A 57,671-nucleotide genomic window follows, 5' to 3' on the forward strand; every position below is an offset into this window, starting at 1 on the left:
GGTTGTTTCTGACGTCATTGACGCTAGTGATATCGACTTCAGTGTGGTCCTGGTCGAAGGCAACCATCTGTTGAATGAGCAAGTTAATGTCGGCTGAGCCAGCAAAATGACCATCGGCAAGCTCAAACTTCTCAATTTTCGAAGTGGTTGAAGCTTGGTCTGTGATTTTGATAACGTCACCGGCACCTTGACTCAAGTAGAGGTCGCTGCCTTGCATGTAGAAGGCAACATCTTGAGTTGTTATACCGGTACCGAAGCGAATGGTGTCCATGTGGTCAGAGACTCTTCCTTGGTCATTGACAGTATCAACACCGTCCCCCTGGGAGAAGAGATAAGTGTCGTTGCCATAGCCGCCGACTAGACTGTCGTCGCCTGTGCTACCAGAAAGAGTATCAACTCCGTTTTTCCCTTCCAGGTAGTCGTTGCCTGTTCCGCCAGTCAAGATATCGTTGCCAGTGTCTCCGTAGATGCTGTCATTGCCATCATCGCCAGCAATTGTGTCATTACCACCGGCACCGATAAGAATATCGTCACCAGCGCCGCCGTGGATGTCATCGCTGCCAACTCCGCCATCGATGTGGTCGATTCCATCACCGCCTAGAAGAACGTCGTTGCCAGTGCCACCAGAGATTGTGTCATCGCCAATGCCGCCGTCAATTGTGTCGATGCCAGTTCCACCAGAAAGAACGTCATTGCCAGCCATTCCATAGAGGAAATCAGCGCCAGAACCGCCGTCTAGATTGTCATCTCCATCACCACCATCGAGGGTGTCGTTACCGCCACCTCCGACTAAGATGTCGTTGTCATCCATGCCATAGAGGGTGTCATTGCCAGTTCCTCCATCGAGCGAATCGGCACCAACGCCGCCTTCAAGATAGTCAACACCAGCTCCACCGGCAAGAACATCATTGCCATTGTTGCCATAGAGGAAGTCATTGCCAGAGCCACCGTCTAGCGAATCGTTGCCGTCACCACCATTTAGGTCGTCTATTCCGGTGCCACCAAGGAGATTGTCATCTCCTTCATTGCCGTAGAGGAAGTCGTTTCCTGAGCCACCATCAAGGGCATCCATGCCAATGCCGCCGTGTAGGGTATCAACTCCGGCTTCACCGAATAGAGTGTCATTGCCATCTTGGCCATTCAGCGCGTCGTTACCATTGCCACCATAGGCGAGGTCGTCTCCAGCACCAGCATTGATTGTGTCGTGGCCGTTTTGACCATAGATTCTGTCAGCGCCGATTGTACCAGCTAGGGTGTCATTGCCACTTGTGCCGTAGATGTCTTGACCAGGCGGTGTTGAGACAAGAGTGACGATGTCGGCGTAGCTGATATTGGAGCCATCAGAGAACTTAACCAGCTCGATATGTCTACTGGTATCGGCGCTCAAGAAGCCTTGAACAAGAACACTCTCTGCTGATTGAGTGAAGCTGATGCGCAGGTCTTCGCCTTCCGCAGCGAAGAGAACATTAGGCCTTAGTGCGCCTAACTCAATGGCATCGTTGCCACCGCCAAGTACCCCAGCACCGTCGTCGATTGTGTCAACGCCATCGCCCAGGTTGAAGACATAAGTGTCATCACCGATGCCGCCAGAAGAGAAATCATTGCCTAATCCGCCGACAAGGACATCGTTGCCGTCATTGCCGTTCAAGGTGTCTGCTCCGACATATCCATTAAGAATGTCCTCGCCGCTTCCACCGTTGAGGGTGTCGTCGCCGTCATCGCCATACAAGAAGTCGTTGCCAGCATCACCACTCAGAATATCGTCACCCAAGCCGCCTGAGAGGTCGTCATTGCTCAGACCGGCAGCGATGGTGTCGTTACCATCACCGCCATTTATTTGGTCGCCAAATCTGCTGCCAGTAAGAACATCATCGCCAGCTGTTGAGCGAGAAGCATCAGCAATTTGCTGAATTTCAGCGCTATCAACAAGAATAGAGCCGTCAGAGTTGATGAAGGCACCGATGTTCTTTAGTCCAGCCCCATCCAGCTGATTGACTAGGGTGACTGTATCACCAGGAGCAAATCCCAGAGTGAAATCAGAACCAGAAGCTCTGACTGTGACTTGGTTTGTATCTGCAAGGTTCAGAAGTTGGATAAGGTCACCGGCACTACTATTCACGCTTTGAGCATCTTCAATGATGGTTGTGGAACCGCTGCCTTCAGCAATATTGAATGCACTAGAACCACTACCAGAGTGAATAATGTCATTCGTGCCGACTGACATTGTCACGTCGCCGCTGCCGAGCAAGAACGTACCATTGCTGCCAGTGTGAGTGATGATTTCTTTTGCGGCAGAGAAGCTGCGATCAACAGTTGCATCTGACGAGCTGTCAGATACATTGACTCCTCGCTGAATCAGATCGTTGAAGGCAACGTGCGAGCCATCAGAGAATGCGAAGTCACTGATTGACTTCGCAACAGCAGATGCATCTAGTCCATCTTTCAGAGTCAAGACTGCTGCACCCAGGCTGTCGGTTAGAGTCAGATCTTTGCCAGCTGATGACAATGTAAATTCATCTACGGAAACAGCACCAGAAAGAACGACTGAATCATATCCATTTGCACCACTACCAGCTGTTTGCTCGAAGATTTGCAAGCCAGAAACACCTGAAGCAACAGTTATCGTGGCGTCGCCTGCACCTCCAAAGATGCTGCTATTTGATGATGCATTTATGTTAGCCAAGCCGGTGCCAACATACACAAGGTTGTCGCTGCCAGTATCGTTTAGTGTTGTCGTGCCAGCGCCGAAAAGAATAGTGTCGAAGTGACCGCTGTTGTTGATTCTTTCATTAACTGTGGAACCAGACCTGTCAATAGTGACATTGTCGAGAGAATTGTTGATTGCCAATACTGAAATGTCGAGAAGCTGTTGGACGGTGAGTGATTGGCCACCAGCGAATGTGAATGTGCTTACTTGGCGAATACCAAAAGGATCAAGCGTTTCACCTTCAATGATGACCTGTTCGCCTGTGCTGAGATCAATCTGAAGAGTAGTTTCGCTTGTGAATGAAGCGAGAATATTGTCTTCTGTAATACCAGCGCCGAAAATTAGAGTGTCATTACCATTGTTGAAAGCTCCGCCAAGTGCACCATTTTCTTGAATAATGGTAGTGCCTGAGCCAGCTCTGATTGTTATTGCGTTAGTTCCGAAATTAGAAACTATTGTACTGTTGTTGCCAGCGATTATTGTGTTGTCACCAGCACCAGCATTGATGTAATTGTTGTTGCCGCGGTCTTCAATAGCGTCATTGCCAGAGCCTTCGTACAACTGGCCATTGTCTCCAATAACAGTGGTGATTTCTTTCCAGGTAGCGAATCTACGATCAATGAAAGGACCGCCAAAGAATGGATCTGTGAAAGCAATTACGTGAACGCCTTGAGATAGAACTTGGTCTAATGTAAGGATTGAGCCATCAGAGAAAGTAAATGTCTCAACTCTTTGGGCTCCTCCGGCAAGCCCAGCATTAAGAACAATTTTTTCTCCTGATGCTATATCAATGTTGAGGTCGTATTGTGTAACAGCGCCAGATGCCACTGGGGGAGACCAGAAGTAAAGACTGGACTGAGTAATGCCAGCTCCAAAGTTGACAGTATCTGAGTCTCCCGGTGTGTATGCCGGACCAGTTCTGCGAATTACAGTAGTGCCAGTTCCAAGGCCCACGTTAACATCGACATGCCCTGTTCCAAGGTTGATACCAGCGTTTGTACCAACTGTTATGTTTGCACTGCCTGTTTGTGTGCTTCCTGGATTAAACCAGAATTGATTGCCTACGCCTGTATCTAAGACTGTGTTGTCGCCTATCCCGCTTACTCCGGCAACAGTGCTGCCTAAGAAAATTTGATTGTTAAATCCGGCAGAATTGACTGTATTGTCTCCGGAGCCGGCAAGGATCGTATTGCTAGAGCCAATGACATTATATGTGTTGTTGCTGTTGCCACCATATATGAAGTCACTATTTCCGCTGACGTTAACAGTATTTTCAACGGTGCCTATTCTGAGTGTGCTATTCGAGCCAGAAAGATTGATCGTTTCTCTGACATATGAACCGCTGTGATCGTATGAGACTGTAGAACCGGAGGCCTCAAAAGTCAGCCCAGCTTGACCGAATTGCTCAGCTGTGAGAGTCGTACCGTTAGCAAAAGAGTAACTACTGATTTGTTTGGCTGCAGACTGTGCCAGTTCGCCACGTAAAATCAATTGATCTGAAGTGGACTGACCAAACTGTACAATCAAATCAGAGCCCTGAGCAGACAAAGCCACTGAGCTAAAGTCAAGTCCTGTACCAAAGCTCACACTGTCAGTATGAGGCTGTAAATTGACGTTGCCAGCTTTGAAGTTCATGACTCCTGTGCCTTGGCCAAAGTTTAATTGGTTGTCTCCAATGTTTCCCTGAATATTGGTTGTGCCCGCGCCTTCAGCAGAGATATTTGCAGATCCTGAACCAAGGTAGATGTAGTTTAACCCACCACCTACATTAATATCATATGCACCGGTCTGGGTAGTCAACCAAGTGTTAGAGCCAGAGCCATTGTATATAACATTGCCGGAGCCGAGGAGAACATAGCTGCTATTGCCAAAAGAAGTTACTGTTTCATCGATAGTGACACCACTTCTGTCAATGGTAGTACCGTCAAGATGATAGACAGGATTTACTCCGAAAGCGTCTATAACACTTTTGAGAGACGGGCTACTTAGTGAAATAGTGTCGTAGAAGTTTTGAAAGTTTGAAACGTCCAAAAGTCCCAAACCACGAAGACTTCGGAGAAACTCTGCTGTTTTCAATGCAGCAGTAGAAGCATCGCTAGTTTCTAGATTGATTAAGTACGAAGCGACTCCGTCTAAGTTATAGTTGGGCTGCTCGGTAGTTTGATTGTAAAATGCGTCTGCTGCAAGAATGCTGCTTATGTCGCTCAAAGGACCATTGTCAAACATTAATTGCCCATAGACAAAATCTTTAATCTCGGTATAAATAGGTTCTAGTATTAGCTGGTGTTCGAACCCTGGTGCACTGCCTGTTCCTGGAAACGTCAATTCACTTACACCAGCAAATTTTTTAATTACTCCAAAAACTTTGCCATCCATATGCAATACGTTCGGGGCATTTTCAGACCCCGTCCATTTCGCTAGAAGTTGGTCAAGCAATTTATCTTGAATCTCAAGATTTGATTCGTTAAGGAAGGAGTTTAGAACAGACTGTAGCTGTCCTGTAGTGTCAGCCTGCATAGCCTGGCTCAAGCTACTTACAAATCCTGAACCAGCTGCACTAGGCAAAGCATCGATTTCTGATGAAAGGGTCAGGAGTTCACGCTGATGAGTATCCGCGGTATCTTGCTGTAAAAGATAACTTGCAATACTCGAAGAAGTGCCACCTGCGTACGTAAAGGTGCTCACAGAAATTTGTGTGTTGCCTGATGCATCAACTAAATTTGTACTGTTTTTGGCTAAACTAATTGAAGTGATACCGAGTTCTGAAAGTGATTGATTGAAACCATCAGCCTTCTGAACGATAAGCTGCGAAAAACTCTCATCGCTTGCATCTATTACACCATCAAGATTACTATCAAAATTGGCTAAAGAATTGAAACTATCAACTTGCGATGAATAGGGAAGCTGCGAACCAATTAATTCAGTCCCATTGTCAATTAGTCCATTGCCGTTCAAGTCAATGCCCAATATACCGTCATTACCAGAAACCCATGCAATCCTACTAGCAAAGCCGGAGTTGCTTAGATCTAGATAAAAACCAGTAGCGAGAGTACTTGTCTCAATGCCATTGCCGTCTAAATCTAGTATTAGAGGATCGGTCCCTTGAGTTTGGGTAGCGTTGTTTATCCGTGCTCGAATTTCTCTAGAATCATGACTTTTTTTCCATGGTTCATCCCAGCAGCTTCTCACTGCGGTGGTAGGCCAACTACCATCTGTGGAATTCATTTTGTTAACAGCAAAATCAATTTGCTTTTGAAGCTCAATGATTGAATTTTTATATTTATCAACTATTTGGTTCGGTGTTAGTCCGGAATAGGTGCTATGGGTTACGTCACCTCTGCCATTTTGAATCTCCGACATAGCCATGTGGAGATCGGCCACGAATCCACCTTCGTTCGAACCATCATCATGATAGGCACTTAGATCATCGGCTCCAGGAGTTTCCGCAGCATCGCGCGTTAGGGCATCTCTGAATTGTTGTGTATCGGAATAATTGCTTCGTCCATTTTGTTCGCCGAGGATATCATTTAACGCATGACCCACTTCATGGGGCACCGTGCTATCTGAGAAGCCACTGTCGCTCAGAGACATATCAGACTGATCTTGTTCAGGACACGGGCGTGTCTTTCCGTTATCGTTATTTGAAATTGGTTCAATCCGAATACTGTCATATCCAGCTTTTTGTAGCAGCTTCCTAATGTTTGGATTGATCCCATTCAGCGCTCTAGTAGCTTTTTTAGGTACATCTTGCTCACCAAATGGTGCTGTTGACTCTTCCGCCTCAATTACAATGCCATCTACTATTGCTACTGCTACTGTTGCCATTTATTAATCCTTACGAAGCTCGCCCTTAACCTTGAGTATGAAATATAGTTAATATAGTTTAATTTCGCAGAGAGCTGAGAAGTTCTTTGCACTTCTTTATGTGGTTCTTTTTGAACCATTCATCAGTGGTACCAATTGCTGTTACCCCCTCTGGTAATGCAATTGTTTGATTTACAACGCTAACCGCTTCTTTATCCATATTGTTCTTGTGATAAAGGACGGCTAGCTGGTAGAGCAGTGTGTGGTAGAGCAAGCTGTTCGCTCTTTGCGTCTCCTTTTCGGCTATTACGGCAGTTCTTTGGCACTCTATAGCTTCGGTCAAGCAGTGATGAGCTTCATAGCGCTCACTCAATATTCTGAAAATCGACGCGACACTTTCATCGTTCAACGATGTTGAATTGGGTACAACTTTCTTGTAATACTCGTAAGCCCTTTCCGCTTCCAGTCTGATAGGGTTACTCAAAGTGATCCAATCATTAGCTGAAAGTTGGTTGCTCCGATCGATGTCACGGTAAACTAGAAAAATTCGGGAGAGGTTATGTACATCGCATTTCCTGTCAGTCCGTAACCGTTCCATCTTGAGAAGCATTTCTAGCAACTGGCTTGCCTCTTGCATTCTTCCGATTATTACTAAGTTACTTGCAAAGCGTAGCCCCTGAAATGACGAACTCGAATCGTCTCTATTTTTGAAAGTATTACCTACCGATAGGATATCCATGCTACTAAACAATGTCTTTGCTATTGGACTAGGATTATAGGCCACACAGCAACGCCATTCCCAGCAAAGCCACGCAACCACGACAAGTGATCCAATAACTATCAGCTTTTGCTGTTTTTTACATATTGTTTTGAGATCCACTTGATGACCCGCAGTCAGGTACAGATACAAGCAGTCCAGCAAGAAAGCTTGCTAGATAGCTATTATGGATTCCTATTAATACTTTACAGCACTTTCGCATATCTGATAAAACCTTCTACAGTTTTAAGATTCAAACGAAAAGTGTTGTATTGGCAACACTTTTCGTTGCTCTGGATAGAATCTTCACCTGTAGGTCTGTAAGGGCAAAATTAAAGCTACCTGTAGCTAAGCCATTTTTTCCAAAATGGTTTGCGGAGTTGTTCTACTTGGGATTTCAGATCTTGTAGGTCTTGAGCTAGTGCTGTGGCTTCGTTGGCTTTAATAGCTAGTAACTTCTTCTCTTCCTCAATGGCTTCTATCTGCTTGTTTAGGACCACAACTTCCATTGCCCTTATCTCTGCTGCTTTGCGCTCGTCTTCTGCTTGCTTTTGGAAGTCAGGGAGGAGCCGGAGTTGGCGCTTTTGATCCGCTATGACGGATTCCTGTTCTCTTAGCGCCATTGCCTGGGCTTCAATTCTATCGGCTAGAGGCTTGACAAGCTTCTCTGCCATAACCTCCAGACGTTCCATTTCAACTTGTCGCCAGTTTGTAGGCTCGGCGAAAAACTCTTCATCGTCATTGAAGTTCACCTCTTCGGCATCAATAGTTTCGCTGTTGACAAACTCAAAATTAAGCTCATCCGGAGAATCGGCACTATCAGGAATGCCTTCGATTTTCTTTAAGGCCTCAGCGATATCCTTTGTCGGCCATATCCGCCACTCGGATTTGCCGAATTGGTTCTTTGATCTGGTGCCTTTCAGGTCGCCGTTTTGGAGCTTGTACTGAATGGCCCGAGGGGAAAGTCCTAATGCTGTGGCTGCTTGTTTTACAGATATTGTCTTCACTAGGCGCCTCTATATCTGGTGTCAATAATTTGCATATATTGATTGGATTTCTCTAGCTGATTATAAGTCTTTTTGTCTTGAATTCAATCGAAAAACGCTTATCTGTGGCTTCTTTCCGTGAGCAACGAATATTACTAGCTGCTTTTGTTCGCTGCTTGCGAAGTAGGTTCGTCATGCCAGGGTGTTGCCTTCCTTCGCCGTGGAGTGGCTAAATTATCAGTATTGTTTGCGTGATAGCGAAATTTACCCGGTCGGCTATTCCTTCCATATACACTGCTTTCGCTTCTTCGCAGTTCTCTTTCGTAGCTGGCGAAATGACAGCAGCGAAGCTAGCGAAAAGCTTCGTTGCTCGGTAGCGAAGTGGCGAAAATGCAGCGAAAGACTTCGCTGGTTTTCGTTGTCTGGCGAAAACTCACTTCGCTGTCGCTTGATCGTAGCTGCGAAGAACAGTTCCTCTAGTGCTGCGCTGTGGCCTTTTGGACGCTTCGCTGCTACTGCTTCTCATGCGGATGTCTTATAAATGCATTTCGTTGCTACGGGGGTACGCAGCGAAATCGTCTTCGTAGCATTTCGCTGCACGACGAAGTCGTAATTTAAAGTATGGTGCCTTTTTGTTGACTAGTGGCACTGTATCTTGGTTTTGGAAAACAGCGAAGCTCTAGCGAAATTTCGCAGGCATGCGAAAAAGCACTAAATCTACCAATTTCAAGATTCAAAGTATTGATCGCCAAGAGCGCACCTTATATAGTGGCTGGTGGCACTTGGCAGGATCTGCGGAGTGTATATGCAGTAGACATTTTGGAGCTTTGCTCCCTAGACCGGATGGTTCAAGAAAATAACGTCTTATAACAAAAAGCATCGCTTGGAGGCGATGATTTTTGTTAGACCTTTAGCGGATCTATTTTATTCAGTTGTCGTCGGGTTTTTGACAAGTTTCCCGAATTGATTCCAGAATAGAGCAATGGTCCGGTTAGGTCAACACGTCCCGAATTAAGGATGACCAACTATTACCGGACAGATTCAAGTGCGCTCGAACTCGAGCGCGCGGATTAGATTTGCGCGCGATAAATTCTTCCCCTCCGGGTGGGAGTCTTGTTTGGCGCAGTTCCTTGAGCTGTTCCATAGGTATGGATATATATATCGCCCCTTGAATGGTGGCTCATGGTCGTCGGCTAACGAGAAGTGGAAGCTGAGCGATACTGAGATCATCAAGGCCATTTCCTGTGCTCACGACAAATTCTATATAGGTACAAGGGCTGGGAAGTCTACTCGGTACGCCGTCCTTGATATTGACAATGGCAGTAAGTACCACAGCAAGGCTCAGTTGGATAAGTTGCTTGCTGTGTTGGCTGCCGCCGGGCTTGGCCGCTCCTCTTTATACCGGTCGAGTTTTAGTGGTGGCTGGCACCTATATATATTCTTTGATGAGCCGGTAAATAGTTCTGAGTTGCGCCGCCAGCTCGTGAAGTTGCTTACTTTGAGTGACTTCCAGGTGGCAAAGGGCACCCTTGAGGTTTTCCCTCATCCTGGTGATGCATCTTTAGGTATGGGTTTGCGTTTGCCCCTGCAGTCGGGTTGGGCCTGGTTGGATAAGAAGACGCTCGATGTTGACCATGAGCGCTATGAGATGAGTGCCAGTAAGGCACTGGAATTTTTCCTTGATGTTCTCGATGCCGATGCCAATTCATTTGAGTCTTTCCGGTCGCTTAAGGCATATGTTGAAGATTTAGAGGCGCGCAAGTCTGCTGCTTCTCGTCTGGCTGTTGTCCGTCCTGGTGCCAATGTCATTCCGCTTAGGCGACCTGAACCTGAATCTGGATCTGAACAAGTACTGCCGCCTAGTGAGTTCAGTTCTTTTGTCTCATCGGTCTTCTTTCATTTGCCACCAGGTATCAATCCCGATAGTTGGTACAAAGGTCGGTTGTTTCATCTAAATGGTCTATCTGGGCCATCCCAAAGGGCGGAGGCTATTTTTTGTTTGGGTCACTATTTCTTCTATGGTGATCCCAGCCGGAACCTTCCGGCATTGGGCTACGGCTATGAAGAAGAGAGAAAGTGGGCTATTAGGGAGTATCTTGATGCTCGTCACAACGGCCAGAGTGAGGACATAAACAGAGGGCGGGCTGACGCCATCGCCCAGGTTGATAGGGCCGCTAATTGGCGCCCGGCTCACAAGAAATTTGTTGAGGGCGGCAAGTACTCGGTGGCGCCTCCTATTTCTTGGGTGCGTGAGAATGCTAATAGGAAGAGGGATGCTCGCAAGAGAATTCAGGATGCTTTTGATAGAATTAGGAAGCTTGGGCGGTCATTTACTACTGTTGAGCTACAGCAGTCGGCTGAGTGTTCCAGGGAGACTCTCTACAAGCACAAGGATATTTGGCGCCGCGATTATGAAGACCTGGCTGATGGCTTCTTTTCATCCTGTACGGACGACTATAACGCTGTGGTGGAGGCTGCTCCTTGCGAGAGCAAGCCTCCTTCCACTGATCTAGAAAAAATTACGCCACCAGGGCTCCTGGCAGCTAGACGCATTGTCTATGAGATATCCATGAGGTCTAAAAAGGATATTAAAGCTAAAGAGAAGTCGTTCTTAGTTACTTCTGAGTCTGCTGATAAAGAGTGGAGAGACAAAGTTGCTTCTTTGACTAAGAACAGTATTTGCGATTTGCCCGTGGCTAAATTGAAAACACTTCTTTTTGTTCTGGCAAATTACTTGAGTCTTGCTCCTTGTGAGGAAGATGCTGTTCCTCTTCATGGGTATATATCAGGATTAAGGCTTGAGCTTAGTCAAAGGCAGCATGGTCCGGCACCTTAGTTTGGGGTGGCAACGATTAGCGCGGAATCCGCCATTTGGTTCTTGGAAAGGGGGTGGAACTTCTACCTATTGCCGCATTACAGCACTGTTCCTGTTTGTGGTATCAAATGTGGGGGCAGATGGTAATGAATCCTACTTCTTGGGCTCCAGGATAGCGAAGCTGTCACCAGGGGTATTAGGAATCTGCTAAGCCTTATCAGGTAGGTGTTTCAGGATCGAGTTCTTGGATTTTTGTGGTTTTTTGTTTTCGTTTTCGTTTGAGTATTACTTCTTTTTCGACGTTGCTTGGTTTTGTAGTTGATGAAGTCGGCCCCGCAGTTTTACTGGCGAGCAGTCAAAGAAAGCCTGTCGGGCACTCCCTTCTCCCTGCCCGGCGTAGAGCCTAAGCGCACATGCCCAAAGTCAACGCCCAAGCCTACGGTGCCTAGCGGCAGGCATTGACTTTAGGACCCCTTTTTGCGCTTTGCGGGCAGTGCTGCATGGGGCGCACTCGCGCCCTTTTCCTGGGAGGTGCCTGTGAACAATATTTTGGTAAGTGGCGTGGCTGTGAATAACCAGCTGATTGATAGTCAGACGGTGAGCGGCACTATGTTTGTTAAGAGCACTAAAAAGAACTTGGCTAGAGAGAACTTGAGTAGTAGACGATCTGACAATAAGACGTTAAAGAAAAAGAGATTGAGTGGCAGCACTTTGAAAAAACACTTGAAATATATTGTGCCAGAATTGAAGCTGGCACTAATCAAAGAGCCAGGCGTGAAGCCACATGCTATACATGGTCCGCAAGAAATAGAGCGCTTGATTGAACCTATGAAATTCTACCCGGAGGAGCATTTTGTAGCCTTCCATCTTGATACCAAATTTCAAGTTATTGGTTACAACGAAGTTTCAAAAGGTACTGTTAGTGCCAGTCTTGTGCACCCAAGAGAAGTATTTAAAGCCGCTCTACTTTCAAATTCCACCGCTATTATCTGCGCGCACAATCACCCGAGCGGTATTGTGAAACCCAGTAATGAAGACCTTGAGACTACTAGTACACTGATTAAAGCCGGTCAGATTCTAGGTGTGCTAGTGCTCGATCATGTCATCATCGGCGGTGACGAGTTGTTTAGTCTGAGGGAAAACCGGCCAGATCTCTGGCTGTAGCTAGGCCAAAATATTGCCGCCGGTGTCGTGGGCAGGCACTGGCGGCTGATTGGGCAAGCAAAAGAGGCGCAGTTAATCGGCTGGGCTAAGATGGCGATGAAAATAATTCGCCCTGCTGTTTTACTGGGCTGATTCTGATAGGTCTGGTGCCTGAAAAAGGGGGGTCTGCTCTACCGGCTTTCTCCTCCTATATGAAGGGCATCGCTATACCACAAAGCAGCCAGCCAAGGCTTACGACCTTGTTACATCATAGCACTGTGTAATTTGAATGTTTGAAGCTGTCAGCTGACATCATGAAACTCCTACTGTGAGTTATTCTTTTTGTCGCCCAAAATTTGCAAGATAGCATTTGTAGCAGCCCCGGCCCTCAAAAGTACGCTTTCTTACAATTTGTTGGAAGCTATGATTGTTCTTGCAAATCCACCAGACTTTCAAAGTCGATGCCGCAGTTATCTCTTTACCGGAGAGCTTGCCGTTCTTCGTTGGATGCAGCTCTTTGGCTAATTTAGGGAAAAGTTTTGCCAGACAGTTTGTAATAGATAGCCGTCTATTGAGACAGAAAGGGCATTTTGTTCTTACCTGAACTCGCATGTTGACTGGCGCCAACCACTCATGATCTGCTCCGCTAGAGCACTTCCACCATATCTTTTCACGGCTAGTCAAAGAGAAGTCTTGTGGCTTCAGTGGTTTGTTTTTACTGGGATGAAATTGCTTTGCCAGTTCTTTGTCGCGTGATAGGTTGTTTGTGCTGGAGGCTAAAGAGCCTTTACAGAACGGGCAACGCTCTCCCTTGCGGCGGTTAAATGTTGAAATCCAGAGATGGTCTTTACTTACTTTGCATTTCCAGTGGACTTTGTTCTTGATTGAAAGCTTGTAAGGGTCTATGCCTTTGTTTCTTTTGCTATCAAACTGAGCGAGCACTTTTGGATAACTTCTGAGATCTATGGTGTCGCCTATGCCGCACTTTGGGCAACCGGTATCCTTTGAACTGCGGCTGTTTATGCTCACTAACCAAGTATGCTTGGAATTGGTTTGGCATTGCCACCAGTAGCGGTTGGCGCCTCCGGCAACATCTTTTACTTTCTTCCTGTTTCGCTTTTCCATGAACTCTTTGGCGAGGTCTGGACGCACAGTGACTAGAGAATTGGTGACCGATAGCTTCTTATTTGCGCAAAAAGGGCAGCCATTATTTCCACTGCGAAAGGACCGAACAGCAGTAAAAATCACAGTCTTAAAAATGTGATCAGGGCCTTTGGGGCAGCGGAACCAGACTAGAACATTTGCGCCGCTAGAGAAGTCTTCGGGGCCGAAGCCACAATTGTGCTTGTAGTCCCAGAGCGCGGCTACTTCTGGATAGGCGCGAGATAGTGGAACTCGTTTTTCGAGCGGATACGGTTCATAGATTTCTTCAATATCTCGCTTCTTTACTGGCATATTTCGCGCACTAGAAGAGGGTAAAAATTGGACTCTATTATTTCACCGTATCATCAGCGGAATAAACAACAGTTTCGCCGCTGGAGAGATCAATACATGCCGGTCTAAAAACGGCTCAAAAAAACGTCGTCGGTTATCGCAGCAATATGAAATCGCCATGGCACCCGTGGCGCCTAAGGCTCATTTTTCAGGGGCTGCTATTACGCGCGTGCGCGCGATAGTGGCAAAAACCGCGAAAAACGCAAAAATTTGATGTTTTATTGGTAATAATAAATGGTAATAGTAATAATAAAGATAATAGTGGTAAAAATAAAGTGTGGTAAGATGTCTCCATTGATGAATGGAGGGCTGAAAGATGGCACGCAGGCACCCGATAGACCCGGATGAGCTTTTTGAGACCGCCAACCGGCTGGTAGCAGAAGGTAAAGACGTAACCGCGACCACGTTACTTGATGCCCTGGGGGGCGGTAGCCTCCGGACCATATATAAGTACCTGGAGCAGTGGAAGGATAAGGCGCCAATTGTGCCGGTCAAGAAAGCGGTTGATATTCCAGATCGGGTGCAAGCCTCTTTTGCTATGGCCTGGCGTATGGCCACAGACGAAGCCGCCATTGAGATTGAGGCAGTGAAGCAAAAGGCTGCTGAAGATGTGGCGGCAGCAATCAACCGCTTTCAAGAAGCCCTGAATGCTGCCGAGAGGCTTGAGCGAGAGGCCCAGGAGGCCGCCGAAACAATTGATGGTCTCAAGTCGCAAATGGTGACTTTGACAGAAGAAGTCACTAGCCTGTCTGCTACTGGAGCTCGGTACAAGGCTACTGCCGAACAGTTGGAACAGCAGGTAAAGGCCCAAGGGCAAGAGCTTGAGCGTATGCATAAAGAACGTGCCGAAGAGCGCGAAGAGCACGCACAGCAAATAACAAAGCTGGAAGAAGGTGCCGCGCAATCGGCTAAGAGATACCAGCAGGAAATTGATAGTCTCAGAGCTGTGTTGGACGAGGCGCGCGGTAAAATTACTGAAGTTGAAAAACAGAGAGACGAAGCGAAAACCAGCATTAGCGACAGTCAAAAGCAGTTGGAGAAAGCCGAAGCCGCGGCAAAAGCTGATAGAGCAGAAAGAGACGCAGCAATTAAGGAAGCGGCGGAGTTGAAGGGGCTCTCGGGTTCATTGAAAGAACAAAATGCCGCACTGATGGCCAAGCTCAATAGTGATGAAAAATCAGAGAAGAAGAAGTAGAAATAGAAGTAACTAAATGACAAGCAACATCATCGCCACAAAGCTGTTAACAGCACAGTTTGAAGAGATTCTGGCAATAGTTGATACCACCGTGACAGGGGCAATTCTTGGCGGTGTTCATCCAGTATCTTTTGAAGCGCTTTTGTCTATTTGGTTTTTGCGTTTTGCATTGACTGGTCGAATTGGTAAAACTTCAGACAAGCACTTTGATAAGTGGTGCGATATCGACAGAGTCTGGACACCAGTAGTTAGTCGTGTCATGGATTTCGTTGACGATTTTGATGGCGAAATCAAAGCAACTGCCGACTGTGCCGAGCTTAATTTCTTGCGTAAGGAATGCAAAATACGCGATAGGAAACAGGCAGAAATAGAACGGCGTCGCGATGGTAAAAAGGCAATTATAACTATTGAATGGTTGCTATTTACCTTTGGAAAGAGAGCCGAGCCGATAGATGAATCACTCGTGGAGCTGGCGTTCTTGGTGGTCTGGTTTAAGTTGGCCGCACTCCTTAAGCAAACTGATGATGAATCATATTTGATAGTCAGACAAAACTGGCTAACCGTGCAGCAGACCTACTCGGAAGTAATGGATCGGCAGTGGCTTGCAATGGGTTGACCAACCGTACCTCAAGCCTCAAGCGCCAAGTCAGTGCTCCAGTAGCGCTTTTTCAGGCATGTACTATCTGGCTCATGCGTCAGAGGCTGTTGCTGCATGGAAAGTAACTTTATCTGCTGTATGTCACTGCACAGACTGATTTTCTTTGAGAAGTTTTAGTTGCAGTCGCTTGTCTATTTTTTGATTCTCTTCTTTGAATGGCGCTGAATCTTGCTATAGCCCTACCTGGCTCTGCTCGAATATTGTTTTTTTTGTCTGCCTAATCTAGTTCTGTCACTGCCACTGGTGCACTGCTTGTTTGTTGCCGCGATCTGGCTGTGGCTTGGGAGCGCCGGTAGAGTGAAATAGGTGCTCATGTGTACCTCGCGTGCATGTCTAAAAGTGCCTACCGTGACACGGATTTTGTCTGCTATCCAATGGCGACCCCCTTTTGAGGGGGCGCTTGCGCGTCCATTGGGCAGCCGCACTCCGTGTCTTTCTGGGGGCACTAACAAGCACTTGGAGGTGCCAAAATGAACAACTCAATCACAATAGTCGGTCGCGTCGGTCAAGCCCCTAGCTCAGTTTCGTTCGGCGATACTGGAAACAAGGTGGTGAAGTTTTCGGTGGCGGTAAAAGAATTCTCGTCTAATACCGACGAAGAAAAAACAATGTGGCTCGATGTCGATGCCTGGAATGGGCTAGGTGAGCGTGCTCTCAAGACCATCACTAAAGGGCGTGAAATCGTGATCAACGGAAGACTGTCTCTCTCTAACTTCTCAAAAGAAATAAACGGCGTGAAGGTGCAGTTGACCAAGCCGGTAATAAAGCTCACGTCCTTTCATCTCTGCGGTAAAAGGCCGACTGATGACGAGACTCAACCAGAGGAGCAACCTGCTCCGAAGAAAGCGAAAGCCGCCAAAAACTAGGCTGTGCTTGAGGCAGGGGTTAAGTAGCCTCTGCCTCTTATGGCTTTTCTCTTTATTATCGATTTTTGTATGCCACCGGTAATGGTGTCACTGCTTTATTGTTTTGTCTGTTTGTTTTTTATTCTGAATTCTGATGTGGCTTTTCAGGTTCTTTAAGCATACGGGGGTAGCGCCACCGCGCGTCAAGCGTGGTGTTAGTGCCGGCGGAATGTTTGACCCTTCCGCTTGACCCCCAGAGCCACCCCCGTACCCCCATAGCTGCGGCGAAAAGCCGCTGTTAACCGGAGGTTACTGAGGTGAAAACAGAAATGAACAGAGAGAAACAGGCGAACCAGTACGGCCTTGAACTCACAAATAATAGTAAGACCTCATGGGCCTTCAGTATGCCTAGAAACAAGACCTGTGTCATGGCTACAGATGTCTGCCGCAAAGTCTGTTATGGCAACGGTATCCGCTACCAGAGCGAGGCTCAGAAGGCAAAGAGGGAGCGCAATTACCGCACTGTCGAACTGCTTTTAGATAGAGGTGGCCCTGAGTTATTGGCAGAAAATCTCACGGTGCTAATTGATCAGGTGAGACCATCTGATTGGCTTGCTGCGTCAATTATGGGTGAGAAGACCAGGACGCCCTGGACAATTCGCATTCATGATCTAGGCGACTGGCACGAAGCTCGATACGTGAAAGCCTGGCTGATAGCCGCTAAATCCAGACCTTTATGCAAACTCTGGTTTTATACCAGGAGCTTCCAGGAGAAGAAGCTATTCAAGGCAATAACAGAACTGGCTGCCTTACCCAATTGTCAGGGCTGGCTCAGTGTCGATACTGAAAACTTTGAGGCTGGTTTACTAGCCTACGCCCAGGAGCCTGGTGTCTGGAAGCTGGCGCTGTTGCAGCAGGAGCGGGATCTTGTAGAAGAGTTACTGCCCGAACTTATCAAAACAGCAAGAACAAAAGAGCTTGTGTCTTTTCCTGTGCATCGCGGCGGTCGGCATGTGGAGCCAGTAATAGACGCTGGTATGTATACATGTCCGGCTGTTGTCGGTGTCTACAAGTTGGAATCCAATGCCGCGAAACTGAGGCCATGCCAGACTTGTAGCTTTTGCCTGCCTCAGTGATGTGGCACAGCATTGTCTAATTTAGTCTCTGTCTCGCGCCCAAGCAGTCAAAGTGTCCTTAGTTGTAGCGGCATGACATGAGGAGTCACTGTGAACTTAACGATAGTTGAAGCGCGTTGAGACAGTGGTGTATAGCCAGCTTTAAGGCTGAGCAGAAGAGGGATATACAAGATGATAAAAATGTATATTTAATTCACGCTCGACAGGATATATCCTAAAGTCACTTTTCAAGAGGGCGTGGCAATGGTAACAAAAGCAGAGCGGACGATAATTGTGCCAGACACAATTTATATGAAGGTCTACAGGCTGGCAGAGAACGAGCAGACAAACATCCCTTTTGTGATCAGGCAACTTTTGGTAAAGGCGCTAGCTGATGAGAGAAACCGGCCTGATTGGTTTTATGAAATGCAGCGTGAAGTTGTGGGCTTGAGAAACGACGTGCTCGCTGCTCAACGAAAGAATGAGAAGCAAGATCTTTCAGGAGAGCAGTTGTTGCTAGAGCTGAAACAGCAGATTGCCGAGTTGACTGCAGCTTTAGCTGTCGCACCAGAGAAGACAAAAGTTGAGATAGAAGACGAGAAAGCATACGATTTTATGCTTTGGCCTGAAATCGCAAAAGAGCAAGAGCCAATACTAGAACCATTGATAGATGCCGAGCCCGTAGAAGTGGTAGTTAGCATTAATCAGCAGGAAAAAGGCAAGGTAATAAGGCCGTTCTTTGGCAGGCTCAGTCAAATGTTTAACAGTGTTCTTAGTTGAGTTAGCCTGATGCAGAAAAGGCGTCGAGCCAAGGCTTACGGCGTAATAAACAGCATAGTAAGGTGCGGTGCTTGAGCCCCTAGTGTCAAGGGCATTTGGCTGGTATTATTGACTTCGTCTGGTACGATAAGAATGATGACCCTGAGAGCCTGCGGCAAGCTTGTTCTCGGGGTTTTCTTTTGTCCCTTATGAGATATTTTGTCGTTCACAATGACCATTGACCTTGTCAAATGGATATATCATTTTCTCTTGACGGCGTTCTGAAATTGGCTGGCCGAAATTTTGAGCAAGCGACAAAAAAAGAGCGCCGTTCAAGTTTTCAGTTTGCTGCACCGGCCTAGCTGCGACAAGCTGGGCTATACACACGCAAGTTGAGTAGACTTGATGGAAAGAGTAGATATGACTTATAGAAGAGAGTCTTGCTGGCTGACAGAAATATCAATCAGCGCCCAATGCGCAGAAAAGTAGGCTTTTCAGCGTATCTTCCAGTTGTTGACTGGGGCAGTTTTTGTTAAGGCAGGCATCCATGCCAGATTCTATGCAGGTAGCAAAAACTTTTGAATCTTCACTAGAGGTATAGCCAATGATGGGAATACTGCTTTTTAGAGTGGTTCTGATGTATTCCGTACAATCTTTGCCAGTCAGACCGGGCATTTGATAGTCCATGATGATGCCGGAATACTTTTTGAGTGCAAGTTTTTCGATGGCTTCGGTACCGCTAGCAGCATCCTCAGTTTTATACCCGAAGCTATTTGCCAGCAGGCAGGTAGACAGTCTGCTTAGATCAGTATCGTCAACAACAAGAAGTAGTTTTGTTTGTGGCACTTGATAGAACCTCCAAAAAATTCTCAAGCAATCTCTTGGCAATAATAAACTTTTGGAGCAATGATGGCTATAGTCTGCGATTTAGCACTTAACTAAACTCATAGTTTGTGGACTGATAGTTCATAAAGCCAGACATTAGTTGGCGTGAGAACTGAATTACGAGCGATCAAAAAGTTATCGAGGCGCGTTAGGGAATTGCGTCTGGAAAAGAAGTGGACGCAGGAGGAATGTGCCGCTGAAGCGAAGATAGCCACTGCTTATCTTAGTGGGCTTGAGCGTGGCGTCAGAAATCCTACGGTCAAGGTTTTAGCTAGGCTAGCCGAGGCTCTCAACCAGCCACTCGCTGTTCTTTTTGAAGAGAGCCGAAACGGGAAGCGCTAGTTGTTTTGTACATCGAAAGTTGTATTTGGCATGTGCGGATCACTTAAGCCGGTTTTATCCATTGAATTATTGCCTGTGGTGAATCATTGAGCTGGTTTCTTACCTGCTGATTGGCTGGAGCAGTTGGTTTGACTGGCTCTTGTGCTCTTGCATATGCAGCCTCTTTTGGAGCTAACTGCCGAAAATAGGGCAGATCTGCGCTAGCTACAAGGGGCGAGCCTCGCTGTGCTCGGTCCGTTGGACCCCTTTTCGCTTGCTCGATATGCCCTCAAACATTGGCGTTAGCACCAAAACGAGAGGACAGCAAAATGGCAGAACTACAAGAAAAGCTCAATCAAGCCCGCGCCGAATTCCATCAAGCAGTAGCCGCTGAAGACTCAGCCCTCGAAGATGCCGCCTGGGCTAAGTACATGGACCTGCGCTTTGCGATGGTCCAATACAAAAAGGCCAACAACCTTCCCGGTGCCACCTTCTAGGTGGCCTGGGCGCCAACGGCTGTTCTGTGGCAATCGAAACTTATGCTTACCAGTGTGGTTGCCTTAGAATGAAGGCATGGATATTCTCTGGTCACTTGGACTAATTGTCATTTTGCTTGTCGCGTTAAACAACATGGCAGGAGGCCGGGCCTCGTCTGTTCTTCGACCGGTGGCCGGGATGGTGACAAGGCTGTTGTCGATGGTGGCTCGTGCTGGTTTGAACTTAGTCGGCATAGTCTTTAAGTTTTCAGTTGGAACAATTAAATTGCCAAAGTCTAAAGGTGGTAGAGAGGCTGGCCGGGGTGCTGGACCTCCGCCATCGAGGTGGAAAGATTAGTGGGCCTTCGGCTCTCATGGGTCAAGCTTATCAAAATCACTTATAGAGGGCCTTGATGCCAGTTAGTCAATCAGGCTTTATATCCAACGCAGCCGCTGAGCGGATTGGTCTTGGAGCGAGTGTCCGAGCACTTGCAGCTTCAGTTTGATTGAAAGAACTTAGAAAATTTAGTGGATCGGTTTGCAAGAAAAAAGGACAATCGTCGAAGCTTGCACCGGTCTTTGGCTTGCAGACACCGCTTGTGACTTTGCACGATAAATGCGACATGTTTTTGCAACATAAATGCAGCTTGCACGATATTTGCACTCCCTCCATATGTATGGTGCAAGCCGCGTAGGAATTTGCCTATTTCTGGCTATTTTTTAGATCTTTCTGGCAGATCTAGCAGCAAGCTTTTGGGGGAAGGCTATTGGTTGATTATCTTGGCCGTGAATTTTAGAGCAGCACAGTCAGTCTGTCTGCTCTACTTCAGAGGACTAAGACCTATGGCAACGATTGCGACAGGTCGGGCGTATAAACGACCTGCTGTTTAAACGTTCATTTAACCTTTGATAGCGAATCCTAGTGAAGTAGTTTGTGCTGAGGGAAATTGAAATGGAAAGATTTGAGTCGGCCAGTCCCATAGAAGCAAGAAAAACATTTGCAGAATTCAATGCAGCAGAGCTATTGCAGCCTTTTTCAAACAAGCTTTTAGGAGAAACAAAGTTGCAACCGTTGACTGACTCACCTCAGATTGTTCAGAGTGCACAAGCTCGTGTAGGTGAGTCTTTTGACTATGCTAAATCTATCGGAATCCCCAAAATTTCTGACGGAAGCAGCTTCTTCAGGAAATTAGGAGATGAAAAACCAAGAATTTCTGATTCTGTATTGTCCATAAAACCAGTGCAAGCGGGCTTGGGCGAAAACCTTGCACTACTTGGAAGTTTAGGCGGTGCTGTGGCTGTCATGGCCGGTAAAACCTCAGTAGACAAAGTTTTGACTAAAACAATAATGGCAGGTGGTGGACTGGTGCTCAGAAATCCAAGGACCAGCGCCTTGTTAGCTGCCGTAGCTTACGTCTATAACCTATTTGGATCAAGTGACACGAAAAAACGATAAGTGTTTTCACTCTATCGTTGTCAGCTGATCGCTTATTCGTTTTGTCGGACCAAAACTACTGACCTTGGACAATGATCAACAATATAGTGAGCAACAGGATCGTTGACCATCAAAAAAGAGGAAGGACCACCGGGCTTGCCGGTGCCTACAAACACCATATCGACGTTCAGGTCAATCGCAGCGGTGACTATACCCGCACCAATCTCGGTGACTAGGCGAACTTCAGCGACGGCATTCAGGTCGTCTTGAGTAAGATCATCGACAACTGACTGTAGTTCCTCTTTAGCTAAAAGAAAAGGTTCATCTGTAGCAATCAATTCGGCAACAAGGCCCAGTGAATGTGGATCAGCAAGTACTTTTACAAGCGTCAATTTCGACTGTGTGGCCGCTGCAAGATGCACTGCTAAAGCCAGAGTCGCTTGACTTTCTTCTTGGCTAACAAAGGCGACCATGAAATGCATATAAATCCTTTGAACCATTCCGCGTTCATCGCTAAGGCAATCATGGTCGCAGCAAGCTACTAAGGCCAAGTTAAGACCATCTTCATCACAAGGTTCTCTTGGCTAGAGCAATGCGATCAGTTAGGCGCAGTGCCGTTATGACTGTAGAACTCAGTATGCAAGCCCGCTGCTGAGACTTTAAAGTCCTATTTTCCTTCCCTCAGTAACAGCATAATAAAACGCCACCCCCCGCTTTGGGAGGTGGCTGTCTATCTCAAAACTCGCGTTTTAAAACCAGATCTACTTGCCTGGATGTTTGATAATTGGCAATCTAATTTTCTGCCCTGGCAAAATTAAATCAGGATTTTTGATTTGGTTTGAATCAGCAACTTGTTTAACAAATTTCTGAATCTGATCGTTTGAGCCTGTAGGTCCAAGCTCACGGCGAGCAATATTCCAAAGGTTGTCGCCCTTTTTCACGTCATAGATCTTACTGTCAGGAAGATCTTTTAGTGGTGGTTCAAAAGTGTCTCTTGCTTTCTCTCTAGCTCTCTGGCGAGATTCTGAATTGTTATCTTCTGAACCAGCAGGTGTTTCAGGTCTAGACAATCTCGCTTGCTGTCGTTGCAGTTCTGATGAATCGTCAAGCCTTGGCTGTCCCCATTTATCGTTTCTTCTTATCCAGTCTGCTTTCCAATCTTTGTTGTCAACCAACTCCATCTGTGGCAAAACATCTTGCTTGACTAGATCTTGAGAAGACGGCCGCGAGTCACTAGCTAGTAAGACACTGTTACTGCTCCTAGTGCTCCAATCTGCTTTCACCGCTGAACTGTCCGCTAATTTGTGGCTTTCAGTTGCTCTAGTTTCAGTTTCAAAACGATGTGTCATAAATTTTCCTCTAATAGCTTGGAAGCGCTCAAACAGTTCAGCCTCTTGGCTTCGTGTGTAATATAGACATTTCAATGTTTAGAGAACGTTTAAGGAATGTGTCGCCTAGGATGCTAACAGTTGGCAGAAGAGCGCCCGATAATCCATCTTTGGTAACGTTCCTGAGTTTCAGATGCTATAAAATTGCAGTGCACTTAGTAAATAAAGGCCACATCAAATTTTCATATGGCTAAGCTCCTGATCGTTGATGATGATCAAATATTGACCAGCCTAGTCAAACAGGAAATGGAAAAGCAAGGCTGGATGGTCGAAACAGCCCATTCCTTCAGTGACGGCAGACAGTTTCTCGAATGTTTTTCTTTCGATTTGATAGTGTTGGATTGGTCATTACCGGATGGAACAGGACTCACTCTTTGTCAGGGTTTTCGTCGAGCAGGTGGCACTACACCAATAATATTTCTTACCGGACGAAATGATATTGACAGTAAAGAGAGCGGTTTGGACTCCGGTGGAGATGAGTTTCTTACAAAGCCCTTTGATATTAGAGAATTACTCGCTCACGTAAGGGCTATTCAGCGCCGTCCCGCACATTTCATGCAAGATGCACTCACTGTGCGTGGTGTGACCCTGGACACTAGATTGAGCCGCCTGACTGGTGCCGACATAGACATTAAACTTTCGCCTACAGAACTTGCTTTGTTGGAGTATCTATTCAGGCACCAAAATCAAATATTTTCTGGTGCGGATTTATTCAGAAAGGTTTGGCCTGCAAATCGTGAAGTACAAGATGACACAATACGGGTTCATCTGCACATATTGCGTAGAAAGCTAGCAGTAGCCGGACTAAAGGATTTCATTAAAACAGTACGTGGCTCAGGCTATATTTTAGAATCCAGGTGAGAAATTGAAACTACGAATCATTCACAAAGGTCTGATTCTGTTGCTATTACCGTTTCTGCTGCAAACGGGTTTGTTTGCAACACTCATGTCACTCATAAATGGCGGCGAAGCATTAGCACTAAAGCAACAAGCGCAGGTTACTGCCTTGAATCGCATCACCGTTCTAATTGTGGATTTCGGAGACGCTTGGACCTCAATATTCAACCATGTTTTTGCACCAACGATGGCTGCGGAGCAGTCTTTGTCACCGGAGCAGTTTTATCAACGTGTCACTGGTGTTATGAATGAGTTAACTGCCCTACCTCACTATGGACAAACTCTATCGACTTATTTGGCCGATATTAAGGAGGTCCGAGACACACAGTATGCACTTCTGAAAAGAATCAGTGAAGAGAATTCAGATGGTAACAACCTGAACATACTGAGAGTGATGTCTCAGCTTAAAAGCTCAAAGCCGCAGCTCTTCAAGCTTATGCGCAAGATGAATTACCTCAAGCAAGTAATGGAAAAAGAACAGTTGGCGATCGCCAACACTATGCAGGAAGAAAATCAAAAGCGATCTACAATCAAAAACCTGATGATAGCTGTGTTTATCGTACAGTTGGTTCTCACAACCGGCTTGCTGATGTATTTCCTTCGCGATATCAGTAAACGCTTGTCATCACTAGTCACTAATGCCAGGCAGTTGCCGGATGAAAAAACATTGACAGAGAAAGTAGGCGGAGATGACGAAATCGCTTATCTGGACTCAGTCTTGCATCAGGCTTCGGACAAACTTAAGGAGGCCGCTCAGAACAGAAAATCAGTTCTAAACATGATTGCACATGACATTAGGTCACCATTAATGTCCTCGAAATTGTTGATTGACAATCTGCTTGATAGCCCTGTCGAAAGTCAAAGGAAATCAACTGGAGATAGTCTACGTCATACTTTCAAACAAGTTTTGACACTTGTGGAAGATCTGCTTTCTATCGAAAAACTAGAGTCGGGTCGAATTGCCCTGGATTTCGATATGATTGAAACTGATAAGTTAGCTCAATCTGTATTGGAGAGCTTAGCTGTCCAGGCCAGCCATGCTGGAGTCATCTTGAGAAATGAAGCTACGCCACTACAGGTAGTGTGCGATTCGGGCCGTATTGCACAAGTTCTGACTAATTTTGTCAGCAACGCTATTAAGCATTCACCACCTGGAGGCACAGTTACAGTCCTTTGTAGTCAGCTACCACAAGCCATTTCGTTCAATGTTATCGATGAAGGAAATGGGTTAAGCAAGAAAGATGCATCACGTGTATTTGACAAATTCTTTCAAGCAGAGGCTGCTTCTGGAGCAAACAAAGCTGGTTTTGGTCTAGGGCTTGCTGTCGCCGCCATGTTGATTAAGCAGCATGGTGGTGAAGTAGGAGTTAATACAACTCTTGGTGAGGGTTGCGATTTCTGGTTTACTCTGCCAGTCGACGAAGACGAATAAGTCTACGCAAATTGACAATATTCAAGTTAGTTTCTGCCAGAACCAGGAATGGGTAGACTTTTCAATTCTGGAGCAACCGAGCGACGTTGCTCACTTTTTCTCTGCGCCACTTCTTTTGCAGTCTTTTCTGCAAGTATTAGATTGGCTTCAACCTGTTTTTTGAACAAACTGGAAGTTTCGGTCAATTCTAACTTCTTTCCGGCTGCAAAGGCGCGCGCTAGTACTTCTTGCGTCGCGAATTCATCGATGAAAAGTTGTCGAAACTCCCTGTCACCGCTACCTGTGATATTTGCTTTTAAGGATTCTGGTTTAACGATTACTAGGTGCTTCCCAGCGACGTACGATTGCAGATCTTCATAAACCTCTTCTGTGATGCCGCCTAATCTTTTTTGTGCACCAGATGTATAACCTGGAAGCATGAGCTTAAGCTGCGCATTTTCTTGGGCATGTTTTGTAGAATCAACTACAAGTATGGTTCCATCCTTTGATTTGGCATAGGTGATAGCCGTCTTGACTGCTTTTTCCAGATCCTCAAGAGAGGCAAACATATCTCCAGTTCTAGCAAAATACATTCCTTTGTCTTTAGCCAAACTCGTTTCAAATTGACCAGAGAAAGATAGACGAATGGCTTTTTCGTCAAAAATTGCTTCGCTCACAATACCTTTCTCTACTGAACCTTTCGTCAAAGCCGGTGTTTGGGTCAACTCGCGAAGAGCTCTTCTGTTATTTCCTAAAATTGAATATAGTGTTGTGGTATCGGCAGTTTCAATAAAATTTGCTGTAGGAATAAAGAAGTTCGTTATTTGCCCTGATGCATTTTTCACACTTAGTTCATTACAATCAGGAGACCACCTTGGAGCCGGATAGTGTTTTGCATTTTCTTCATAGAAGTTTCTTTTAAATTGAAACTCGTCATAAGGTAACATTTTCAGTTTGCCGTGAGGCGGCGAAGAAGGAGCAGGAACATCTTTCACCATGCTTTCTTGTTCCAAATATGGACGCAATGGCCGCCCTTCTGCTGTCTTTTGCAAAAGCGCTGGATCAAAGTCACCCATCGTTTTCTTGAAACCGGCTCTATTGCCATTAAAGATTGTTTCTAAAACGGATTTTGGATTAGTACCTTCTTTTACATCCCAGGCTAGAGACCTACTGTGATCTCGCCTATAAACATTGGCTACATTAGTACTTAGATTGTGAAAGAGCGTCGTATTTTCGTCTATTTTCGTTAACCTGAATGAATCGTCAATCTCAACCATCTTAATGAATTTCAAATCTGGTCGTTCTGTTGGAAGGATTTCTCTGACAGTGGAAGACTTACTCATGTGTGGGAGAAATAGTTTTTCTCCAACTAGCTCTGTTCCGTCACTAAATACGACTTTGTTGGTGCTTAAATTTCCCTCTCTCAAGCTCCCTTTGGTCTGCCATTTCAAATTCATGGATTGCAATTTCTTATCACCGTCGGCGACACTCCGAATGGCACCAAAAGGTTCAAAATCCATAACGGTCGCTTTTTCAGAGCGCAGAGCTGACTCAAATCTACGAAAATCCGGTACTGAATATTCTGGATAAACCGATTTCGATAGTGGTTTGATCGGTACTCTCTCTTCGATTGCCCAAGAACGTGGGCCTCTGAGTTCATCTATAATACGCGGGATGCTCGGCAGGTTTGAGCCTGGTATTGAAATCCTAATTTCACCCGCAGCCTTACCTATGGCAGCATTACCATTAACACCGGCAGCTCGTGCACCAGTCATAGCTGCACTTTCTGCTGGTACTGCACCTAACTCGCTCAGCGGCGAACGAGCACTACTAGGTGGACTTGAAAGGTCAGCTCCCGCTCTTACAACACTTCCTGCAAACTTTCCACTACCTTTTGGGTGAGGTCCAGAAATTGGCTCGATTGGCCCACTAGGACTATTCAGTGCTCTTGGAATTTGCAATCCTTCTGCTGAGTTACTAGCCGGAGCCAACGGCGAACGCGGACCGGTAGGTAGGTTCGGTGGACTCGGTACTTCCGGAACTACACTTTGTGAAATCCTAGCTCTTCCGAAAAGAAATCCACCCAGCCCTCCACCTACAAAACCTAATGCTGCACCTGTTGGATTGGCGACCGAGTCGAGATTTGCTTTCCAAAAAGCTTGGCCAGCTCTTTCTCCATCCACTCGCTTTTGTTCAAATAGTGAGGAGATTTGCTGAGTATGCCCCAGAACGGCCCCTTCTGTTCCAAATCTAACTGCGCTGACTGCTCGTGATTGAAGTGCTGCTGGTGCTGTTTCTGCAATCATCCCAGTGGTTTTTCCAAGAGCACCAGCGAAAGGAGTCATTACACCTATAAAAGCTCCAGTAGCTGCATCATCTAGTGGTTTCGAATAGCTTCCATCGACTGCCTTCAAGCCTGATTTAACTACAGCACCTCTTACGGCTAAGTCAATAACACCTTTGCCCCGTGCAAGAGCAACAGCAGCGAAAGTAGCAGTATCAGCTAAAAAGTTAACGCCTAATCTTTGATCGTTATTGTATTCTCTGGCAGTATTGGTGGTTTTCAGGCTTATACGGCCATCAGCAATCTCGGTTGCTTTCACAATTTTGTCTGTTTGACCAGCGGCCACTAGCTGTTTTGTTCTATCAATATTTTTCTGTATGGCTTCGGAACCCATATCGTAGTTGAGTACATTGGACCAACGCCTTGCAAACCATGAGCCAGTTTCATAGCTACCACCAAGATTATTCTTCATCCAGTCGTACGAGCTTCCTAGAACACCTTGGGTATCTCGGCTCTTATGGAAGTTGTGCTCTGCTCGGTTGAGTTCCTTACTCAAGTCCACCAAATTAAGTCCGACAGCTTGCCCGGCTTTGGAGGGATCTTCTGGACCGTCTATTTTTGCGGTCTTATCCATTTTTTCGTCACCTCAACGTTGTCGCAGTTGCATTGGCTAGTTCAACAGTTGTAAGGTGAGCAACGTTTAATAAACGTTTAAATGGAATCAAGCCGACTGCAAATGGCAAGCGTCGGGTGTAAGTGACACTCAGAGGACTATGGGCGGATTATCTTGGCCGTGAATTTTAGAGCAGCACGGTCAATCTGTCTGCTCTACTTCAGGGGGCTAACGCTTCCGTCTTATATAAGCCCACCAGTCTCTAAGGCATTCAAACCCATCAAGAAGCAATAGCAGCATCGGTGCAAGCCAGCTATATTCAAGAGGTAGAATTTGTAATAGGCCTAGTACCAGGCGAAGGCCTTGAGCTATTGGTGGTTTGGCCGCTTCTAGTTCAGAGGAATGGCTTTGAGGATATCCCTGTTGGCCTACTTCTGAAATAGTAATTTGCTGGCCGAAGCTTGAGCCAGAGGCAGCTGTGACTTTGCACGATAAATGCGACATGTTTTTGCAACATAAATGCAGCTTGCACAATATTTGCACTCCCTCCATATGTATGGTGCGAGCGGCGTAGTATTTAGCCTATTTCTGGCTATTTTTTAGATCTTTCTGGCAGATCTAGCAGCAAGCTTTTGCTGGCAGCCTCAACAAGTTCGGGTGAAATGATAGAAATAGAATTGATGCCACGAACGCGCTCTATTTCAGTCTGAATGTTGAGAGCCTTTTGAATATTTGAGCTTGTGACTTCTTCGATTATTGTTATGGCAGCATCTTCAATGGCAACTGCTTCTTTGCGCCATCTAATCTCTAGTATTTGTCTCAACTCTTCAGCGCGTGGGGGGCTATACTCGTGATATAGGGCAACATCGCAACCGACCGGGTCAAATAGTCTAATTTTTCTATCGAAGCCAGGCACTGCCAGTAGCACTACACCGATATTGTATTTTTTTCGGAAGTCATTAGTTGCTTCCAGGCAGTCGAATGATAGGCGGTGAGCATTGTTGATGACAACAAGCTCCAGAAAATCCTTGCGTGGGGCCTGTCTCAGTAGCTCTGGTTGATACCAATACAACGAATCCCGAACCAGGCTGTCAAATTTGTTTCTGAGAAACAGTAGCGATGAGTTCAACTTTTTTAGGGAGCATTTGACTTCTGCGTCCCAGTAGGCCGAGTGACAGTCTGTGAGCTTTACCGGTGGTGACTGTGGTCGACGTGGTTTGTCCAAAAGTGGTTTGACGATCTGCCACTGTGCATATGCTTGACCTGAAGCTTCTTTTCCAACTCCTGGGCGGCCAGTACAAATGCCGATGGTGCGATTGGTTCTACAGAAGTTCGCAAATTCGATGAAACGCCTATGTTGCCTTGTTTCTATAAATTCGCCAGCCTGCTCTTTATGCATCTACTGTATATCTCCGAATAACTTGACGAGGTCTTTCTGGCAACGCAGGCACAATGGTTTCTTCAACCGGTGCTGGAGGAATTGGTCTTGCTGAGTCAGCGGCATAGGATTTCACGAGATCTTTGGCACCGGTTATCTTCTGGCGTAGCGACTTCTTGCGAGAGTTTTTGGCCTTTACTATGTCTTGATAGGTGGGCTTTTTTTCAACAAGCTCCGGGCACACTGCAGAGCAGACGAATTTGTTTTCGTGAAAAACAAAAATTTTGGAGACATCCATTGGGTCATAGCGGACCAGTACTGATTCGCGCATGTAACCATTTTGCAGCTCTGTATCAATATAGGAATAGTTGAGCACGTGAATACCATCTCGGCGAACTAGGCGAGTTTCGGAGATAGTCATAAGAAGCATGTGCAGCTTGTCTAAGGTCTCAGGCATCCTTGGCACTTGTGGTTGATTGCACCATCGGAAAAATGGGCTTTCGCCTGTGTCTTCGTTTTCGCGCTGCATATACTCATTGATCAGCCAATCGTGAAAAGTTCTTCGGAATTCGTCAAGCGTCATGCCAGGCTGCTTCGGTGGCTCACCTTCTGCTGTGTAACCGGTTAGATCGCAAAGGAAAAGTTCATTCATGGTCAGGAAAAAACGTTCAATTTTTCCTTTTCCTTGGGGGTAGTATGGACGTCCTTTGATTAGCTCAAACTCTAGCTCTATGGCAATTTGTTTTAATCGCAACGAGGTAAAATCCGAGCCTCTATCTGTGTACAATTTTTCGGGTATGCCGCAGGCCAACCACTTAGGTTCTGCCTTGTGCCAAATTGCCTGTCGTAAAGCAAGAGCGGTTCGTTGCGCCGATGGTGGCGCAAAATCCAGATAATAACCAGTAACTGCCCTGCTATAGTCGTCAAGGATGATTGTTAGAACAGGTTTGAGGGCTTGACCATGCTCATCCCAGACGAAAATATCCATGAAGTTGTGATCTGCCTGCCAAATTTCATTCGGACAGCTTGCTTCAAAGCGATGAATCATTTCATAGTGCCGCCTGTATTCAGCACTATCTCTAGATAGAGTGAGAAGATCAGCTGGAATACTGTTGTGAATCCGATAGATATTCCAGTATGTTGGCTCGGCCCAAAACTTTTTTGCACAGATTCTGGCGATCATGCGCTGAATGGATGAGCAGGGTAGATTCGGCAAGGCAATTCGATGAGCCCTGATCAGTTCTGTCAATTCATCGCTGATTCCGAAAGTGCCTTTATCAGTGCGCTTCTTGCGCTCTAGAGAAACGAAGCCGCCTTTTCGAAAACCGTCAAGTATTCGAGAAATAGTTGTTCTGTGCACTTTGGTTTCACGTGCGCGCTGGTTGATGCTCATGCCCTGCTCTATGCATGGTGCAATCAGCGCATATCTTTCGGAAGAAATGGCTTTATCGTCTGGTGTTTTGTGTTCGCTCAGAAGGCTGGCATCCGTAGTAAAGTGTAGTAGTGAAACTTGTAAGTTATGCTAAAGGTTGGCACCAAGCCGAAAGCGGCATGGAAAGACTAGCAAAAGATTGACGCAAAACTTAATACTAAAGATATAAGATTTGCTAATAAAAAGGTAAATGCTAGAGTAGTGAAAATCGGCTACGCAAGAGTATCTACAAAAGAGCAAAGTCTCGATATACAAATCAAGGCACTCCAGCGCGCTGGATGTAAGCTGATATATCAAGAAAAGGTTTCTGGTGTCGGTCGCACTAGGCCTGAGTTTCAGAAGATGATGCAGCAGATTCGGCAGGATGATGTTTTGATCATTTGGCGATTGGATCGACTTGCGCGATCGACAAGAATGCTTCTTGAAACAATCGAAACACTGCAAGAACGTGGTGCTTCGTTTAAGTCGTTGCAGGAGCCCTGGGCTGATACCACTTCTGCTGCCGGTCGGATGGTAATGACTTTCTTTGCAGGTATGGCTGAGTTCGAGAGGGATCTAATACGCGATCGAACAGATGTGGGTCGCAAAGCTGCTTTGGAGCGTGGTGTGAAATTCGGTAGGCCTAGCAAATTGTCGGATGAGCAGTTAAAGCTTGCAAGAAAGCTGATCAAGCAAGGTGAGTCAATTCATGCCGTAGCGGATATTTTCGGGGTGCATTTCACCACCCTCTACCGATATCTTCGCGGCTGATAATTTTAAACTAACTGTTTGGATGTCATATTTATCGTGCAAAAAAGTGTCGCATTTATCGTGCAAAGTGACACCGCTTGTTGCCATATCGCAATCGGTGCAGCGAAGGGAAAGATGGCTTATGTCCTTTTCGTCAACGAGATGATGTATGCCTAGAGAGGTTATGGCAGAAATAGCGGCTTCAGATGTTCCCATGCGCTTCTTTGAACCGATACGGTTGTATAGGTCTTGGTTAGTTGGATATTCGCATCGACGGAAAACGGAGATACCATTCTCTGGACCATTTCCCATATATTCTCTTCGTCTGACAAAATCGCGTGCATCCAAATTAGGTCTGCCGGTTGCAGGGTCGAGTTCTGCGGGCGTGCGTATGATGCCTCGCAGAACAATTTCGTCGGGCTTGGTTTTCTTGTCGCAAGGCATAAGTGATAGATACGACTAGGCTACAGCTACAGCAGTCAGATTGGAGCTGAAGTTTTGCTCGCTGACCGCAGTCTTGTTGCGAAAATATTGAACAGAACCATCACATTTGACATATGCATGGAAGTGTTCGCCAGTGTTTTCCCAGTCGAGCGAAATTTCGGCGTTAACAGTTAGGCCCATTTTGGGTCTGTGAGCATCAGCTTTTTGAAAGGTTTCAAGAATCTGGATAGTTGACATGCGGCTAAGGTTCGTCGGAAGGATATCGCTCTCGTCAGCAAACTCGCTTGCTTCAGCACAAAGTCTATTGAGTTGGTCAATTGCCTTCTCAAGCCATTTTTCAGAAATTTGTTTCTTTGCAACTAGCATAACTGTAGCTCTGTTTAGGTTCTTAGTCGAATCATACCCTAATAAGACAGATTTGAATACTTAAAAGTGCCCACTGGTGGGAAAACCACCACACTTTGTTAGGTTGGCGTAGCTCATGATGGTTCATTGACAAGCGCTAGCGCTTGTCGTCATTGCACTGCTGTTCTGAAATTGATAGCTGAGGATGCAGCGCGCTAGTGGGCAACGACGCGCCACAGGCACGGAGCGACCGAAGGGAGTGGAGCATTGCCAGAGAGGTATTTGAGGCTCTGCGAAAAAACCGATTCTGGTAATGCAAGATACAATGCGGACGGTTGCCACATATAGAAACCTAATATATGGCTGTTTATTAGGTCGGTGGAGCTAGTAAAAATCTATGGCAAAGGTCGGTGATGACGTATATTATATTATAGACGGGCAATAGATAGGTTGGTGGATATGGCGGCGAAGAAACAGTACCAGGATATCAAGGTAGGGCTGAACGAATCAGACCGGATGAGATTGGCGACAGTAGCGAGAGTGCAGGAGCGGACGAAAACAGAGGTAGCCAGAGAGGCTATTCGTTGGTATCTGGATAACTACGAGGAAATAAAAGCGCAGCCAAGGGAAGGGAAGATGGCAGAAGCGATGATGTATGCGACCAAAGAGATCGTGCGGGCGATAACAAGCGGAGTTGACCGGATCTGTGCGATGTTGGCGAGGCAGGGGCGGGCAATAGGAACGCTGTATGAGCTTCAGTACATGGCCATACCTGATCAAGATGAGGCCGATGTGTTGTTTGCAGAAGCCATGAAGTTGGCGAAGCAAAAGCAAGCCAAGTACATTCAGGAAGATGAGAAGGCGTTAATAGCGCAGCAGAAGAAGGTGGTACTTAGCCCGTGATAGTTGTAAGGCACAGCTATATATCGGCCAGAGACCGGCAGAGCCGGAAGGTTGCCGGTGGTCAGCCTAAGCTGGTGGCTGTCGGTCGGGCGTTGGCGCACCTGAAGTACATAAAGCACCGGCCGGGCGAAGATCGGGAGCCAGGAGGGCGAGAGTTTTTTGATGAGACCGAAGACCGCCTGGACGACAAGTCATTGCGTCGGGCGGTGAGAGAGCAGCGGGATAGCAAGGTTGTTGTTCATAAGCTGACGTTGGCGCCGGAGATTAATCCGGGGGACAAGCGGCAATTTACCCGTGAGGTCATGCACAAGCTGTCGTGCGAGAAGGGCTTAGATCTTAAGTGGATAGCTGTTGAGCACAATAATACGGCGCACCATCACATCCATGTTGTAGTGATGGGCAATGACAAGAACGGCAAAGAAGTACATTTTGACAAAAGAGACTATGAGCGGGTCAAGGAGCATGGAGACAGGTATCTGGAGCGGCTACACCCGCTGGAGATGGAGCTATCGCGGACGAGGCGAGAGCGCAAGGAGCGTGAGCGAATAGAGCAGCGCACAAAGGAGCGGGAGTTCGAGCGCCTAGAGCGGGTGCGAGAGGGATTGGAGCTGTCATATTTCCACAGAAAGATTGTGAGAGAGCAGCTAGAGCCATATCAAAAGTGGAAAGACAAGCCACGCAAAGAGAAGAAGCAAGCAGCCGACGAGCCAGAAAAGCCCCATTTTCAGAACACGATTGAGGCCACAGGCAAGGAGTGGAGCAAGGAGAACACTCTTGCTGAGCTTCAGGAGTTAAACCAATATCTGTGGGACAACCCAGAAGAGCGTATAGCAAAGCCAGAGTATCGCAAGTTAGTCGCGTGGATGAAGGAGAAGGAGCGCGCTTTAGAGTCTGGGCTACAACCTGAGGTGCAAACTAAAAGTAAGGCTCCTGAGGGCAGCGAGGGGCCTCTGGATGCTTCTAGGAAGGACAAAGAATACTTTGAGTATCAAGGCAAGAGGTACAGCAAAAACAGCCCTTACGAGAAGTTGAGAGAGCTATCGGAAAGGCTGCGAGACAAAACGGCAGAGAAGCTACCAATTGAGGACTATCAGAATCTGCGTGGTTGGATAGACCATGCTGACCGGGCGCGGTGGTCTGGCATAGTTGAGAAACAGTTAGAATTATCAAAGAAGCAATATGGCAAAGAGGGTGCACAGAAGACAATGCCTGACGCACATAGGGTTGTTGTTGATCCAGTTCAACAGAAGGTAATGGCCAATCCTATTGTGGGGATGTTTGTTTCTGGCGCGTCGTTTGCCAACGAGTTGGTGAGGTGGATACCGCTCACCGATCAAAGAGATCGCATGAAGGAGGCAGGCGACGCCTTGGAAGATGCGAAGTTGGCCAGGCACCAGGAGCATGTGAAGCCAGGGCGCAAGCCAGAAGAGAAGGCCCGAGACAAGCAGTCGATAGAGCGGCTAGACGATGGCATTGAAGAGAATAAGAGGGCGCAAGACGAGCGGAAGAAAGAGAAGAAGCGCAACGAGAAGAAGCCGGATAGCCCATTCCGTCGTGACCCATGGGGGCGCATGTGATGAGAGTCGAAGACACTGGCATAGTTGACACGGCTCTAAAAGACTTCCCGATACTGGCAGTTAATGTTCTTGATCGGCTTGGCTATCAGATTTCGAGGGCCAGCAAGCAGCTCGATCAGATATTGGCTACAGAGAGAGTCGACGAGCAAGTTGGCCGCGACTGGTGGCGGCATGAGTATCGTCTCGTTCTGAGGTGGCGCAAGGCCAGTAGCGGCGTGTTTGTCAGCCTGGAGCTAGAGGAAAAGAAAGGCTCTGCCAGTCGCAGCGACTGCCAGAAGCGCAGTGACAGGATTTTTCTGGAGTTAAACAGAGACGCAGTAAGGGCGCATGAGGCAAGGGCTCAGCGCGAGGTCAGTACTGTGCATGGGGCGGCTCGTTGGGGCAATGCCGAAGAGCTGAAAGCAGCAGGCTATATTCAAAAGACGCCTGACGCTAAGAGGCTCATCATCGGCCGGACACCAGAGAAAGAATACTTACAAGTGCCGGAGTTCTGGACCCATGCTCACTCGATTGTGTGTGGCCGCACAGGCGTCGGTAAGTCACGCGGGTTTTTCATCCCGCAGCTAATTGAGCGGATTGGCACGAGCATGATAGTGACTGAGGCGACGCCCGGCTACGAGTCCGGCGAGTTGTACAAGCTAACATCTGGTTGGCGTAAGATGGCCGGGCATGACATTTATTGCTTCAACCCGTCAGATATGAGTTCGCACAGAATCAATCCGATAGACAGGATTAGGCGAGCGCCAGAGGAGCTTAAGGCGCAGCTAGCTGAGAAGCTAGCCGATTTAGTAATCATGAATGGAGAGAGTACCGAGAGCAGGGGCGAGCAGACGTGGAACCGCTCAGAGAAGCTTTTGTTGATACCTCTAATTCTTCATGCAGCAGCTGGGGAGCCACAATTTGGGCACTTCGGAGCTTTGCGCTGGCTGCTTTTGCTGGGGCCAGATAGGCTAGCTGAGATACTGAAGCGCAGCCCGTCAGACGTTGCTCAGATGGAGTTTGAGGGCTGGATGAGGCTTTCCGGCGAGACAGATTTTAAGTACGGTGTGTTTTCAGGACTGCTCACAAAGCTCAATCCTTGGATGACCGACCAGATGGTGACGCTGACAGAAACAACAGACATCGACCTAGATGGGTTCAAGAACCGGAAATTTACTTTCTACTTGGCAGTACCGAGTCGATCGAGAGACAGCAAATTGATAGGCTCATTGATGGTCAACTTCCTGTTGGATCACATCCTTGAAATTAGGGAGCAGATGAAGTACCCAGTCACCATGCTACTTGACGAGTTCACTAACTTCGGCAAAATATCTGGCATTGGAGACACACTGTCGATTATCCGTAAGAACAAAATTGGGCTGATTCTGGGATTTCAGAACTATGCACAGTTGGAGCAGGTCTACAGCAGACGAGAGGCGCAGATAATAATCGACATGCCGGCGACGCAGGTTTATTTCAAGCAAAAGACGTTCAAAGAAGCGAAGGAGCTTAGCGAAGCTATTGGGCGCACAACCATTGAGGAAGCCAGTGTCAGTGACTCTGGGCGAGTACAAGAGTTTGTCCAGGGGCGAGCATTAATAACGGCGGACGAATTGATAAGTTTGAAGGATGAAGTGATTGTCTTTACCGCTGATACAAGGCCGCTCAGGCTGCCACTAACATCACCTACTGCATACGAGCAGGCGCTGGCATATGACGCGCCAGAACGAGAGAAGCATATCGTGAGTGAGTTTGTGCGCAAGCGCGGACACATGGCTCGGAGCCAAGAGAAAGCACAAGAACAAAAAGAACAAGAAGAGAAAGAGCAACAGCAACAGAAGCAAGGTCCATCGGCAAGCAAAGACCAAGGACCGTTGAATAAGAATAGTCAGAACAGCAGTCAATACAAGAACAATAAGTCTAATAAAAATAACAAGAAGGCAGGTAGTGGCTTTGAGAGGCAGAGGCCAGCAGCCACCGAGAAAACATACAATGAGAAAGAGCCAGAGGAACGCAAGCCATACAAGAAGCCGGATCGTACTCCTGGCGCTCCTGATTTTAAGTAACGAGAGAAATAAGTAGAGGGGGCAAGAAACAGATTATGGGGCTAGGATCAGAAACGTACTTGCTCCTGCACAAAATGCTGGAAGCAGCAAAGACAGAAGAAGATCTGGAGTTAGTGCGCAAGAACTTTCAGCTAGTTATTGATGAAAATCGCGGTAGCAAAAACCGTGATGATCGGTTTGACGTGGCATGGTCGATGTCCTGCTTGGCTAGCATCTATGTTCGGTTGGAGCAGATAACACTGGCCGAACAAGCCTATTTGACAGCAATTAGGCTATTTGACGAAAACAATATGCCGATAAATTCTGCCGGTCTATCGATGGCGCTGGCTAAACTTTACGTTGAACTAAGAAGGTTAGATGATGCAGAGAGTCAAATGAAGGCATACGTTGAATACGAGACCAAAGACTGGGGAGTTGGAAGCGACCATGCAATGGCCGCACAAGAAGAGCTTGTGCATTTTCAGAAAACCGGCAAATTTATTCAAGCATTTGAGCACAGGTGGTGCCAGCCGTGTGGAATTGATGAGTATGGAATTGGCTTTGCCGAATGACCAAGTAACATAGAATGAGAATCAAGACAGCTGAGGCGAAGTAAGAGCGATGCTATTTGCGGGAATAATTGTTGGCTTACTTGTCTGGGGGCTGGTTGGCTCTTTTATCAGGTTCTTTGTCCTGCAGACTCCTATGACCGGCATGTTCGAGGGTTTTGTTGCTGGCGTCTGGGCGGCCTGGCCGTTCATACACCAGTTTCGAGTTAGGCGGTATAACTTTCTCCATCCTGTGCCAAAGGAGTACAAGCTAGCTGTGCCGCAGGCTTTTGCTAAGGTTAGAGACTTGCTAGCTGAGTCGATTTATAACTATGGTGATAAATGGAACATAGTCACGGCCGACCCTCAAAGCAAGAAAATTGTTGCCAATTTGCGCTTCACTGATGAAGAAACGAAGATGGAAGGTGACGCACGAGGGCAGTTGCACACCAGGACAGAGCGTGTGCAGCGGCTATTAGAGCTAGATGTTCAAATGAAAGAAACTGGTGATGGAACAATCGTGCAGGTAGATTTCAGCCCCAAGATTGAAGGTGCCAATATTTCTGCTTGCGACTCTATTATCACTGGTTTTTGTAGGAATATTGAGGCATCGATGGGGCCGGGAGTTGAGCGGGGCTCAGCCATTGACACTAGGCTACCGGCGCCGCCTTGGTGGTTGGTCGGGCTCACCCTTTGTGCTCTGTTGAGCTTTTTCACCACTGTTTCTGTGCATGTCTCTGATGTTAGGAAGAAAATAGCCAATCACCCGCAAGAGATTGAACAAGAGAAGGTTAACCAAGAGCAGCGTGAGCAGGGCATGAGGGAGGAAATATGGGCGTGGCAGAGGTTCAAGGAGGGTCATAGCCTGAAATGAACGACTTACACGCCGCTTATTCTATACTTGGCCTTGAGCCAGGCTCTTCGATGGAGGTCATTCAAAGGCGCTACAAGCGCTTGATTATGGTATGGCATCCAGACAGGTTCCAGAATGCAGAGGGCAAGAGCGACGCGGAAGAAGAGCTGAAGAAAATAAACAACGCAAAAGATCTGCTCACGAAGCATTTTAACTGTGGGCACAAAGACATAGGTGTTTGTGAGTGTAGGTCTAGTAGTGACGAGGGACAGTATCAGCGCGCGCCGGGCTCTACTGGGCCCGGGCGCAAAGCGAAAAGTACTGACGATATCTTCAGAGAAGAGCAGGCCGCAAAACAACGCGACAGTGAACGCAGTGAAGAAGCCAGACAAAAAGCTGAAAAGACGGCCCAGGAAGATCATGAGCAGGCAGTAAAAACAGCATTCACGCAGGAGAACGAGCGCAATACTGAGTCACTGAGATGGAAGATATCTATTGGCAGTGCCACCGCTTTTGTCTTATTGATGTTCCTCCCAGGAACTGCTGATCTTGTGGCGCCGCCAATCTTGGCTGGTCAGAATGTTGTCTATGGTCATAGAGAAAGCGAGAAAAGCAGGCAAGTGTCTGCTGAGTGGCAGAACTATCAAAGTGATAAGGAGCGGGTGGCATCTACATTGGTGCCTTCGGGCGCAAGAATAGACACGTCTAGTTGGCGGCCGCCGTTTATTTCTCGTAGTCCAGATGCAGATTCTCTTTCGCGGGCAGCTTACCAGAAGCTTGTTGTGAAAGTTGAGGAAGAAAAGAAACATCATGCGATGGATGTTTACCAGGCGAGGAGTGACGTTGATCGATATGAGAAGGCTATAGCCAGGAGCCAGAGTGTTCTAGCTGAAGCCGAAGCTAAATTGGCCGCGCCCAATATTAGTATCAACGAGCAAAGGTTTACCCTTGCTGATCAAGATAGCCACCGTAAGTATTTGCAAGAGAATCAAGAGAGTCTGAAATTAGCCCAGCAGAGGTTGGCAGAACTCGAAGGAGTGAGCCCCGGAGCCATTCCAGCTGAACCGAGATTCGGGCCAGCTCCGGTGCCTCTGTATCAGCAACAAACGACAGTTCCTGTTGAGCCAAGATTGGGACAGGCTCCTGTTTCGCCTCTCTATCAGCCGCCCATACAAAGTTCTGAGGATGCAATTAGAGCCAGATTTAGACAAGGTATCAACAGGATAAAGGACTAACTCAGAGGTAGTGAACGTTTGGAGTGCGGCACGAAGAGATTATTGACACTATTTGCCGGTTTGATTTTATCTAGTCAAACGGCCCAAGCCAAAGAGCCAAGTATCTACAGCATCTTCAGTGGGGAGATTGGAAAGCAGGGTGTGCTGAAGCAGCTAGCTGTAGCGACCTGCAATATCAAAAGCGGCTGATTCTTCAATTTCAGTAAAGCCAGGGCCGTTGACTGAGCAGGAATTGTTTTAAGCTCTAACACCAATTTGCATCAGAACACGTCGAATCAAATCTGTACTGGGACCCGTTACTTGACCAGGCGTGATTGGCGATATTTTTGCCACCAGGCCAACGAGTTGGCCGCGATTGTCAAAGATGGGAGAGCCGGAAGCGCCAGGCATAACACTATCTATGGTGTATCGATTTTTGCCCCAGGTACTAGCGCAATTAAATTGACCGGGCGACGCGATTAACCCCTTCAAACCGCCGTGATGGCCAATAGCCGCCACCCGAGAGCCTTGCATAAACGTCTCCCTATCGGCAAATGTGGGCACAGAAAATTTGGTACCGTTCGGGAAATCGGATAATTGCAGAATGGCAAGGTCATTGCTGGTGTCGAGACTGACGACACGTGCAGCGTATATTTTGCCATCGAGGGTTTCAACAGACAGCTTGGAAGAGTTTCGCACTACGTGCTCATTGGTAGCTATCTTGCCGTCACGGGTGACAAATACTCCACTGCCTGCTCGATCAGCATGACTGACAGGAGCTTCTGCATCGAGTGTTTTAGTGACGCGCACCACAGACTCGCTCGGCTTGAGATACCCTCTGCTACTGGGCAGCGTCTGGTATTCAACAAGGCCCATTCCTTGCTCCTGCGAGCCCCACATACCAAGATCGCGAGATGTGCTTCTGGTCAACCGATCTAGCGGCTGCTGGGTGATGCGACGGTGCAGAACGGCTACTTTCCCGATGTCAAACTTCTGCGGGTCAAGGCCGAGTTGTTTGCTGACCTGAAGTTGAAAATCAGTGCTGTTTCTGTTTCCGGGCAGAGCGGTGGTGTCAAAGTGAAACGGTGATTTCGGCCGAAATAATTGTTTCCCTACGGACGGAAACAGTCTGTCAGCTGCCTTAGCGGCTGCTGATAGGAGGCCACTCTCGGCCAGCAAAAGAGCGCCAGTTCGCTCTACCAACGGCAAAGCTTCACGGGCTGTTAAGGCTGCTTTAACTGGATTAAACACTCAATCACCGTAGCTGAGTCACTCGGAGCAGTCAATTGGGGTTTTACGCCCGAAGGCGCACGCTTGGTAGGTATTGCCCTAAGCTAGTTCTCTTGAGCTTTCACCTGGAGATTTGGATCCTGTTCTAAGTAGTGCTCTGCGTAGCCCGAGATCGATGGGAACGTATATTGTCCCGACTTCGGATTTAATAATGTATCGGCAGGTTCCGGTGGAGCTCCGATTACGCCCGGATCTTCTGGTGCTGGTTCAGCTACCAGCGGATTATCCATATAATCGCTTCCATGAGGTGGTTCTGTATCGCTAGGTTGCTCAGATTCCTCTTGAACAGCATAGCCTTGCGGACCTAGATTTTCGACCTTGGCCTGTAGTGGGCGTGGGTAATGCAAAATATCAGCGTGGATGCCAGAACTAGAATCAGGTCTAGATGCCGGTTCAAGTGTAGCCTTCGGGCTGTTGTGTAATGCGTCTAGCCCGTGGATGTCGAGTAACTGTGAAGCGGAGGTTAGATATTGAGAACTGGTGTCTTTGGTAGCCATTGCCGAATAAGCTAGGTTTCGTTCTGAGTTAGTAATGTTATTAACTTCGTTCTGTAAGTTAATGCTACCGCTGTCAGTGTTTTTAGAATCTAGAGACTCATAGTTTTCCAACTTTGCCATTGTTAGTTCCTCGTTTCGTTTTAGAAAATTGAATCAGGGCATTTGAACCACATTTTTTGTTCAAACTTATCTCGATTGCACTTAGTGGAAGCGCCTTTGAAACATTTGATGCGATGAATATAGCAATGACAACGTTAAGATCAAGTTCATTTTTTGAGTCAGAAACAATATTTACGCGTGGAATCATTTCTATGCAGCTTTCATTCTTGGTTTTTAGTAGACCGGTCTGTTTGCGCGAGCAAATTTTTTTAGTGCCAAACGCCGTGCCATGACATTTACCCTGAGATAACGCTAACGAGCGGGTTAGTATTGTCGACTAAAGAGGCGGGACATCGCAGCTGTATGCCCCGCCTCTTTTTTTGTTGGCTAGCCCATGTTCAGACGCGGAGGGGCCGATAGTTAGCGAAGGAGGCTCCGAGCCCAGCGAACAAGCCAACCGTGTAGCTGTTCCACACGAGTGAGTTGATAACGCCGCTATCAAAAGCATCCATTCCACCCACAAGAAGGTGCTGATGAGAGATGGCAAAGCCCAGAATGGAGAAGCTGAACACGAGCGTGTAATGCAGCCCTCCGGTGAGAACATACGTCAGCCAAGGCGAGTTGCAGCGATGCAACCATTCAGCGAAAGGCGCGAACATGTAAGCGCTGGCAAAGGAGAAGAGTAGGGTCGTAGGGACAAACGCTGTCGGGAGGTTGATCGAGAAGAGTTTGACGTTGATAGATCCGATGATGAGGGTGCCGACAAAGGCGAAGATCGCAGAGAATATGGTGGTCTTGACACGTGAGGTCATGGGATTGTCTTTCTATTTGACTTGTTAAACGCAATTGTGTATTTCAGTGCGCAGGGAGTCTGTTTTTGAGTGTTTCCGAGCGTTAATTCCATCGCTAGCAGTCGAATCGGTTTAGAGGATCCTAAAGATCTTGGCGTAATGTACAGGGCGTTGCGGATATTTGAGGATTCTAAAAGAAGCTAATATGGGCGCGACAATACTCCATATGATCACTACTGCGAGCAAGACGAAGCCAACACCAATCGGCATTAACAGCAGCGAAAGTAGTGCCCAAGCAAGAGTGTTGAACTGGAAGTTTAGCGATTCGCGCGCATTGATTTTAGTCAGCTCATCGATCTCGATAAGCAGCACGAGTACTGGTACTCCCAGAGAGACGAAAACCGAACCACTGAAGAGGCATGCTAGTTGACAAATGATAGAAAGTGATTTTGAAGTTTTCATTTTCGTTTCCTGTTTGCAGCAGTGTGGCTAAGATAAAGGGCGCGTGCGCCCTTTATCTTTTTACTGCGAACTCGATGCGTAGGGCCAGGGTCCTACAGGGCTTCGGGGCCGAACGAATCCGGCAAGAGCTCCAAGAGGGTGGTGCGAACCAGAGACTGGTCTTCGCCAACGAGGAGAATCTTGGCGTCACGGCCGAACTCCCGCAGAATCTGCAGGCATTCGCCGTCGATGGGGTTGTGACCGTTCACAGCATTGACGGTGACAACCAGGGTCGGGTCGTTGATGAAACCGGCCAGGCGAGCAGCGGTCATGGCCGCGCTTTCGCAACCGACCGAGGCACCATACGAAGCGTTGTCGATCACCGCTCCCTTGAATGCGCGTCGTTTGCCGCCAGCATTAAAGCCGACGAGAACAGCGCCACGCGCATTTCTGGAATAAGGAACGTGCGACTTGCAACGCTCGCCCAGGGCAGCTTTGACGAGTTTACGCTCGTTGGCGGTCTGGTATGTGCAGTGAATGGTCGGGCCGCTGGCTGCGGGGAGCAGCTCATCAATGGCGCCCCGACGCACATTGCCGTCGTGGTCGACGATATTGAGCAGAATACCGCCGCGGCCGAACTGCGTCAGCACCTGACGACAGACACCGCAAGGTGAGCCTCCAGGGTACTTTCGGCAGAAGACGGCGACAGTCTTGAGGTGCTTGTAGCCTTCCATCACCGCCGTGGTGACAGCGTTTCGCTCAGCGCAAATGGTGGCAGGGAAGAAGTCGTTCTCGACATTGCAGCCGTGGAACATGCGCACCATGCCCTCTTCGTTGGCGGCCAGCACAGCGCTGCCGACAGGGAAGTTGGACTGGAAGCAGTGGGCGCGGTCGGGGGCATTCATGGCCACTTTGACCAGGGTACGTTCGACAGCAGTGAGATCGTCGTGCTTGGTAAACAATCCGAGGATGTCGTTCATTTTAAGTCTCCATTGTGTTTTACAATGCACACGAGGGAATCTGGTGCGCATGAATTTTGGGTAGCATTGTTAGCAGCCGCTGATGCAATCGACCATGATTACGTCGGGGGCACCAGAAATTGTCACTTGTTAAACGCAACCGTATATTTCGGTGCGCAAGAGGGGCTGTTTTGTGGGTTTCCGAGTGCAAGGGACAACACAAGCAGTACGTACATTGCACAGAGCACACTGCCTATAAGGCGAACGGCTTGGTCAGTCATGGGAGATTCCGTTTTCCTGCATGAGTTACACACCCAAAGTAAATACCAGCGCCAGGCTCACAAGTGTGAGCATCATCCACGCAAAAGAAGTCATTCCATTTTGACGTTTCGTCATGTTTACTGTTGAGAACAGCCCGAGAGCGGTGAAGAAGAGCATGAAGACAATCTTGAGGTCCATTGATTTTCCGTTTTCGTTTGAGGGATTCTGGCCACTGTGTTTAAGAAAGCACACGAGGGAATCTGGTGTGCTTTTCACGGTTAGGTATTTTCTTTGACTGTTCAACCTCTCTGGTTGAACAACCAGCAGTTGTTACGCAGACTGGTTTCCTCGTGGCTGTATGTGTCGAGCAGACCAACATATGAAATGTCGTCTTCGTAGCTGCAATGCAGCGAAATCTGCCTCTGAATTCCGCATAGTGCCGTGTGTATCAGCTGGGCACGCACAACGTTGTTGATCACTGCCATGTCCAGAGTGTCAGCCTTCAACCCATGAAAAGGCATGAGCACCTTCAGCAAAGCTGACTTAATCTGCTCGATGGGCAAGTCGCGCAGAGCAATCTTGTAGCTGCTGAGACGAGCCCTTTGTCTCGTCTGTTCCTGACGCAAAAACCATACTTTCCTCTGGTCCTGACTTGCCGCCTTGATGCGCTTCTGATAAGTCGATTCCTTCTGCTGGCTCTCGCAGATCTCGAACTCGGCGAAGAGGGCGAGAGAAGATTCGAGGAAATCCTCGATGAAGGAAATCGTGTCCTCAAGCCGATTGTAGTCGCTGCTACGGTGTTCGGACTCCACATTTGCCCACGACATTGCTTTCCAGTCGACGAAAGGAACGGCACCACTGGTTCCTTCCAGAGCTGAGCGGAGGGCATTGAGACCGGCCAGGTAGCTGACATCGGTAAGCCGTTCGCTACCCCGCGGGTCGGCTTGCACCGTAGCTTCGTCCGGCATCAATTCGATGTCGCTGTAGCGCGAAATGCGATACTGTAGCTGCCCGGCCAGAATGAGATTGTTCATCGCCCGACGCCTTTTGTGCTCGTCGTCACCAGCCTTGACTAGCTCGGCGCGCACCATGACCGCAGCATTCACGAGCTCTTTCATGACAGGAAACATTGCGGTCATGCGCTGCAATGCAATCCTGTTGCTGGCAAATGCAAGTTGTACTGCTTCAAGCTCGACGTCGAATTGGCGATCGTGAATTTGGGTACGACGCGTAGACCAGTGCTGCTCATCGGCGAGCTTCGCTTTGTTAGAGATATAGCGTTCGTGGCTGAGGCGGAGTTTGTTCTCGATGCTGTTGGCCTTTTCGAAAACGGCCTGGAGAAAGCTGACAGACTGCTCCGGTTCGAGACCCCAGGCTGAAGCTTTGGAAGTAGCAATGATGGAAGCAATTTCGGTGTTTCTGATGTACTTCATTTTCATCTCCTTTTTACGCTCAGGTTTGAGTGCGCACCTTTGACTGGGGTGATGAATAGTAGTCTTGGTTCTATTTGCTTTTGGTTAGCCACTGATGCAATCGACTATGATTATTTCGTGGGCACCAGAAATAGTCATAGTCTCACATGTCAAGCTCTACTCATCGTTTGATTAACCAAGTCGAAAAGCGGAGTCTAGAGAGACTCATACTCGCGTTAAAGCTCAAGCGATAGCTCTGAGATTTCCAACGGATGCTGCTCCTGTTTCTGCTTCGAACTTGACGAAGCCACGTTTTAGAAGCTCCGACTCGCAGTCCTCCGGAAACAGATAGCTCGAGAAGAGCCCTTCTCCAACTTCATCGTCGCCTTCCAACAGAAAACGTTCAACAAAGAGTCCCAGTGACCCTTCAAAGTTAGCTTTCGTTCACCCAAAGTCACGACTGGGATACAAATTGTAGTGGCATGTGTACTCTTGCTTCCTGCATTCTTTGGCCGACCAGACTTTGAAGTCTAAAAGTCTTTGGGCCGGAAGAGTGTGCGCTTCTTATACCAGCCGGGCTTTCTGCTCCTCTCTGAGAAACGCGAGCGTTCGGGATGCGAGGTAGAACGCTCGCGCAGCAGCATATACGCTCTGTTGCTGATGTTCAGCAATAGGAGAAACACGAAGGAAAGTAGTTTCAGCATAAACCTGCTCTCTTTGGGCTCGTTCGAGTTCTTCTACTGCCGACGAGATGATGAATCGTTCCGATTCCTTCTTATTCCTGACCTCATTGTCGTTGAGCTCCTTTTCGAGGGACTGCACTTGCTCTTCCTGAGCGATCCGCTTTGCGAGGTCCTTCATCACCTCCAAGGCCAAACCTTCGCGACGCAGTTCGGCAAGCAAGTTCTCTTTTCGCGCAGTGAAACGATCCAAACTCCGGCGGTAATCTGATTTTCGGCACAGATTGATGTTGGCATTGTCGAGATCGTCTGCCCAATCAAAGTGTAGTTCGCGGAGCTGCCTGAGTACGGACAGCGCCTCTCTATAGGCTTTAGCCGTTGCAACAACTACGTTATATGCTGCATCTACTTTCGTCAGGGCTGGGTCAATCTTGTTCATGGTTTTAGCTTCCTTTCAGCCGTATCTGGCTTTTAAATTTGAATGGTTTTTACTTGCCGGAGTTGTCCGGGTATGTAGAGATTTGACTGTACTAGGTGGCGAGGGATGGATAAAGAGCCAACCAAAACCACATCCGACGCGTCCTGACGCGCAAAGCAGATAATCTTCGAGGTGGCACCAATATCGATACCGATAATGGTGCCACGCCTACAGGTACTGCTGGATTTGAGCTAATACAGTAATGGCCTAGGCAACAAGTCCGGCCATATTGAGTAGTTACCTATCGCTTCAGTCTTCCGAAGGCTCTTCTCTGAAATGAGCCAAAGCCTCCAGAGCTTCATGGAAGGCCTCTTCGGCTGCAGCAACACCGGCTATCTGAAGTTCGACAATGGGGGCAATGCGATTGAAGGCTGCTTCCGCTTGAGCGTGCCTCCGTTTCACGAGTGCCTCTTCATTGATTGCCGGAGAAGTGTTCATAAGGTCGAACCGACTCTTCGCCAAATTTTCGGTGTTGACAAGTTCTTGCTCTAGTGCTTTAACTTCTTCCTTGAGATTGAGCATCTCTGCCAGGGTTTTCCTCTCCCGCACTTCGTAACGTTCGTGCGTAATAAGGTAAATTGAATGCTCTAAAAGAGCCGTATTACGGTAGACTTTTCGGCGCTCTATTGAGTTTTCCAGTGTTGCGATTCTCGTTTCATCGAGTTTCTTACTGCAGTCGAAGTAGAGATCCTGCAGCTGTCTGAGTATCGACAATGCGTCCTTGTAGGCATCGGACGCCGATACAACCGCGTTGTAGGCGGTATCAAAGGTTGTACGATCGGGGGCGATTTCTTTCATGGCTAGTACTTTCATTTGGCCGTTGTTGGCTGTTGTTGAGAGGGAGTCTGATTAAACTTTCAACTATAGATGTCGTTCATTTATTCGATCTGTTTAGTGCAGTTGCTAGTGCTGGTAAAGAGAGGCTCTTTCTTTACAGTTTGGTTGCGCACATCCTTGTCGTGCTCGACCTAGTTGGAGAGAGCAGGATTGAAGCGAAAAAGCTGTTCACGTGCCTGCGTTTTGTGCTGTTCCGCAAGCGACACCCGTGAGATTTGCTGCAAAACCTTAAGTTCGACGGCAGCGGAGATTTCTTGCAAGAACCTTCTTACATTTGGTGTGGGATCACTTTTATCTCGCTCAAGGTCATTGAACAAACGCTTTTTTAGGCCAGCAAAGATCACATCATCAATGATCGGGGCAGCCGTCTCAAGCCTCATCTCATTTTCGAGCCGCAGCAATTCGTTCTCAGCACTTTGGAGTAGTTTGCTGTCATTGAGAGATTGTGCATCGATTTTCTGAGCCTGGCATAGAAAGAGTCGCTCCTTGTTGTCGCCTTCCACTCGACATTGCTCATCGTGCAAATGATTAAGGAAGCCTCGGTGAGAACGGCAGATTTCCTTTGTTGATGGAAGGCTGGCGTCAGCCATCCACTTGGCATAAAGCTGCTGCTGCTGTCTAATTGTCTCCAGGACTCTATGCGCATAGTCCCAATTGGAGGATGTTGCGTGGTAAACGTAAGCGGCGTACCTTACATGAACGTTAGTTTCGGATGCGAGCATAGAGTCGATTTGCTCACGAGAAATGGTAGCGATTGTCATGGGAATGCCTTTCTGTTGGATTTGCCTACACAAGTTAAGCAAAGCGATCGTAAGCTTGCAGCGTGCTTTTGCTAGGTGATAGGTAGTAGATCAATCGCGGCAAACAAAAGCATCAGCGAGTTTTTTCAGGCAGTCCTGAATTAGCGAGAAAACGGTGCAAATGATAGCACTGGAAGCAGCAAATGCCGGGAATCCAATCAACACTCCTAGATTGAAGATGGCTGAGCCAACCTTATTTTGGGGCTGATAGTTGAGCACCACAAAAAGTGTCGTACAGAAGAAGCAGATCGCGTAGCCTGCCAGAATGATAATTTTCCCGATATCCATATGAGCCTCCTGATGTAATGAAACTGCAAGTGGGGGGAACAGACTAGTCGCATATCGCTTTAAAATCATACGGCCATGGGTCACTGTAGATGCGCTAAGCCTTAACGCACTCTTAACCGGACAAGAACTAGCGCTAGAGAGAATGACCAGCTTCAGTTCAAACTAAGCGTCGTTCGTTTTGTGGTATCAAACTTTGTTTATCATCCTTCTAAGGGCATCGCCGCTGATGGCACCTTCCATTACAATGTGGTTTGCTACCCGCTCTATGTGATCAATGTTGGCTTGCAAGAGCTGCTGTGCTCTTTCCTTGGCACTAGACACAACCGCAAGGATGTCTGCCAGGCTCTCGCTGGATTGGATAAGGATGCCGTTCCGAAGTTCAGCGATTTCTTTTGCCAAGAGTAAAGCGCGTTCGAAAGAGCGCTGCAGATGGGCCGGACGCTCGAATGATACTGCGCCAAGGAGCGCGACCAGCTTGTTTTCAAGGTCAGTGCTAGTCTGGAATCTTGTTGTATCAGACTGGCTGAACTCAACAACACCTTGAGCCCAGCGGCACGGTAGCGCCGATGCACTGAGAACGTTTGAGACGCCGAGGACTTCATGAATGACGGCCACAGTGGCTACGTACATGGCAGTTTCGCGATCGTACTTCATTCCGGTTTTCCTCATTTCTTTGGTCCTGGTTCTGAATCTAATATGAACCTTTGCGGACACGGGTGATCTTATTCGGAGAATTCTTGAGCTGGTCGACACAACCGAAGTTGAGCCCTTTTGGGATATCTATGGTCAGTTGGCTTGTTGTTGTGTTTGCAGTCGCCTCTAGTCCGGTGTAATGAAGTGTGCTTGCACAGTAGCCCCATTCGTGGTGCTAACTCAACTAGTGTTGCTTAAATCCTGCTGTTTTTGTGCAAGATTGTCTTCGCTAGGGACCGCCAGTCTTAACGCAGGCTAAATGGAAGGTCTAAAAAATCGCAAGCCCCACTCATTAAATGCTTTTGAAACAAAGCATGACAGGTAACGAGTTTGGGGAGTTAGTGCGCGTGGACGAATGTATGAACAGTAAAAGCGATAGCAACTACGGTGACGACTTGTGGCAGTTGGTGAGCAGTGCACCGACTACTGATAGAGCAATCAAAGAGCCGGCGATGACAACGAAGTGTATTCCGGAGAAGCCTGCATCCAGACAGTAACCGTTGCGCGAGCCAGGCATCACACCGCTGAATACTGTGCAGATGAGAGCAGAAGGAACGTTGATGCCGAGGCTGCGTAGTATGGTTTGTACTATTATTTGTTGCGAGAGGATAATTGCGATCAATGAAGAAAACAGTAAAAACGGAATTTGCCAACCTGAGTTGGGCTTTGCGGTCTATATATCGTCAGTTGCTTCTTGTTTTGTAAGCAATCGCCTCTAGTTAGGTTTTGTGAAAAGTGCTTTCAGAATAGGTCCATTGGTGGTACTAACTCAATTGGATGTTCCTGAATCCTGTTAGCTTTGAAAAAGATTGTATGCGCTAGCTAAGGACGATCTTAACGTAGTGCTTACTTCAGTAATAACAGCCTAGACCATTTCACTTGTTTTACTTCGTGTGCTTAATGGAATTTCGCTAGAAGGATCTGGCAAGTATCGGTTAATGGTCAAGCGTTCACGGACAACCGCAGTTGCATTTGCTAGACACTATCTTTGTCAACCAATTGGCTTTGTTGTGCCTGGGTGCCTTGCTGTGACGGGTAGGGATATAGACTTAATAATTTGCTTTCTCGTGGCATAAAGTCAAGACAAACGAGCTGGATGCTACTGTGCATGACAAAAGGACAGATGCGCCACCGCGCGGCGCTCTTAACGCGATGTTCACATTGAGTCAATTACACGTAGCATTTAACTCTTTGCGAACAATCGCAGAACGGCCTAGATTTGATTGTGGTAGCGGATTGAATTGACTGAACTTATTCTCAGCGGTTTTTAGTTCTCGATGGTGCCACTGCTTGTGATGCCTTGTGAGCATGCTTAACTTGAATAAGCGATGCGCTCAAGCTTATATGAAGTCTAGATTGCTACTCTCCCGGCTTGTTTCTAAAGACAACTTAAAGCCCTAGATCATGAACTAGATGGTTCAGTTTGCACTACTAGCTTGATGACATTGAGTGAACCGAGATTTAGTGGATCTTATCATTTCAGAGCATGGCCTTTGCGAAAACTATATAAGGCACAAATGTCATTTACAACACCCTAGCTAGCTCAATATTGTGGATAATAGGTTTGCATTTGCAGGAGAGCAGCCATTGGGAAAAGTTGTCATTATTGATGACGATGTTGAACTGTGCCGAACAGTCGGTGCTGCCCTAGAGAGCTACGGCTGGACTGTTGAAATGGTTCATTCTGGCAAAGATGGTCTTCAGCTCTTAAGTAGTTTCAACTATGATGCAATTGTACTTGACTGGTATATGCCCGATTTAGTCGGTACAGAGGTTTGTAAGCAGTACCGAAGCATCGGCGGCAATACGCCTATTCTCTTTCTTACTGGCGCTCAAGATATCAATCATAAGGAACTCGGCTTTGAAGCTGGTGCAGACGATTACCTGACGAAGCCGTTTGATCTACGTGAGTTGAGGGTGCGTCTAATGGCCTTACTTAGGCGACCGGCCTTCATATCTAATGATCTAATTTACAAGGGTTTTGAACTCAATCCTAAACTTCGAAATCTGAGATTTGAATCACTAGCAGTTCGATTGTCTTTAACTGAGTTTTCGGTACTTCAACTCCTGTTTAGATTTCCGGACCAACTTTTTTCTTCGAAAGAAGTATTTGAGAGAATTTGGCCTTCAGATACGGAGGTACAAGATGGTTCAGTGAGAGTACACATGCACTCGCTTAGAAGGAAGATGGAGCTTGCTGGTATGCCGGAAATAGTCAGAACTGTTCGTGGTTCCGGCTATCTATTACATTACGATCAACCTCCGCAACATTGACTCTCGGGACACAAAATTTCTTGAGAACACAGATAGCAAAACCAGCATCAAAACCTTACAGACCAGCCTGTAAAGCAATCAAATTAGGTTCTAGATTGACTTTGCTGTGGATTAGAATACTAATTTAAAAATAGGCTTCACAGCAAATGAAGAATTCACTTAGACTGTCTCACAAGATTTTACTGCTAGTACTTGTTCCCGTTGCAGTTGAGCTTATCTACCTCGGTATGCTTATGGTGCTAGTTGATCAGCTCGAAGTAGAGTTTGCCAAAGAGGTTCGTGGGCGCAAGTTAGTCAATGTAGTAAACGATATTCACACATGCATCGGAAAAGGTTCGGATGCCTTCATCCGTTATATGCAGAGCCGCGATCCTGACGAAATCACAGCCTATGAAAATTACCTTTATCAGGGCGGCTTGAATCTCGCTTCTCTTGAGCGGATGCTAGATGCTGGTAACACTAAACAGCAGGCGAGAGTCGCTAAAATCAAGGTTCTTATCGGTAAAGCTAAAGTCGCGAGTACGGATCTTCTTCACGCTATACAAGGTGGAAACTCTCATCGCTTGTTTCTTGGAGTGCTAGGAAAAAAGGCCGCCGACGATGTTCTGCGCGAACTCAATAATATTAACCGCGATGAGCAAGAAGAGTTAAATCATCGAAGGGATGCAATTGAGTTACGACGGCAGCACTTGAAGACGGCGTTGGTTTCAGGAGCTGCTCTCAACATTATTGTTGCTGCATTGGCTGCAATTTGGATAGCCGGCAGTCTAACCCGGCGTATAAAAAGATTGGTGGAAAATTCACGCCGAATTGGAGCCAATGTGCAGTTGCCCGAGAAGCTCTCGGGCAACGATGAGCTTGCTGAGCTTGATTCGGCCCTTCGTAGAATGGCTAGAGAACTTGCAGAAACCATGCGCAAGCAACGTGCGATGGTTGAGCATGCTACCGAGGTTATTTGCTCAATTGATGAGTCTTGCCGCTTCACTGAAGTCAGTGAAGCCATTGAATCGATATGGAGCTACAGCCCCAGCGATCTGATAGGACGCAGACTTGTTTCGATTATTAGAGCCGATGATCAGGACCGGACGCTATTGGCAATGAATGAGGCGATGCAAGGAAGTCTTATCACTTTCGAAAACCAGGTTGTCAAACCAAATAAAACTGTTGCCGATATGTCTTGGTCAGTTCGCTGGGTTTCCGAAGAGCGAGCTTTCTTTGCGGTCGCTCACGATATCTCTGAGCGCAAAGAGCTAGAGCGATTGAAGCAAGAGTTTGTCTCGATCGTCAGTCACGACTTGCGGTCACCATTATCGTCTCTTTCTCTCAAGCTAGATTTGCTAGCCTCCGGTGTGCGCGGTACGCTGCCAGAAGCGGCACTCGCAGAAGTTGCTAAGGCTCAGGCAAACATTCAACAGCTCATAAGTTTGACCGGAGATCTCCTAGACCTGGAACGTCTTGAAACCGGAAAGTGGCATATGCATTTTCGTAAGAGATCATTGCTCGGCGTTTTGTCAGACGCAGTTCAGTCAATACAAGGCATTTGTGATCTGCGGAACATTGAGGTTTTGCTTCCGGAGCAAGATGTATTGATTGTCGTAGACGGAAACAGGCTTGTACAGGTTGTTATCAACATTCTTTCAAATTCACTTAAATATGCACCGGAAGGTCAGCCTATTGAGATCGACTTTATCCAAGAGGGCGATTTCATCAAGGTTATCATCGCTGATAAAGGTCCAGGAATTCCAGTTGAAGATCAAGCCGCTATCTTTGAAAGGTTCAAGCAGGCCAGTCAGTATACTTCAAAGACACCAGGGTTTGGTCTTGGTTTATCTATATGCAGCCAGATCATTCATGCTCATGGGGGAACAATGGGCATTGAAAGCGAGCCTGGGCATGGCTGTGTTTTCTGGTTTAGAATACCGAAGGATCAGTGAAGTTAGAAATCTTTGCTCAGTCCTTGAATAATTTTTGATTCAGCCATCTCACCCTTTCTATCGCCCGTCATTTTATAAACAGCTGTCAACTGCTGATGAATCCTGATATCATCCGGCCAAATCTTTAGTGCATCTCTTAGATCACTAGTAGCGCGCGCATAATCTTTTAAGGCGACGTATGCACCTGCGCGAGAACGTAGTATGCGACCCCTGTTGGATGAATTGAGAGCCAAAGCCGCAGAGCAGTCCGCAATCACTTCTGGCCATTTGTTCAAATGTTCTCTAGCTGTGATTCGGTCCATTAAGGCGGCATTGTTTATTTTCGTTAGTTGGATAGCTTTGGTCATGTCTGCTTCGGCTTGATTCCAGCGTCCGAGCACGCTATACAATCGCCCGCGAGCGCTCCAAATATCAGCGTCGTTTGAATCTAACTTAAGCGCCTTGTTCAGGCTCTGCAGACCTTCCTCTGTGCGTCCCATTCGCCCTAGTGATTTACCTTGAACAAACCACGCTCTGCTATTCTTCTGATCCAACGAAATAGCTTTCTTGGCTGTCTCTATCGCTAATTCATCCTCCTGAAGATGACTAAGGAGCTCGCCCTTCTTGGTGTAGAACATTGAATTGTTTGGGTCAAGCTTAATTGCCAGGTCAAAGTCGCGAAGTGCTAGATGATGCTTACTGTTGATCAGTGCCTCATTGCAGGCTTGTTTAAAAATTGACTTTGCTTCGTCGCTACTGTGAGCAAAGCATGAAAGATTCAACTGGCTTGCGCAGCAAATTCCAATAACGGGAATCAATTGTAAGAAACTTTTTTTCAGCTGGCGCAACATAGACATCCTGTAAATAGTTTATAGCTATGGATAATCAGTATAACCATTCTCTTCGCCACCGCAAAAGGTCTTCCTTTGGGACGGGCGCTGCCATATGATTGACTGTGGCAAAGCGGCAGACCGTTTATCTGTTGAGCGATAGCAAAATCGGTGCTTCTGGTTGGGTCTAAGCTGTTATCGGACGCTCATCACTTGTCACGAACTCACACAATTCTACTGCCTTGCTGGCTCCAGAAACGGAAAGGCTTGGCAACTCTTCGAATTTGCAGGACAATCAAAAGATGTTTTGGAGATGAGCAACCATTACCACTTCAGTTCGATTTACCCCAGAAATAGAAGATCACTTAAGAATCCTCGTTAAGATAATGGGGCTCGCCCTGTTCTATTTATCCATGTGATTGACAACCGGTGATGCTAGATATTTTGGGCAATTCAAGTGTCTCGCTCGTACTCCGCGGGTCTGCCTGACTCCGGAAGGTCGGCAACTGAAGAGACTTTTCTTTGCCTGTAGATATAGAACAAATATGTGAGCGATGCTTGGAAGTAAAATCGGCAGCCACTGTAGGCAAGTTTGTGCGAACTGCTCGCTCAAGCGTAGCGCAGTTTTCGGATTGTTGGAGTAGAGCAAACCTTACTAGCGGTAGTTGCTGCCTCAGCATGTGGTCTCCTTCGGCCGCAATCGCGCTGCACAGCTCCAAAACGCTCTTTCCCATTGAAAGTCGCTTACCCAGTGCATCACGACATGTCGCCCTTTTCGCGTAACCTGAACAGCCATACGCAAAAGATATTTTTGGATTGATTCAAACGACCAGCTCTGCCGCTTGCCTGGTAGGTTCTCTCCCCACTGGAACATCGTGTTGTAAGCAAGTGCATGAAATATGATTCTGGCTTGATTGGCGGAAAACTCGCTGCAGCTTAACTTGTCACCTTCAAGCGCTTTGTATTCTTTATTTCGAAGTTCCATTCCGCCCGTGCAGAATAAAGATCTTCAATCAAATATTGCGACTGAAACCGGCTAGTGACAGGTAAATTAGTAACTGTAGCGGATTACGATCATAGGGTTAAGGAACTGCAAACATAAATTTGGGATCGCAATCATCGGTCGGCTCGGGCTTAAATTATTTGCGATTATCGGTGGTGCTCTGTGCAAATTATTTGCGAATGGAGAAAGTGCCACCAGGCTCAGGAAACCACTTGTCTACCAAGCCTTCGTTTTCCTTACTCTGTCGTGGTCACCAGCGCTGGTGTCAGTTAAATTGCGCTAGTTGTCACTTGATTTGCGTTGGTGTCATTTAATTTGGGTTCGGTGTCAATCAATTTGAGTTTGGCACCACTCCTGGTGACAGTTAATTCGAGCCAGAAACAGTGGATGATGTCGCGCCGAACTATTTATGATGTCACGCCGCTATATCTACGGATGACGCGAGGTTTTTAGTCTAGACAAACAGCTAGTCGAAATAACTCCAGATAAAACTTGCAAACATGGTGCTTGTTTTTGCGTTCCAGCTTTCGTTTCGAATAGTGGCAAACACGGTATTAATGTTCGCATTTGTTCGACAAGACAATTCCATTAAAGCAGATGAGCGCATGTTTGATGTTGCATAGACATTTAAAAGCTCATAGTTGGAGCCTGTTGGCACCAAGATTGCTAGAACACCAGACTCCTCTTCGAGTTGAAGATATGACTTGAAAGGTCCATTGAACTCAAAAGGACCCACTTCAATATTCGTCTGACATTCCATCATATCGAGTCACCCTTATGCAGTACTATTTATTTAAATGACACCAGCAGAGTTTCTTCTGGTGTAGCGCTTGGAAGCGTTGTTGAGTCTCGTTGCTCAAACCATGATTCAATTGCGCGAAGATGGGTCTTCAATGAACTTGGTTCCAGAGAATAGTGGACAGCGATGACAATAGAGCAAGCTGCCGCGCTTTCTTGCTCATCTGGAATATTTAATTCTGTACGAAGATTTTTGGAATATCCAAAATCAATCACTTCGAACTCATTTCCAATTTGCTTGAGAAGAAGGAAAATACCTTGTTTGGCTTCAATCTCCCCAGGATTGGAGAAAGGTCCCAAGAACTCAATATTGGCGATTTTGAATAACATCAGATGTTCCTTTCCTCTGGTTCATGCGCAGGCTTAGAATCGCGCATCTCGGTTAAGGTGAAGTAAACGCTCCACAACCTCCACAGCTCCGAAATCCAGATGTTGGATTAGTCTTAACTTGCCCTTAGGCTGAATAATGCCAAAATGGCAGGAAAGAGAGGTGGTTTGGTGCATTATTTGGTGACATTTAGCGGCGCGGAAGAGACCGGGAAAGTGTTATCGCTTGCAGTTCATTTGGCAGCCGCTAACCAGGCGCGCATAACTATCTTAAAGGTGATTGCTGACCCGCATTCTGTGGGAATCGTCGCAGAACTTATAGCTACAGAAGAACCTTTCGTGATAGCTACTGAAGAGCTGCATCAAGCTGTTGAAAAATTTGTAACTGACGATATTGCTATTACTTCGGTTGTATGGAAAGCACCTGAGGTTGGAAAAGGCATCGTCACTGCCACCGCTGAACTTGGTGCCGATGTAGTGTTTGTTGGCACGCGGGATGTCTCCAAGCAATCAGGTTGGTTCATGGAAAATGATCCTATTGCACATTACATTGTTAACCATTGCCCAGCAAACATCATGCTGGTTCGAGATTAGCAGAAGCACCAAAAGCAAGCTTGCATTGCAAGTAATATTTGGGTGAGCGGGTTGTCGGCCCTCCGAACTTACACACCCGGCGCTCAAGCTAGTGCGACAAAAGAAACAGATTTTGACGACCCAGCCATAGCGCGAAACCCAAAACACTTTAGGTATTGTGTAGGCGAAGCAAACATTTGGCTGCCGGATGAGCAAGAAAATATGACACAGGGACCATACGTGCGCATGATCGTGCATGAGGTGAGTGCAAAACTTGATAAGCTTCTGAGCCGCTCAATGAATGTCTTCGAATGGGACAAAAAGCCAATCTACAGAGTTTGCGCAGAACACAAAAACGATCTTTGTTTCAGCCTTCCTCTTGCAGAAAGACAGGACGCGTGTTGCCTTATCTGTAGCAAGCGGGCCGAGTGGGTTTACTGATTATTGACATACTACCGTTACTGGCGGCTGAATTAACGAAAATTGCGAGCCGTCCAAACCACTTCTAGTCTGTTACCGGTCGCGAATTCTGGGCATGATAACAGCAGGTATCCAGGAAGCCTAGATATACTCAAGCCTCGGGCATAGCGTCCGGGGCTTCTCTTTGTGCACTGATGACCCTAGAAGACAAAACCTTAGAATGTCGAGATTGCTCCCAGCCCTTCGTCTTTACGGTTGGAGAACAGGAGTTTTTTGCCAAAAAACTCCTGTTTAACTTGCCTACACGCTGCCCAAATTGCCGCATATCACTAAGAGCAAAGAGAACAGGAAAAAGCCCAGATGCCAGCACAGAAGTCTCTTGCCATGATTGCGGAACAGTGACCAGGGTACCCTTCAAGCCCACTGGTACAAAACCCGTTTACTGCCTAAACTGCTTGCACAGGGCCCAGAAAACCTAAATGGAAACAGAAGTAAAAATCAATTTTGCCACCATCTATCTTGCATTTGAAATCAAGTTGAGTTGTTTGCATGAAGAAGAGCAAGGCCAGTCA

General features: G+C 47.2%; 47 protein-coding genes (1 of these 47 running past the window's edge). 21 read left to right on the forward strand and 26 right to left on the reverse strand.

Annotated features, from left to right (window positions below; all coding sequences use genetic code 11):
- From WC815_21175 to WC815_21185, 3 genes are all read right to left on the reverse strand, one after another.
- The coding region (locus WC815_21175) for a calcium-binding protein (protein ID MFA5911295.1) at positions 1-6,532 on the reverse strand (6,532 nt) is incomplete at its 3' end.
- A gap of 58 nt (positions 6,533-6,590) precedes the next feature.
- A complete protein-coding gene (locus WC815_21180) occupies positions 6,591-7,391 on the reverse strand; it encodes a hypothetical protein (GenBank protein MFA5911296.1) in 801 nt (266 codons plus the stop codon).
- Positions 7,392-7,606: 215 nt separating this feature from the next.
- Positions 7,607-8,275: a hypothetical protein gene (locus WC815_21185; GenBank protein MFA5911297.1), complete on the reverse strand. Its 669-nt coding sequence runs from the start codon at positions 8,273-8,275 to the stop codon at positions 7,607-7,609.
- A 1,096-nt stretch (positions 8,276-9,371) separates the two neighbouring features.
- On the opposite strand from WC815_21185, the gene WC815_21190 reads away from it, so the two are divergent.
- A complete protein-coding gene (locus WC815_21190) occupies positions 9,372-11,090 on the forward strand; it encodes a hypothetical protein (protein ID MFA5911298.1) in 1,719 nt (572 codons plus the stop codon).
- Positions 11,091-11,546: 456 nt separating this feature from the next.
- Positions 11,547-12,233: a JAB domain-containing protein gene (locus WC815_21195; protein ID MFA5911299.1), complete on the forward strand. Its 687-nt coding sequence runs from the start codon at positions 11,547-11,549 to the stop codon at positions 12,231-12,233.
- Between the two features lie 312 nt (positions 12,234-12,545).
- Here the strand turns inward: WC815_21195 and WC815_21200 are convergent, their stop codons facing one another.
- Positions 12,546-13,667, reverse strand: coding sequence for a zinc-ribbon domain-containing protein (locus WC815_21200; GenBank protein MFA5911300.1), 1,122 nt, complete (start codon positions 13,665-13,667; stop codon positions 12,546-12,548).
- A gap of 355 nt (positions 13,668-14,022) precedes the next feature.
- Here WC815_21200 and WC815_21205 point away from each other — a divergent pair, with 355 nt between their 5' ends.
- The 5 genes from WC815_21205 to WC815_21225 all read left to right on the forward strand — a co-directional run bounded on the left by WC815_21205 (position 14,023) and on the right by WC815_21225 (position 18,299).
- Positions 14,023-14,901 carry a DNA-binding protein gene (locus WC815_21205; protein ID MFA5911301.1) on the forward strand — a complete coding sequence of 293 codons (879 nt, stop codon included), beginning with the start codon at positions 14,023-14,025 and terminating at the stop codon, positions 14,899-14,901.
- 16 nt (positions 14,902-14,917) lie between these two features.
- On the forward strand, positions 14,918-15,517 hold the full coding sequence (locus WC815_21210; protein ID MFA5911302.1) for a hypothetical protein: 600 nt from the start codon (positions 14,918-14,920) through the stop codon (positions 15,515-15,517).
- Positions 15,518-16,029: 512 nt separating this feature from the next.
- Entirely contained in the window at positions 16,030-16,425 is a 396-nt protein-coding gene (locus tag WC815_21215; GenBank protein ID MFA5911303.1) for a single-stranded DNA-binding protein, read from the forward strand.
- 296 nt (positions 16,426-16,721) lie between these two features.
- Positions 16,722-17,540 (forward strand): hypothetical protein, encoded by an 819-nt coding sequence (locus tag WC815_21220; GenBank protein MFA5911304.1) that lies wholly within the window; start codon positions 16,722-16,724, stop codon positions 17,538-17,540.
- 237 nt (positions 17,541-17,777) lie between these two features.
- Positions 17,778-18,299 carry a hypothetical protein gene (locus WC815_21225; GenBank protein ID MFA5911305.1) on the forward strand — a complete coding sequence of 174 codons (522 nt, stop codon included), beginning with the start codon at positions 17,778-17,780 and terminating at the stop codon, positions 18,297-18,299.
- A 438-nt stretch (positions 18,300-18,737) separates the two neighbouring features.
- On the opposite strand, the gene WC815_21230 is transcribed toward WC815_21225, so the two are convergent.
- Positions 18,738-19,124 (reverse strand): response regulator, encoded by a 387-nt coding sequence (locus tag WC815_21230; GenBank protein MFA5911306.1) that lies wholly within the window; start codon positions 19,122-19,124, stop codon positions 18,738-18,740.
- 689 nt (positions 19,125-19,813) lie between these two features.
- On the opposite strand from WC815_21230, the gene WC815_21235 reads away from it, so the two are divergent.
- Entirely contained in the window at positions 19,814-19,981 is a 168-nt protein-coding gene (locus WC815_21235; protein ID MFA5911307.1) for a hypothetical protein, read from the forward strand.
- A gap of 913 nt (positions 19,982-20,894) precedes the next feature.
- Complete coding sequence (locus WC815_21240) at positions 20,895-21,416, forward strand: hypothetical protein (GenBank protein ID MFA5911308.1); 522 nt, start codon at positions 20,895-20,897, stop codon at positions 21,414-21,416.
- Between the two features lie 32 nt (positions 21,417-21,448).
- On the opposite strand, the gene WC815_21245 is transcribed toward WC815_21240, so the two are convergent.
- Together WC815_21245 and WC815_21250 are read right to left on the reverse strand one after the other, a co-directional pair.
- A complete protein-coding gene (locus WC815_21245; GenBank protein ID MFA5911309.1) occupies positions 21,449-21,868 on the reverse strand; it encodes a universal stress protein in 420 nt (139 codons plus the stop codon).
- A 288-nt stretch (positions 21,869-22,156) separates the two neighbouring features.
- A complete protein-coding gene (locus tag WC815_21250) occupies positions 22,157-22,744 on the reverse strand; it encodes a LysM peptidoglycan-binding domain-containing protein (protein MFA5911310.1) in 588 nt (195 codons plus the stop codon).
- A 225-nt stretch (positions 22,745-22,969) separates the two neighbouring features.
- On the opposite strand from WC815_21250, the gene WC815_21255 reads away from it, so the two are divergent.
- Both WC815_21255 and WC815_21260 read left to right on the forward strand, forming a co-directional pair.
- A complete protein-coding gene (locus WC815_21255; GenBank protein MFA5911311.1) occupies positions 22,970-23,644 on the forward strand; it encodes a response regulator transcription factor in 675 nt (224 codons plus the stop codon).
- 4 nt (positions 23,645-23,648) lie between these two features.
- Positions 23,649-25,112 carry a HAMP domain-containing sensor histidine kinase gene (locus tag WC815_21260; protein MFA5911312.1) on the forward strand — a complete coding sequence of 488 codons (1,464 nt, stop codon included), beginning with the start codon at positions 23,649-23,651 and terminating at the stop codon, positions 25,110-25,112.
- 26 nt (positions 25,113-25,138) lie between these two features.
- Here the strand turns inward: WC815_21260 and WC815_21265 are convergent, their stop codons facing one another.
- From WC815_21265 to WC815_21275, 3 genes are all read right to left on the reverse strand, one after another.
- The gene (locus WC815_21265; protein MFA5911313.1) at positions 25,139-28,009 is read right to left on the reverse strand and encodes a hypothetical protein; all 2,871 of its coding nucleotides are present in this window, start codon (positions 28,007-28,009) and stop codon (positions 25,139-25,141) included.
- A 571-nt stretch (positions 28,010-28,580) separates the two neighbouring features.
- A complete protein-coding gene (locus WC815_21270) occupies positions 28,581-29,387 on the reverse strand; it encodes an ATP-binding protein (GenBank protein MFA5911314.1) in 807 nt (268 codons plus the stop codon).
- Positions 29,380-30,759 carry a Mu transposase C-terminal domain-containing protein gene (locus tag WC815_21275; GenBank protein ID MFA5911315.1) on the reverse strand — a complete coding sequence of 460 codons (1,380 nt, stop codon included), beginning with the start codon at positions 30,757-30,759 and terminating at the stop codon, positions 29,380-29,382. Before WC815_21275 ends, WC815_21270 begins: the two co-directional genes overlap by 8 nt.
- Positions 30,760-30,999: 240 nt before the next feature.
- On the opposite strand from WC815_21275, the gene WC815_21280 reads away from it, so the two are divergent.
- A complete protein-coding gene (locus WC815_21280; protein ID MFA5911316.1) occupies positions 31,000-31,548 on the forward strand; it encodes a recombinase family protein in 549 nt (182 codons plus the stop codon).
- 438 nt (positions 31,549-31,986) lie between these two features.
- On the opposite strand, the gene WC815_21285 is transcribed toward WC815_21280, so the two are convergent.
- Complete coding sequence (locus WC815_21285; protein ID MFA5911317.1) at positions 31,987-32,337, reverse strand: hypothetical protein; 351 nt, start codon at positions 32,335-32,337, stop codon at positions 31,987-31,989.
- Positions 32,338-32,775: 438 nt separating this feature from the next.
- On the opposite strand from WC815_21285, the gene WC815_21290 reads away from it, so the two are divergent.
- From WC815_21290 to WC815_21315, 6 genes are read left to right on the forward strand one after another with little or no spacing between them, the layout of a single operon-like run.
- Positions 32,776-33,219, forward strand: coding sequence for a hypothetical protein (locus WC815_21290; protein ID MFA5911318.1), 444 nt, complete (start codon positions 32,776-32,778; stop codon positions 33,217-33,219).
- Entirely contained in the window at positions 33,216-34,796 is a 1,581-nt protein-coding gene (locus tag WC815_21295; GenBank protein MFA5911319.1) for a hypothetical protein, read from the forward strand. The genes WC815_21290 and WC815_21295 overlap by 4 nt, the downstream gene beginning before the upstream one ends.
- Positions 34,796-36,841, forward strand: coding sequence for a type IV secretory system conjugative DNA transfer family protein (locus WC815_21300; protein ID MFA5911320.1), 2,046 nt, complete (start codon positions 34,796-34,798; stop codon positions 36,839-36,841). The genes WC815_21295 and WC815_21300 overlap by 1 nt, the downstream gene beginning before the upstream one ends.
- A 59-nt stretch (positions 36,842-36,900) precedes the next feature.
- Positions 36,901-37,392, forward strand: coding sequence for a hypothetical protein (locus WC815_21305; GenBank protein ID MFA5911321.1), 492 nt, complete (start codon positions 36,901-36,903; stop codon positions 37,390-37,392).
- A gap of 49 nt (positions 37,393-37,441) precedes the next feature.
- A complete protein-coding gene (locus WC815_21310) occupies positions 37,442-38,242 on the forward strand; it encodes a hypothetical protein (protein ID MFA5911322.1) in 801 nt (266 codons plus the stop codon).
- Entirely contained in the window at positions 38,239-39,456 is a 1,218-nt protein-coding gene (locus WC815_21315) for a DnaJ domain-containing protein (protein MFA5911323.1), read from the forward strand. Before WC815_21310 ends, WC815_21315 begins: the two co-directional genes overlap by 4 nt.
- A gap of 237 nt (positions 39,457-39,693) precedes the next feature.
- On the opposite strand, the gene WC815_21320 is transcribed toward WC815_21315, so the two are convergent.
- From WC815_21320 to WC815_21375, 12 genes are all read right to left on the reverse strand, one after another.
- On the reverse strand, positions 39,694-40,686 hold the full coding sequence (locus tag WC815_21320) for a serine protease (GenBank protein MFA5911324.1): 993 nt from the start codon (positions 40,684-40,686) through the stop codon (positions 39,694-39,696).
- Between the two features lie 83 nt (positions 40,687-40,769).
- Positions 40,770-41,342 carry a hypothetical protein gene (locus WC815_21325; protein MFA5911325.1) on the reverse strand — a complete coding sequence of 191 codons (573 nt, stop codon included), beginning with the start codon at positions 41,340-41,342 and terminating at the stop codon, positions 40,770-40,772.
- The gene (locus WC815_21330) at positions 41,320-41,529 is read right to left on the reverse strand and encodes a hypothetical protein (GenBank protein MFA5911326.1); all 210 of its coding nucleotides are present in this window, start codon (positions 41,527-41,529) and stop codon (positions 41,320-41,322) included. Before WC815_21330 ends, WC815_21325 begins: the two co-directional genes overlap by 23 nt.
- A gap of 190 nt (positions 41,530-41,719) precedes the next feature.
- On the reverse strand, positions 41,720-42,133 hold the full coding sequence (locus WC815_21335; protein ID MFA5911327.1) for a hypothetical protein: 414 nt from the start codon (positions 42,131-42,133) through the stop codon (positions 41,720-41,722).
- A gap of 533 nt (positions 42,134-42,666) precedes the next feature.
- Positions 42,667-43,533 carry a cytidine deaminase gene (locus tag WC815_21340; GenBank protein ID MFA5911328.1) on the reverse strand — a complete coding sequence of 289 codons (867 nt, stop codon included), beginning with the start codon at positions 43,531-43,533 and terminating at the stop codon, positions 42,667-42,669.
- Positions 43,534-43,818: 285 nt separating this feature from the next.
- Positions 43,819-43,971 carry a hypothetical protein gene (locus WC815_21345; GenBank protein MFA5911329.1) on the reverse strand — a complete coding sequence of 51 codons (153 nt, stop codon included), beginning with the start codon at positions 43,969-43,971 and terminating at the stop codon, positions 43,819-43,821.
- A 101-nt stretch (positions 43,972-44,072) separates the two neighbouring features.
- Entirely contained in the window at positions 44,073-45,206 is a 1,134-nt protein-coding gene (locus tag WC815_21350) for a hypothetical protein (protein ID MFA5911330.1), read from the reverse strand.
- A 543-nt stretch (positions 45,207-45,749) separates the two neighbouring features.
- A complete protein-coding gene (locus WC815_21355; protein MFA5911331.1) occupies positions 45,750-46,304 on the reverse strand; it encodes a hypothetical protein in 555 nt (184 codons plus the stop codon).
- 288 nt (positions 46,305-46,592) lie between these two features.
- Positions 46,593-47,141, reverse strand: a complete 549-nt coding sequence (locus WC815_21360) for a hypothetical protein (protein MFA5911332.1) — start codon at positions 47,139-47,141, stop codon at positions 46,593-46,595.
- Between the two features lie 170 nt (positions 47,142-47,311).
- Entirely contained in the window at positions 47,312-47,941 is a 630-nt protein-coding gene (locus WC815_21365) for a hypothetical protein (GenBank protein MFA5911333.1), read from the reverse strand.
- 90 nt (positions 47,942-48,031) lie between these two features.
- On the reverse strand, positions 48,032-48,268 hold the full coding sequence (locus WC815_21370; protein MFA5911334.1) for a hypothetical protein: 237 nt from the start codon (positions 48,266-48,268) through the stop codon (positions 48,032-48,034).
- A 186-nt stretch (positions 48,269-48,454) separates the two neighbouring features.
- Positions 48,455-48,922, reverse strand: coding sequence for a hypothetical protein (locus WC815_21375; GenBank protein ID MFA5911335.1), 468 nt, complete (start codon positions 48,920-48,922; stop codon positions 48,455-48,457).
- A gap of 1,626 nt (positions 48,923-50,548) precedes the next feature.
- Here WC815_21375 and WC815_21380 point away from each other — a divergent pair.
- Positions 50,549-51,235, forward strand: coding sequence for a response regulator transcription factor (locus WC815_21380; GenBank protein ID MFA5911336.1), 687 nt, complete (start codon positions 50,549-50,551; stop codon positions 51,233-51,235).
- Positions 51,236-51,381: 146 nt separating this feature from the next.
- A complete protein-coding gene (locus WC815_21385) occupies positions 51,382-53,169 on the forward strand; it encodes an ATP-binding protein (protein MFA5911337.1) in 1,788 nt (595 codons plus the stop codon).
- 2 nt (positions 53,170-53,171) lie between these two features.
- On the opposite strand, the gene WC815_21390 is transcribed toward WC815_21385, so the two are convergent.
- Entirely contained in the window at positions 53,172-53,999 is an 828-nt protein-coding gene (locus WC815_21390; protein ID MFA5911338.1) for a tetratricopeptide repeat protein, read from the reverse strand.
- Between the two features lie 1,771 nt (positions 54,000-55,770).
- Positions 55,771-56,109 (reverse strand): hypothetical protein, encoded by a 339-nt coding sequence (locus tag WC815_21395; GenBank protein ID MFA5911339.1) that lies wholly within the window; start codon positions 56,107-56,109, stop codon positions 55,771-55,773.
- A gap of 144 nt (positions 56,110-56,253) precedes the next feature.
- On the opposite strand from WC815_21395, the gene WC815_21400 reads away from it, so the two are divergent.
- A complete protein-coding gene (locus WC815_21400) occupies positions 56,254-56,700 on the forward strand; it encodes a universal stress protein (GenBank protein ID MFA5911340.1) in 447 nt (148 codons plus the stop codon).
- Between the two features lie 930 nt (positions 56,701-57,630).
- Here the strand turns inward: WC815_21400 and WC815_21405 are convergent.
- Positions 57,631-57,671: the final stretch of a hypothetical protein gene (locus WC815_21405; GenBank protein MFA5911341.1), read on the reverse strand. The gene runs 607 nt beyond the window's last position; the window shows 41 of its 648 coding nt (coding positions 608-648); its start codon lies off the right edge, out of view; it ends in the stop codon at positions 57,631-57,633.

This window comes from Vicinamibacterales bacterium (assembly GCA_041659285.1).
Lineage (GTDB): Bacteria > Acidobacteriota > Vicinamibacteria > Vicinamibacterales > UBA2999 > 12-FULL-67-14b.

What these genes read in the sequence shown, in the direction of transcription:
- WC815_21340 (MFA5911328.1), bottom strand. Translation starts at nt 43,533, where the DNA reads ATGAACGACATCCTCGGATTGTTTACCAAGCACGACGATCTCACTGCT.
- WC815_21315 (MFA5911323.1), top strand. Translation starts at nt 38,239, where the DNA reads ATGAACGACTTACACGCCGCTTATTCTATACTTGGCCTTGAGCCAGGC.
- WC815_21265 (MFA5911313.1), bottom strand. Translation starts at nt 28,009, where the DNA reads ATGGATAAGACCGCAAAAATAGACGGTCCAGAAGATCCCTCCAAAGCC.
- WC815_21270 (MFA5911314.1), bottom strand. Translation starts at nt 29,387, where the DNA reads ATGCATAAAGAGCAGGCTGGCGAATTTATAGAAACAAGGCAACATAGG.
- WC815_21365 (MFA5911333.1), bottom strand. Translation starts at nt 47,941, where the DNA reads ATGACAATCGCTACCATTTCTCGTGAGCAAATCGACTCTATGCTCGCA.
- WC815_21275 (MFA5911315.1), bottom strand. Translation starts at nt 30,759, where the DNA reads ATGAGCATCAACCAGCGCGCACGTGAAACCAAAGTGCACAGAACAACT.
- WC815_21335 (MFA5911327.1), bottom strand. Translation starts at nt 42,133, where the DNA reads ATGACCTCACGTGTCAAGACCACCATATTCTCTGCGATCTTCGCCTTT.
- WC815_21300 (MFA5911320.1), top strand. Translation starts at nt 34,796, where the DNA reads ATGAGAGTCGAAGACACTGGCATAGTTGACACGGCTCTAAAAGACTTC.
- WC815_21285 (MFA5911317.1), bottom strand. Translation starts at nt 32,337, where the DNA reads ATGCTAGTTGCAAAGAAACAAATTTCTGAAAAATGGCTTGAGAAGGCA.
- WC815_21355 (MFA5911331.1), bottom strand. Translation starts at nt 46,304, where the DNA reads ATGAACAAGATTGACCCAGCCCTGACGAAAGTAGATGCAGCATATAAC.
- WC815_21255 (MFA5911311.1), top strand. Translation starts at nt 22,970, where the DNA reads ATGGCTAAGCTCCTGATCGTTGATGATGATCAAATATTGACCAGCCTA.
- WC815_21215 (MFA5911303.1), top strand. Translation starts at nt 16,030, where the DNA reads ATGAACAACTCAATCACAATAGTCGGTCGCGTCGGTCAAGCCCCTAGC.
- WC815_21310 (MFA5911322.1), top strand. Translation starts at nt 37,442, where the DNA reads ATGCTATTTGCGGGAATAATTGTTGGCTTACTTGTCTGGGGGCTGGTT.
- WC815_21385 (MFA5911337.1), top strand. Translation starts at nt 51,382, where the DNA reads ATGAAGAATTCACTTAGACTGTCTCACAAGATTTTACTGCTAGTACTT.
- WC815_21400 (MFA5911340.1), top strand. Translation starts at nt 56,254, where the DNA reads ATGGCAGGAAAGAGAGGTGGTTTGGTGCATTATTTGGTGACATTTAGC.
- WC815_21235 (MFA5911307.1), top strand. Translation starts at nt 19,814, where the DNA reads ATGGCAGAACTACAAGAAAAGCTCAATCAAGCCCGCGCCGAATTCCAT.
- WC815_21210 (MFA5911302.1), top strand. Translation starts at nt 14,918, where the DNA reads ATGACAAGCAACATCATCGCCACAAAGCTGTTAACAGCACAGTTTGAA.
- WC815_21390 (MFA5911338.1), bottom strand. Translation starts at nt 53,999, where the DNA reads ATGTTGCGCCAGCTGAAAAAAAGTTTCTTACAATTGATTCCCGTTATT.
- WC815_21370 (MFA5911334.1), bottom strand. Translation starts at nt 48,268, where the DNA reads ATGGATATCGGGAAAATTATCATTCTGGCAGGCTACGCGATCTGCTTC.
- WC815_21395 (MFA5911339.1), bottom strand. Translation starts at nt 56,109, where the DNA reads ATGTTATTCAAAATCGCCAATATTGAGTTCTTGGGACCTTTCTCCAAT.
- WC815_21200 (MFA5911300.1), bottom strand. Translation starts at nt 13,667, where the DNA reads ATGCCAGTAAAGAAGCGAGATATTGAAGAAATCTATGAACCGTATCCG.
- WC815_21250 (MFA5911310.1), bottom strand. Translation starts at nt 22,744, where the DNA reads ATGACACATCGTTTTGAAACTGAAACTAGAGCAACTGAAAGCCACAAA.
- WC815_21375 (MFA5911335.1), bottom strand. Translation starts at nt 48,922, where the DNA reads ATGAAGTACGATCGCGAAACTGCCATGTACGTAGCCACTGTGGCCGTC.
- WC815_21245 (MFA5911309.1), bottom strand. Translation starts at nt 21,868, where the DNA reads ATGGTCGCCTTTGTTAGCCAAGAAGAAAGTCAAGCGACTCTGGCTTTA.
- WC815_21205 (MFA5911301.1), top strand. Translation starts at nt 14,023, where the DNA reads ATGGCACGCAGGCACCCGATAGACCCGGATGAGCTTTTTGAGACCGCC.
- WC815_21325 (MFA5911325.1), bottom strand. Translation starts at nt 41,342, where the DNA reads ATGGCAAAGTTGGAAAACTATGAGTCTCTAGATTCTAAAAACACTGAC.
- WC815_21345 (MFA5911329.1), bottom strand. Translation starts at nt 43,971, where the DNA reads ATGGACCTCAAGATTGTCTTCATGCTCTTCTTCACCGCTCTCGGGCTG.
- WC815_21290 (MFA5911318.1), top strand. Translation starts at nt 32,776, where the DNA reads ATGGCGGCGAAGAAACAGTACCAGGATATCAAGGTAGGGCTGAACGAA.
- WC815_21350 (MFA5911330.1), bottom strand. Translation starts at nt 45,206, where the DNA reads ATGAAGTACATCAGAAACACCGAAATTGCTTCCATCATTGCTACTTCC.
- WC815_21330 (MFA5911326.1), bottom strand. Translation starts at nt 41,529, where the DNA reads ATGATTCCACGCGTAAATATTGTTTCTGACTCAAAAAATGAACTTGAT.
- WC815_21360 (MFA5911332.1), bottom strand. Translation starts at nt 47,141, where the DNA reads ATGAAAGAAATCGCCCCCGATCGTACAACCTTTGATACCGCCTACAAC.